Source organism: Peijinzhouia sedimentorum (genome assembly GCF_049340005.1).
GTDB lineage: Bacteria > Bacteroidota > Bacteroidia > Cytophagales > Cyclobacteriaceae > CAXBDP01.
Genome location: NZ_JBMPIY010000007.1, coordinates 157,262 through 214,932, shown reverse-complemented (window position 1 = coordinate 214,932; position 57,671 = coordinate 157,262). Strand labels below are relative to the sequence as shown.

Sequence of the window (57,671 nt, the reverse complement as noted above, 5' to 3'; positions counted from 1 at the left end):
AATACATTCCTATTACAAAGGACTCACTGCCAAATCATATCAATAGTGCTAAAAATGCCCTATTGTCCTATGTGAACGAAACTGGTAATGGTGATTTCTTGGACGGGAAATTAATATTCCTTTCTGGAAGTCCAACCCTCGACGTGAAAGGCGGCGTGCATACTGGCCGACTTTCAGGCATTGTAAATCACCACGTGCCAGGCTATTTGCGAACCAACCAATTGCCTAGCTATGAAACCAATTGTATAGAAGATTGGGAGCAAAAGCTAGAGAAAATAATCGATGAAACTATTGACAAGAGGATGACACTTATTTCTGGAATTCCTCCTTGGGTACAAATGTATTTCGATCGGATTACTGAACGGACTGGAAAGAAAATAAAGGATGTTTTTCCTGATTTTTCACTATTCGTTTACGGCGGAGTCAACTTCGAACCCTACCGGGCAAAACTATATGAAAGCATAGGTAAGAAAATCGATTCTGTAGAAACATATCCGGCTTCAGAGGGTTTTATTGCCTATCAAGACAGCCAAATTGAAGAAGGCTTACTTTTACTTAGCAATTCAGGAATATTTTTTGAATTTATTCCTGCAGATGAGTTTTTTGATGAAAATCCTACTCGCCTCATGATAGGTGAAGTGACAACAGGAGTGAATTATGTGATAATCATTAATAGCAATGCAGGGCTTTGGGGATATAACCTTGGAGACACAGTTCGATTTATTTCAACTAGTCCACACAAATTATTGGTAACAGGCCGCATTAAACATTTTATTTCCGCATTTGGTGAGCATGTAATTGGCGAAGAAGTTGAAAATGCAATGAGGGCAACGCAGGAGCTTCATAAGGAGGTAGATATAATTGAATTTACTGTTGGGCCGCAAGTGACTCCTTTGACTGGATTACCGCATCATGAATGGTTCGTTGAATTTGGACAAGCACCACATGATTTAAATGGCTTCGAAAAGGATCTAGACATTGCGCTTCAAAAGCTGAATGCATATTATAAGGATCTGATAACAGGTAATATTTTGCGTCCCTTGAAAATCACTTCTGTGCAAAGAGATGGATTTAGAAATTATATGAAAGACCAGGGAAAATTAGGTGGGCAAAATAAAGTGCCAAGACTCTCGAATGATCGAAAAATTGCAGATGAGCTCACAAAATACTCTATTGGATAGAAGAATCTTAGCATGACAAAGCAAAAGAATATCGCCATTTTAGGCAGCACAGGGTCAATAGGCACGCAAGCTTTAGACGTAATACAATCTAATTCTGATAAGTTTACAGCACATGTACTGACAGCTCAACGTAATGTGGAATTACTCATTGAGCAGGCTTTTAAGTTCAAACCAAAGCATGTAGTAATTGGTGATGAAAGTAAAGTTCCTGCCCTCAAAAATGCCCTATCAAAATATGATATTGAAATTCATTCGGGCGAAAATGCCTTGAATGAGATTGTGACTCTGCCTGAAATAGATATTGTATTGACCGCATTGGTTGGTTATGCAGGATTGATACCAACCATAAAAGCGATTGAAAGCAAAAAGACCATTGCCTTAGCTAATAAGGAAACCTTGGTTGTAGCGGGAGGTTTGATCATGGCTTTGGCCAAAAAACACGGAGTTGACATAATTCCAGTGGACAGTGAGCATTCGGCTATTTTTCAATGCTTGGTTGGTGAGTTCCATAACCCTATTGAGAAGATTATTCTTACTGCATCTGGAGGGCCGTTTCGAGGCAAAAGCAAGGAGTATTTACAAACTGTTTCCAAAGCTCAAGCATTGAAACATCCCAATTGGGAAATGGGAGCCAAGATTACGATAGACTCGGCCACTATGATGAATAAGGGTTTGGAAGTGATTGAGGCCAAATGGCTTTTCGATATTGAAATCGATCAAGTGGAAGTGATTGTCCACCCGCAATCGATAGTTCATTCATTGGTGCAGTTTACTGATGGCAGTATCAAAGCTCAATTGGGCTTACCGGATATGCGCCTTCCAATTCAATTTGCCCTGACCTATCCTGACAGGTTTCAAACCGATTTTCCACGGTTCGACTTTGCAAATTTTCCATCCCTCACCTTTGAAAAACCTGACATGGAAGTATTTCGTAACTTGCACATGGCTTTTGAAGCTGCCAAAAAAGGTGGAAATCTGCCATGTGTTCTCAATGCCGCAAACGAAATTGCGGTGGCTGAATTTTTGCGTGAAAGAATAAGTTTTACAGAAATATCAGAAGTGGTGGAGAATTGCTTGAGCAAAATCAATTACATTGAGACACCAAATCTGGATAATTTAATTTTAACAGACCGGGAAACCCGGATTTTAGCAAACGAATTTATTAACTGATGGACGGACTTATCATGGCTGCCCAGCTTTTGCTGGGTTTATCTTTTTTAGTTGGAATACACGAAGCAGGACATATGATTGCCGCAAAGGCTTTCGGAATGCGGGTGGAAAAATTTTCGATAGGTTTCCCTCCAAAACTTTTTGGATTCAAAAAGGGTGAAACTGAATACTCTCTAGGAATGATTCCATTAGGAGGTTTTGTGAAGATTTCGGGCATGATAGATGAATCGCTCGACACCAAAAGTTTGAGTGCTGAACCAGAGCCATGGGAGTTTAGAGCGAAGCCGGCTTGGCAACGTTTAATCGTAATGCTGGGTGGAATCATCGTGAATGTAGTCGTAGGTATTTTCATTTACATAGTGCTGACTTACAGCATGGGAGAAAGCTACATTTCTAAAGAAGAAGGTAATCGTTATGGCATTGCAGTAAATGAAGCTGCTTATGAAATTGGTCTTCGTAATGGCGATAAGGTAGTTGCAATCAATGGGAATGATTATGAGCGTTTTGGAGATATTTCGAACCCAGAATATTTACTTGCAGACAATGCTTACTATACCGTGGACAGAAATGGAAATCAACTGGATATTAATATTCCATCTAATTTCCTCGACAAAGTAACTACTAATGATGGTATGGAGACTTTCATATCTCCTAGAGTTCCATTCCAAGTAGATGTAGTTACAGAAGACTCTCCAGCAGAAAGAGCTGGCCTCCAATCAGGTGATAGAATCTTGAGTGTAAATGATATCTCAATCAACTATTTCGATGAATTGGGAGAAGCATTAGATAAATTTAAAGGCCAAGAAGTTAGTCTAACAATTGATAGGGCTGAACAACAATTAACATTACAGGCGGAAGTTTCTGAAGAAGGAACTTTAGGTTTTTATCATCAACCAAATCTGGAAGTTACTACCAAGGAATTTACACTTGCAGAATCCGTCTCAACCGGAGCTTCAAGAGCTTTTAGTGCTGTTTACCTAAACGCAGTTGGTATTGGTAAAATGATCAGCGGAGATATTTCTCCAAGTAAGGCAAGTGGCCCAATTGGGATTGCCAAGATATTTGGCTCACAATGGGATTGGGTAAGGTTCTGGTCCGCTACAGCATTTATTTCAATGGTTTTGGCCTTTATGAACTTGCTTCCAATTCCTGCATTAGATGGTGGACATGTGGTATTTCTTCTATATGAAATTATTTCTGGTCGCAAGCCATCAGATAAGTTTCTAGAAAACTCACAAAAAGTAGGGATGCTTATGCTCCTTGTTTTAATGGTGCTTGTAATTGGGAATGATATCTTCAAGCTATTCAGCTAACATTTCCATGTGACAAAATATCAGCATTATTATGCGGCTTTGTCACGGTATTATTAATAATTTCCTAAATTAAGGAATGAATGTGTCAGTTGTCACATTGGCACTCCTATTGACAATGTGCTATTCAAATAGAGCGATTGGCTTCAATATTTGCCACCCTTCTTAATCAAGCAGACATTAATTTATGAATAATCAAAATAATAATTACTTCCAGTCTTTGATGATATCTGATATGAGAGAAGATGATTCTGGAGATTTAGTGCAGGTAATTTCAACTGAATATAATGGTGAAGCTGATAACGAAGAATTACCAAGTGAAATTGGCATTCTACCTGTACGAAATACGGTCTTATTTCCTGGTGTTATCATCCCTATTACTGTTGGAAGACAAAAGTCAATTAGGCTTGTAAAGAAAGCTTACAAAGGTGATAGAACTTTAGGCGTAATTGCTCAAAAGAACCCAAAAGCTGAAGAACCTGGTTCTGGTGATTTATATTCCGTTGGCACAATAGCGAAAATTATCAAAATGCTTGTGCTACCAGATGGTAATACCACTATAATCATTCAAGGGCAATCAAGATTTAATGTAACTGAATTCAAGAAAGATGAACCTTACATTATTGCCAAGATTGAAAAGCTAAACGAGGATTTTCCAAAAAAGAATAATAAGGATTTCAAAGCTATTGTATCTTCTATCAGAGAATCTGCAAATAAAATTTTAAAGCTTAATCCTGAAATTCCTCAGGAGGCTCAAGTGGCTCTTGATAATATTGAAAGTCCAGTTTTTTTGACTCATTTCTTATCAAGCAATGTGAATGCAGAAGTGAAGGAAAAGCAACTGCTCCTTGAAACTGATAATGGTTACAAAAGAGCTACTTTGCTTTTAGAGTACATGATGCGCGATATCCAAATGTTGGAGCTTCGTCAAGAGATTCAAAATAAAGTGCATACCGACATAGATCAACAGCAAAGAGATTACTATCTCCGCCAGCAGATGAAGGTATTGCAAGATGAGTTAGGTTTCGATGGTCCAGAAAAGGAAGTTGAAGAATTAAGAGCAAAAGGCAAATCAAAGAAATGGTCCAAAGAAGTTGAAAAACACTTCAATAAAGAGCTTGATAAACTGTCTAGGATAAATCCAGCCGCAGCTGAGTTTCCTGTTTCTATGAACTATGCTGAGCTAATGGTTGATCTACCTTGGAATGATTTCACCAAGGATAATTTCGATCTCAATAGAGCCAGAAAAATATTAGATGCTGATCATTTTGGGCTTGAGAAGGTAAAAGATAGAATCATTGAGTATTTGGCAGTACTCAAACTTAAAAATGATCTCAAAGGCCCTATTCTGTGCTTATATGGTCCTCCAGGTGTTGGTAAAACTTCGCTCGGTAAGTCCATCGCCAAAGCGCTCAATAGAAAGTACATCAGAATGTCACTTGGTGGTGTACATGATGAAGCTGAAATAAGAGGCCATAGAAAAACCTACATTGGTGCAATGCCAGGTAAGGTGATTCAAAATATAAAGAAAGTAAAATCAAGCAATCCGGTGTTCGTATTGGATGAGATTGATAAGGTAAATTCCAATTTCAGAGGTGATCCAAGTTCTGCTTTATTGGAAGTGTTGGATCCAGAGCAAAACAATGCATTTACAGATAATTACTTGGAGGTAGAATATGACCTCTCTAAAGTGTTATTTATTGCGACTGCCAATTCATTAGAAACCATTCAGCCAGCATTGCGCGATAGAATGGAGATCATTGAAATTACTGGATACACACTAGAAGAGAAGGTTCAAATTGCTAAGAAGCATCTCATTCCAAAGCAAAGAACTGAACATGGACTGACGGGGAAAGATATTACAATTGACAATAAGGCACTTGTAAAAATCATTGACCATTACACTCGTGAATCTGGAGTAAGAAACTTGGAGCGAAAAATTGGTTCGGTAGTTCGTCATATCGCCAAGAAAAAAGCGATGGATATTGAATTTAAGCCAAAAATCCTTGTTACCGACATTCCTGAAATATTGGGAGCTGAAATCTTTGATCGGGAGATTTATGAGAACAATTTAATCCCAGGCGTTGCAACAGGCTTGGCATGGACTTCTGTAGGTGGTGAGATTCTATTTATAGAAACCAATGCAAGTCGTGGTAAGGGCAATGTTACCCTTTCAGGTCAGCTTGGGGATGTGATGAAAGAGTCGGCTATTACTGCACTTTCTTGGTTGCGATCAAGAGCGGATGTTTTGAATATCGATCATCGTATTTTCGATCAATATTTATTGCATGTTCATGTGCCTGCTGGAGCGGTACCAAAAGATGGTCCTTCTGCTGGTATTACGATTTTGGCTGCATTGACGTCATTATTAACTCAGCGCAGTATCAAAGATAAATTGGCCATGACAGGCGAAATCACTCTTACAGGTAGAGTATTGCCAGTTGGTGGTATCAAAGAAAAGATCTTAGCTGCCAAAAGGTCTGGGATGAAGGAAATTTTGCTTTGCGAACGCAACAAGCGTGACGTCGAAGAAATAGGCGAAACTTATACCAAAGGCCTGATATTTCATTATGTGAAAACAGCCGATGAAGTGCTTGAGTTAGCTTTAGAAAAAGAACAAATTAAAAAGCCATTCAAATTTCATTTGGTCGAAGAAAATAAGCCAAGTGAAAAGAATGCTTAATCTGCTTTCAAACAATTTTTATGACTGAATTCGTAAAAGATTTAACGCCAGTTCAAATAGTATTTGAGCTTGATAAATATATTATTGGTCAGGATGATGCAAAGAGAAATGTAGCCATTTCCTTGCGTAATAGATGGAGAAGGATGAATTCCCGTCCTGATATGCAAAAGGAAATTATTCCTAACAACATTCTGATGATTGGTGCAACCGGAGTAGGTAAAACCGAAATAGCTAGAAGATTGGCCACCTTAGCCAATGCGCCTTTCGTAAAGGTGGAAGCTTCCAAGTTTACCGAAGTGGGCTATGTGGGCAGAGATGTGGAAAGCATGGTGCGTGATTTGGCCGAGCAATCCATCAATTTGGTGAAAGCCGAAAAGAAGGAAGTGGTAAAAGAAAAGGCCAATAAGATTGTGGAAGACATAATTTTAGATGCACTTGTACCACCTGTAAAATCTAATGCCAGTGTAAGCACTTACCCTGGCACTAATCAATCTACACCAATAGTAAGCGAGGAAGATAGAGAATTGAATGAAAGGACTCGAGATAAATTTCGAGAGAAAATACAGCGGGGGGAATTAGACGACCGTAAAATTGAAATTAATGTAAAAGCTCCTTCAAACCCAGGTATAGGAATGATGGGTGGTGGCATGATGGACGAAGCAAGCATGATCAATCTACAAGATATGCTTAGCAATATGATGCCGAAGAAAAATAAGAAGCGTAAAGTCACTATTGCAGAAGCAAAGCGTATTTTACTTGAAGAAGAAACTTCCAAGCTTATCGATATGGATGAAGTGAAAGATGAAGCGGTTTTCAAAGCCGAAAATTCCGGAATCATTTTTATTGATGAGATTGATAAAATAGCTTCATCTAGTGCGGGAGGAAAAGGTGGCGGCCCGGATGTAAGTAGAGAAGGCGTACAGCGTGACTTATTGCCGATTGTAGAAGGCAGTGCCGTGAATACCAAATACGGTATTGTACGCACAGATCACATCCTTTTCATTGCAGCTGGTGCTTTCCACGTATCTAAGCCATCAGATCTTATTCCTGAACTTCAAGGTCGGTTCCCAATCAGAGTTGAGCTTAAGAGCTTGACAAAAGAAGATTTTAGAAAGATTTTGAAAGATCCTAAAAATGCTTTGACTAAGCAGTATCACGCATTATTCGAAGCTGAAAATGTTTCGCTAGAATTTACAGATGATGCTCTAGAGGAAATTGCTGATATCGCATTTAGAATCAATGAGGAAGTAGTGAATATCGGTGCAAGAAGATTGCACACCGTAATGAGCCACTTGCTCAATGAATTCCTCTTCGATATGCCAGATAAGATCGAGCCTAATAGCCGCGTGGCCGTCAATAGGCAAATGGTAAGCGATAAGCTTTCCGGCTTGGTAGAGGACAAAGATTTAAGCCAATATATACTATAGAAATTGTAAATTGCCGGAATGAGACTCCGGCTTTTTTTTACCCTTATTTTTTGCGGAACTTTCTTCACACTTTTTGCTCAACAAAGCAACGAATATTTTGAAGCCGGACCAGATTATGTGTTTTTTAAAGCACTTTATTCACCACGATATTTAAGTGCTACCCTTTCTCAAAATGGAAACGAAATATTTGATGGCATTCCTCTTCGTCGTGATTTAGTAGGCGTAGGACTTTATGGTTTGGGTATTGGTTTAGAAGTGTATTTTCCTTCGCCAGTTCAAAATCAAATTGAAAAAGCAGTCGGTCAGAAAATTGACTTTACTGATATGCAAGGAGCCATTTTCCTTAAGAAATTCACACTTGAATATAGCTACCAATTTCATCGAGGGTGGGTTGATAAGTCAGAGGCAAATCAACTGTACAGTAACTTATTCATACAACAAACTCGCATTATGCCCATGTACATTTTCAATGGTGATAAATTCACTTGGAAAATGATGGTGAACCAATCCTCCCGCCAAATCAAATCTGCTGGTAGTTTTATCATTGGGTCAGAGATTAAATTTTTGAAAATGAAGGATGATCAATTTCCTAATTCCTCTTTAATATTTGGAGAAACGAATCAGCTGGTAGCAGATTGGAATGGCGTGATAATTTGGCCTGGTTATGCGCATAATTTTGTCAAAAATAATTTTTATCTCTCTGTAGGAGCATTTGCGGGAGCTGGCCTGATGTCAACGGATGCTTTTTACATAGATCAACAAAACAAGGGCACTGATATGGCTTATGCTGTAAAATGGAGAGCAGGAATAGGTTATAATGATGGTACATGGCTAATTGGCGCTCTATTTCAATCCCAACATAATTTCATGAATGGATCCTTGCTTGATATGCAATTCGATAATCAATTGGCTAAATTCTCTGTTGGTTATCGTTTCGAAGCTGGACCAAAATTAAAAAAACTGAGAAGTAAAATTCCGATCCTTAAGACTTTTTAGGATAATCAAACTCGATCAAAGAGGCGGATTTGGCTGCAATTTTATTCCAACTTGTGATTGGTAATGAGAGCACCACAATTCCCGTAGTAGGTATATTGTCTATGTATTCATCACGCAAAAGGTGATTACATAAATCTGTCAACCCTGGGTTGTGCCCTACAAGAGCAATTTGATCAAGCTTGTCGGCAACTTGCCTTATGATTGAGATCATATTGCGATAGGAGGCATGATACAAACTCTTGTCTACCATCAATGTATTCTCCTTTCCTTCAGCAAATGCCTTTGCGGTAGTCAATGCTCTATTGGCTGGACTAGCAATAAAATAATTTACATCCACATATTTCGATCTAAACCGAGCAGCCATTTTAGGCAAGTCTCTTGTGCCTCTTTGATTCAATGGCCTCTCAAAGTCATCCAAGTAAGGGTCGTCCCAGCTTGATTTTGCATGTCGGATAAGGATTAGTGTTTTCACCGTTTAAATATTTTGAGATATTTTTTTTGAAATGAAACTATTTTTTAACAACCTTTGTCTCACGATCAATGACCAATAGTACAACCATAATAGGCAACAACTCAACTAACAGCAATCTTCTTGCTGATTTGTTTGCTTTTATCTGCGCTGAAGTTACTCTTCAAGTAGATAGGATAAGGTCATTTAGGCCCTTTGGGCTATAATATTTAAGGAGTCCTACGTGGGCACCATCCTCCATTTATCATTTTCTCTTTTTATTCAAGTCTAATACGCATTAGCATTCAATTTCAATTAGAAATTTTTTGGCATTGCCATTAATGAAAAACAACAATATCATAGTAAGGATAGCAAATGAGCAAGATATAAATTTTGCTCAAACTATCGCAGATGAAATGGCTTCATCTGCAGCGGCTCGAGGCACAGGTATTGCCCGTCGTACGCCTGAATACATTCAGCAAAAAATGCTGGAAGGTAAGGCTATTATTGCCCATACCAAAGATGGCCAATGGGTGGGCTTTTGCTATATCGAAGCCTGGAGTCATGGAAAATACGTTGCCAACTCAGGACTAATCGTATCGCCTGAGTTTCGTGGTACCGGAGTAGCCCGCAGCATCAAGGAAAAGATTTTTGAGCTGTCACTTAAGAAATATCCAGAATCTAAAATATTTGGATTGACTACTGGTTTGGCAGTAATGAAAATCAACTCTGAGCTTGGTTACGAGCCGGTTACCTATTCAGAACTTACAGATGATGAGGCATTCTGGAAAGGTTGTCAGAGTTGCGTAAACTTCGACATATTACAAGCAAAGCAACGTAAAAACTGTATTTGTACAGGAATGCTTTACGACCCAGCTTGGAAGAATAAAAAGAAAAAAGTAACCAAATGGGAGAGACATTTCAAGGATAATTTTAAGCTTTTCGAACGCTGGACTAGACTTAAGAAATGGGTATTTCTTAGAGATAGAAAACCAAAAGCAGAAGAAGCGGGAGGAAAATCTACTTCTAACAATATACTCAAGGCAATTTGGTCCTTGTTCTTTTAAACCATTTAAAAATTTCAGGTCTATAAAACCAAAATAGTTGAATTCACCCATCATGAATAAAAAAGCACTTATTGCCTTTAGCGGTGGTCTTGATACTTCATATTGCGTATTGCAATTGAGCAAAGTTCAAGGCTACGAAGTACATACCATTACAGTAAACACAGGTGGATTCTCACCTTCGGAAGTAGAACAAATTGAGAAGAGAGCTAAAAATCTTGGATCAGTATCTCACAAAACTGTGGATGTGACTGAAAAATTTTGGGACGAATGTCTACGATTTTTAGTGTACGGCAATGTGTTGAAAAACAATACTTACCCACTATCAGTAAGTGCGGAACGCGTATTTCAAGCCTTGGCAATTGCTAATTATGCTTTAGAAATTGGCATCAACACTGTGGTTCACGGAAGTACTGGTGCCGGCAATGATCAGGTGCGTTTCGATATGGTGCTGCATACTTTGGTGCCGGGTATAGAAATCATCACACCGATTAGAGATATGAAATTGTCTCGTGAGGAAGAAATCAACTTCTTGAAAGAACACGGTGTGGAAATGAATTTTCAAAAAGCTCTTTATTCCATTAACAAAGGCATTTGGGGCACTTCTGTTGGCGGTAAAGAAACGCTAAATAGTCGCCAAGCTTTGCCAGAGGAAGCATATCCGACTCAAGTAACAGAAACTGCACAACGCACTATTAAAATCACATTTGATAAAGGCCAACCTGTCGCAATTGATAATAAGAAATTTGCTCATACAGTTGACTTGGTGCAGGAGCTAAATGCAATTGGAGGTTCATATGGAATTGGCAGAGATACACACGTGGGTGATACGATAATTGGGATTAAAGGCCGAGTGGGTTTTGAAGCGCCTGCTGCTGTCATGCTTATTAAATCTCACCATTTGCTAGAGAAGCATGTCCTTACCAAATGGCAGCTATTCTGGAAAGACCAACTTTCCGATTGGTATGGCAATTGGCTACACGAAGGCCAATTCCTCGACCCAACCATGCGAAATATTGAGAAATTCCTTGAGGATACACAAGAAACAGTGACAGGAGATGTCTGGCTTACATTACAGCCCTACAGATTTAGCGTAGATGGAATCGAATCCAAATATGATTTGATGTCAAGCGAATTTGGTAAATATGGTGAGGAAAATACCGGCTGGTCAGGAGACGATGTAAAAGGCTTCACCAAGATTTTTGGAAATCAGACGTTTATATACCACAAGGTAAAGGAAAAAGCTGATGGAAAAGATTAGAGCTGGAATAATAGGTGCTGCTGGATATACTGGGGGTGAGCTAATCCGTATTTTGGTAAATCATCCATTTGTGGATATTAGTTTCGCTCGTAGCGCCAGCCAAGCTGGAAGTCCCGTTCACGAAACGCATCAAGATCTATTCGGCGAAACAGACCTGCTTTTTAGCGATTCCTTTCATTTCGATATTGATGTTTTATTCATTTGCGCAGGACATGGCGAAGCAGTTAAATTCCTCCAGAATAATCATATTCCAAAAGGTGTTCGAATCATTGATTTGAGTCAGGATTTTAGATTGGGTGAAAAAGTAAATGGAAGAACTTTCCTGTACGGACTGCCTGAATTGCAGCGTGAAGAAATCCGACTAGCAGACAATATTGCAAACCCTGGCTGTTTTGCTACAGCTATCCAATTGGGTATCCTCCCGCTGGCCTCTAAGGGCTTGCTTGGTGCAGAGATTCATACTACAGGCATTACAGGTTCAACTGGTGCTGGTGTTTCTCCAAGTCCTACAAGCCATTTTAGTTGGAGAGCAAATAATCTATCCGTTTATAAAGCTTTTCAACATCAGCATTTAAAAGAGATTAACAGAACCCTAAAGCAAGTTAATGAGCAAACGGATTCTCAAATCCTATTTGTTCCTTACAGAGGACCATTCACACGTGGTATTTGGATCACATCCTATATCAGCACAAATATTAGCCAAGAAGAGGCTCAAGGTATTTTCGAAGATTTCTATGCTGAGCATCCATTTACGCATGTTACAAAAGGCGAATTGGATTTGAAGCAAGTTGTCAATACCAATAAGTGCATCATTAAATTGGAAAAGCAAGGTGACAAATTATTGATTTATAGTATTATCGATAATTTAATTAAGGGTGCTTCAGGACAGGCAGTTCAAAATATGAATCTTATGTTTGGCTTAGATGAAACGGCAGGTTTGAAACTTAAATCAACCTCTTTCTAGCAATGAAGACTTTTGATGTTTACCCAATCAATGACATTGAAATTGTAAAGGGACTGGGCAGCCTTGTTTGGGATAAGGACGGCATTGAATATTTTGATATGTATGGTGGGCATGCTGTAATATCAATCGGTCACAGTCATCCTCATTATGTTCAGCGGATTCAAGACCAGCTTTCGAAAATCGGATTTTACTCTAACTCAATAAAAATTCCTCTTCAGGATCAATTAGCAGAAAAGCTTGGAAAATTGTCTGGCAAAGAAGATTATCAACTTTTCATGTGTAATTCTGGAGCAGAGGCAAATGAAAATGCGCTGAAGCTTGCATCGTTTTATAATGGACGGAAACTGGTTATTGCGTTCAAAAAGAGTTTTCACGGGAGAACTTCCCTTGCTGTAGCAGCTACTGACAACCCAAAAATTGTGGCTCCAGTGAATGAAACTGAGAATGTAATTCATCTTCCATGGAATGATGTAAATGCACTTCAGGAAGTATTTCTAAAGCATGGCAATCAAATATCGAGTGTAATAGTAGAAGGGATCCAAGGCGTAGGCGGGATAAATGTAGCCAGTGAAGATTTCCTGCAAAGTATTCGAACGCTCTGTGATAATTATAATGCTGTGTACATTGCCGATTCAGTGCAATGCGGATATGGTAGAAGCGGGAGGTTTTTTGCACATGATTTCGCCAATGTTCAGGCAGATATTTACACAATGGCCAAGGGAATGGGCAATGGATTTCCAGTTGGGGGCATTGCAATCGCACCAAAATTTGAGCCTTGGCATGGAATGCTAGGAACTACATTTGGTGGGAATCACTTGGCTTGTGCAGCTTCATTGGCTGTATTGGAAGTGATGGAAGAAGAAAATCTCATGGACAATGCCAGTAAAGTTGGCGATTACTTAATACAAGAACTTTCGAAATTAGATAAGGTGAGGGAAGTGAGAGGCAGAGGGCTTATGATTGGGATTGATTTGCCAGAGGAGTTGGCTTCTGTAAGGAAAGATTTGCTTTGGGAGCATAAAATTTTCACTGGTGTAGCAAATCCGAATGTTATACGTCTATTACCTGCATTGAATCTTACAATGCCGAATACAGATCGTTTCTTAACTCTTTTTGAAAAAACTTTAAACAAATGATAAAATTTACCTCAGCTAAGGATGTTAATAATATCCATCAGCTTGTAGATAGTGCTTTATCTCTCAAAAGTGATCCATTTGCTTTCCAGCATTTGGGTGAAAATAGGACATTAGGATTGATATTTCTAAACCCAAGCCTGCGAACCAGAATGAGTACGCAAAAGGCTGCTTATAATTTGGGGATGAATGTAATCGTGCTCAATATGGATAAAGATTCATGGGCATTAGAAACACGAGAAGGAGTGATGATGGACGGTGACAAAGCTGAACACGCTAAAGAAGCCGTGGCGGTGATGGGTCAATATTGTGATATAATTGGCGTGCGTTCATTTCCTGGTTTGCAGAACAGGAAAGAAGATTATAATGAAGAAACGCTTAATTTATTTCTGAAATATGCAGGTGTGCCAGTGGTAAGTCTTGAATCCGCCACACGGCATCCATTGCAAAGCTTGGCCGATTTGGTGACTATTCAAGAATTGAAGAAAGTAGAAAAGCCAAAAATCGTTTTGACTTGGGCTCCTCATATCAAAGCCCTCCCGCAAGCGGTTCCAAATTCATTTGCAGAATGGGTGATTTCTGCGGGCTACGATCTTACCATTACACATCCAGGTGGCTATGAACTTGCTGAAGAGTTTCGTCGTGGAGCAAAGATAGAAAATGATCAAATTAAGGCACTTGAAGGAGCAGATTTTGTCTATGTGAAAAATTGGAGCTCTTATTCTGAATATGGAAAAATAATTACTCACAATCCAGAATGGACATTCAACAATGCTAAATTATCGGTGACGAATAATGCGAAAGTGATGCATTGCCTGCCAGTAAGAAGAAATTTGGTAATTGCCGATGAAATATTAGACGGACCAAATTCCGCAGTAATTCAAGAAGCAGGAAATAGGGAATATGCCGCTCAAGCAGTATTGAAAATGATGCTAGAAAATCTTTAGCGATCTTGTAGAAAATAGCCCACTATGCAATCATTGAAAGTAATTAAAATCGGAGGAAATATTATTGATAATAGCGATAAGCTTCAAAGCTTTTTGAATGATTTCGCTGCAATAGATGGGCTCAAGATTTTGGTGCATGGTGGAGGTAAAATTGCTTCCGAATTTGGCAAACGTCTAGGAATAGAGCCCAAAATGCATAATGGAAGAAGAATCACCGATGCGGAAACCATCGAATTGGTAACGATGGTATATGCTGGCCTAGTCAATAAAGGTATCGTTTCGAAGCTTCAAAGTTTGAATTGCAATGCACTTGGATTGACAGGCGCTGACGCAAATAGTATCACCGCTTATAAAAGGCCGGTAAGAGATGTGGATTTTGGCTTGGTAGGCGATGTGGCCATAGAAGGTGTAAATGCAAAAGCCATTTCCAATTTTTTGGAGCAAAATTATACCTTGGTACTTTCACCAATTACTCACGATGGGAAAGGCCAAATATTCAATACCAATGCGGATACCATCGCCTCCATTGTAGCCATCGCAATGTCCAAAATGTATAACGTTGAATTGATGTACTGCTTTGAGAAAAAAGGAGTGTTGGCAGATATTAATGATGAAAACTCCTTGATTCCGTTAATTGACTCTACCAACTATAATCACTTAAAAGAAACAGGTATCATTGCTGATGGCATGATTCCAAAGTTGGAAAATGCATTTGAAGCTATTCAATTGGGAGTGAGCAGTGTCAGAATATTACAAGCAGAAGATATGCTGCAATCCGATGCTGGAACTTTGATACAGAAATAAATGCAAGAGCTAAGCAAATACCTAGAGCTATTAAAAAGCCTCATCAAAACGCCTTCGTTCAGCAAGGAGGAAGGTGAAACTGCCAATATTTTAGCATCATTTCTTAAATCGGAGGGAATTGAACCCTCCCGCCAAGCCAACAATGTGTGGGCGGTAAATCAATATTTCGATCCTAACAAACCAAGTATTTTACTCAATTCGCATCATGATACGGTAAAGCCAAATGCAGGCTATACTAAAGATCCTTTTTCACCTGAAATAGCTGACGGAAAGCTTTATGGCTTAGGAAGTAATGATGCTGGAGGTGCTTTGGTAGCTTTGCTTGCTACATTTTTGCATTTCTATCCAAAGAAGGATTTGAAATACAACCTCATTTGGGCTGGAACGGCTGAAGAGGAAATCTCTGGTAAAAATGGAATAGAGTTAATTTATCCAAATTTTGAAAATGTAGAGTTTGCGATTATTGGTGAACCCACTATGATGCAAATGGCTATCGCAGAGAAGGGATTGATGGTACTTGACTGTATTGCAAAAGGTAAATCTGGTCATGCCGCGCGCGAGGAGGGAATCAACGCTATTTATGCAGCGATGCCTGATATCGAATGGTTCCGAACCTATAGTTTCCCAGATATTTCGGATTATTTGGGACCTGTGAAAATGTCTGTCACAGTCATAGAAGCTGGTAAGCAGCACAATGTAGTTCCTGACGAATGTAGATTTACAGTGGATATACGCACTACAGATAAATACAGTAATGAGGCTGCATTGGAGATCATTCGGAGTTTTGTAAAAGCTGAGGTTACTCCACGTTCTGTTCGATTAAAACCAAGCTTTATTGACCCTTCTCACCCGATTGTAAAAGCTGGATTGGCAATGAACAGAAACACCTATGGTAGTCCGACCACTTCGGATCAGGCATTGTTGAATATACCTTCCTTGAAAATGGGGCCTGGCGATTCTGCGCGAAGCCATACAGCAGATGAATTTATTTTCGTAGACGAATTTTATGAAGGTATAAATTTGTATATCAGTATATTAGATAAAGTTTTGTGATTTCTATTTCGAATTATTATGAGTAAGCTTCAAAAAATCTGGCAAAAAGAAAACGATAATGACAGCCGAGTAGATCGATTTACTGTGGGGCAGGATAGAGAATTGGATTTGCTAATGGCGCAATATGATGTGCTTGGATCTATGGCTCATATCATTATGCTGGAAAGTGTTGGATTGCTAGAAAAAGAGGAGCTTGAAATATTATTAGTAGGTTTGCGCCAAATATTGACCGAAATAGAAGCGGGAGGATTTAGCATTGAAGATGGCGTAGAGGATGTTCATTCTCAAGTTGAAGGTTTACTTACTCAAAGATTGGGTGATGTAGGAAAGAAAATTCACAGTGGCCGCTCTCGCAATGACCAAGTTTTGGTGGATTTAAAACTTTATTTCCGCTCCGAAATTCAAGAAATTGTAGCGCAAGTGGAGGATTTATTTAATCTCCTTGTATCGCTATCCGAGCAACATAAGGATAAATTATTACCAGGCTATACGCATTTGCAATTGGCCATGCCATCTTCCTTTGGTCTTTGGTTTGGAGCTTATGCCGAAAGTCTTATCGACGACTTAGAAGTAATGCAAGCAGCATGGCGGGTGAGCAATAAAAATCCACTTGGCTCTGCCGCAGGTTATGGTTCTTCTTTTCCACTCAATCGCCAAATGACTACCGATCTGTTAGGATTTGAGTCATTGAATTACAATGTGGTTTATGCCCAAATGGGAAGAGGAAAAACGGAAAGGATCTTGGCGCAAGCAATGGCATCAATTGCGCAAACAGTAGGCAAAATGGCCATGGATATTACGCTTTATCTCAACCAACATTTCAGCTTTATCTCATTCCCAGATCATCTCACTACAGGTTCGAGCATAATGCCGCATAAGAAGAATCCAGATGTATTTGAATTGATAAGAGCTAGATGTAATCAATTATCAGCCTTGCCAAATGATATAGGTTTGGTTACCAATAATTTACCTTCAGGTTATCACCGCGATTTACAGCAGATCAAGGAAATGGTATTTCCAGCTATTCAGTCATTGAAGGATTGTATTCAAATGTCCACTTATATGCTCAAGCATATTGAAGTGAAGGATAATTTACTAGTAGACGATAAATTCAAATACCTATTTAGTGTAGAGGAAGTTAATCGCTTGGTGCTAGCTGGCGTTCCATTTAGAGAAGCTTATGTTCAAGTGGGTTTGGCAATAGAGAAGGGTGAATATAACCCAAGCCGCAATGTGAAGCATAGTCACGAAGGAAGTATTGGGAACCTTTGTTCAGCAGAAATTAGAAATGCCTTCGATCAAGTGAAAGCAAACTTTGGTTTCGAAAAAGTGAATGCTGCGCTTAATGCATTGGCCAAAGGAGATTAATGTAGTTTGAATAATTACACTCAATTTTCTTGACTCTGAATCGGTTTAATGCCAATAAATTTGCCAAGTGAAGTCAGCATGTCATTTTGATTTACAGGCTTACTTAAGTAGTCATCAAACTCCATTTTGATTTTTTCTACCTCTGAATCGAGGATGGAAGCTGTAAATGCAATTATAGGAATATGACTAGTCGCAGGGTTTTCCTTTATGATTTTTCTAGCTTCAATTCCGCTCATTTCAGGCATTCTTAAGTCCATCAAAATTACGTCTGGCACATGTTCCAGTGCTTTTTCCACAGCAATTTTGCCATTATGTGCGGTTATAAGCTCTATGTCTTGTTTACCTAAATAGAAGCGGACTAGAGCCAAATTGATCTCCACATCATCTACTGCCAGAATTTTACCCTTTTCTAATTGAATGGCAACAGGTTGAGAAGCTACTGGAGTTTCTTCTCCTTTATGGCTGAATCGTAGATTTGGAATATGAATGGTGAATATACTTCCCTTGCCTACGGTACTTTCCAAGGAAATGCTGCCGTCCATTAATTGTAACAATCTTTTTGTAATAGTAAGGCCAAGACCGGTGCCACCTTGAGTTCTTTTCGATTGGGTGTTTAGTTGACGGAAGGACTCAAAAATCACTGCCTGATCTTCCTCATTAATGCCAATGCCAGAATCTTCGATAGATATGATTAGATCACATCTATCCTCCCGCATATTTTCTATTTTTTGCGAATATTTAACGAAACCGGAATTGGTGAATTTAATAGCATTACCAATCAAATTAATGATTATTTGCTTGAAACGTAATTCATCAACCCAAAGGAATTTAGGGCAATTTTCTGCAATGGATTTTTGTAATTCAATGCCCTTTTTATTGGCCAAAGGCTTAAACATTAACAATAGATTATCTACCAGCGACTCTATGTTGGTAACCTCATTTTGAATGCCCAAAAATCCAGCTTCGATTTTTGATAAATCAAGCAAATCGTTGATTAGGCTCAAAAGTGTTTTTCCACTTTCAATTACATTACCAAGGCTCTCTTTTTTTTGTGGATCATCCTCTGTGCCGTAAAGTACTTCAGAAAAGCCTAGAATAGCATTCATAGGTGTGCGGATTTCATGACTCATATTAGCCAAGAATTCACTTTTGGCTTTGTTGGCCGATTCTGCTTCCGTTTTGGCTATTTGAAGCTCTTGCTCATGCAATTTGCGGGAGGTAATATCATTTATTACCATGCTAATTCCAACCAATGAATCATCGCTCGATAATGCTGGGAATAGTTGTCCCTCAATCCATAGTGTTTCATCATTTGGGAAGGTTACTTCCGACTCTTGCTTTATATGTTTTCCAATTAGTGCCTCACCAAAGTCGGATTTGAATTTGGTTTTCGGTTCGCAAATGGTGAAATCTAATATACTTTCACCAATTTTTAATTGTTGGTTGAACAAGCGGCTAATAATATTATAGGCTGTTTTATTGAAGGATATTATTTTATAGTCTTTGCTAATCAAAATGTTGATCTCAGATGAGCTGTCCAAAATCGCTCGATTAATATCTTCAGATTCTATCAGTTTCTGCTCAAACTCTTTCTGTTTTGTGATGTTTCGGTGAATTAAAAGAGTACCAGAAAATTGGTGTTTATCATCATATATTGGCTTTAAACTAACTTCAAGATGATTCTTTTGACCATTTGCTTCTAAGGTTATATTTCTAACAGCCTCTTCCTTATTACTAATGATATTTAAAATTTCAGGGAATGGAGCAAGTAAATTGAATATGGACTTTCCCATAGGAGAGGATTCGAACGGTTCAAGCATTTTGCGCATACTAGGGTTCAAATCCAATATGTTGAATTCATTATCTAAAATGAGCACACCAGCAGACATTACCTCTATTATCTGTTCACGGGCATAAGGCAACACATCGAATAGCTTGAAGCGGATCAAGCCTAGACTAATGAAAATACATGTCCCCAAAAATGCATAAGGAGTTAAGTCTAAATGTTCCAAAGGTCTCCAACCATACATGTAGATGATATTGACTAGCCAAGGAAATATGGCTGAAGACATAATTAAGGCTAACTGTCTTTTGAAAATTTTTGAGGCCTTGCGATAACTTTGAACAAGCAATACCATACCTATCACTAGGTATATGTAGAACATCATAAAATGAAAAACATACCAGGGTCCAACTTCAATGGCTAATAATGGGAATGGGCCGGAGGAGTCAACCTCTGTATGAGAATAGTATAGATGATGATACTCGTTCGTCAACACCATCATTAATGTGATTATAGGAAAAAGGAATATTAGGAATTTCCCTAACCGACTTAGATATTTCTCTTTCCCCGTAAATTGGATACAAAACAACAACCACAAACTAGGAATTAGAGCCACACCCAAATATTCAATTTTCACCCAAAAAAGCATGTTTTTGAGCGTGCTACTGGATAATTCAGAAGCATAAGCTAATGCCCAAAAGGAAACCACTGCCATCATAATGGCAAAGGTTCTTACAGCATGACCAGACCTGAAAAAGATAATTATGGAAATTATACTAGCGAAGCAACCTGCTACATATAGGATAATCGAAAAAATATTAAGTGTAATATCCATTCTCTAAAAATACCAATTCATTATTTGGTAACAAGATACTTGTAAATCAGATTTAATCCAGAGAAAAAGGAGTATACTTAATCCTAGTCTTTGATTTTACGTGAATGGTATTATTTTTAATTGATTGCGATAGTTTGCGATTACTAGTCTAGTTTTAGGGCTAATCTATAAATTGTAATCATATCAGGTTCGTATCCAAGAAATGAAATATTTTGAGTAGCATAAATTTGATCTTTGCCATGTGCAGAAAAGAGTCGATTTATTTTTGGATCAGATGGGAGCTCTCCAATCTTCTTGCTATCTATAAACAATTGGTAATAAGTATTTCTAAAATTTCGTGCTTCATCAACTTCCAGTAGCTTATAGTCATCTTGACTTATTGGAGAAACTCCTTCAGTGTATGTATTAATCACAATATTGTCAAAGCTCACCAAGCCATTATTGATCCCTTCAATGCCTACCCACTTCACTCTTTCTTGAAAATCAGTTACTTCAGGCATTGCATCATAAGGATAGCCTTCTGGTAATTTAAAGTAATTCTCTGGTTCGGTTTTCCATCTATTAATCAATTCACCAGTTTCTAGCGAATAAGCCAAAATTTCATTGTCCACCCGATAAATGAAGTAAATGATGTCTCCTGAGATTGAAAAGAATGGAAAGTCCATTCCAATATCATGGTGCATTCCATTTTTGAAAAGGCTATTTTCCTCAAATTTAGCTATAGGCAAATATTCGCCAGTGGCTAAATTGATCCTTTCAAGTGCATTCCTATTCTCGTAATAGTTGGCTTGAAAAAACTGGAATCTAGCTCGGCCAGGAGCATGCATTACCAAGTATGAGCTATCACCAGCTGCACCATATTGAATGCCTCTAAAGCCAACAAACTGAATTCCAGGAAGCCACTGAAATGGATTCTCGATACTGCGTTGAAATTCTCCCGATTCGTTTAGTATGTTGATTCTCGCTCTGTCTTGCACGGCAATTTCATTTGCGCTGATATAGCTAGCTCCCATTGGGCCGGTAGCATTCCACCCGCCTGGCTCATCAGGAGTTTTTGAAATTTCAGTGATTATATTTCCTTCTAAATCGGAAGCAACCAAAGTATTTCTAGTATTGTCATAAAACACCATCCTATTCCATTCGGTAGTGATATCTATCAAAAGCAAATTTCCCAAATAATCAATTTGTACCGAATCTACTATTTCGAGTTTCCAATTAGTAGGCAAATTACTTTCTTCACTTTTCACTTCTTCTGAAGAATTACAAGCAGCAAGTACTACAGCAAAAAAGGCTGCAAAGAGGATTGATTTTTTCATGATCTTAATTATTTAGGTAAAGTATTTAATTCTTCGTTTTATTTCCAAAGGAACTTAGAAAAATATTTGTCGTTATATTTGATGTATATACAATTAATAGAAATAGAAAAGATATTTTATGAAAAATCGAGTAATCATCAGCGGGGCAGCCGGAAATTTAGGAATGGCGGTTACCAAAAAGTTCTTAAATGAAAAATGGTCGGTTGTAGCTCTTGCAGAAGAAGGCAAGCCAGATCAAGTGAAAAAATTAGAAAATATAGCTAAAGTTAAACCTGAGGTAATTCCAGCTGATTTGATGGATCCTTACAAATCAGCCAAGTTGGTGCGAAAAATCTGGGCCGAACAGCCGATACACTCTGCCGTATTATTAGTTGGTGGTTTTTCTATGAACTCCTTAGAGAAAACTACATCAGAGCAATTAGAAAAGATGATCAAGCTCAATGTACTTACAGCATATAATATTCTGCAGCCACTTTTTGCTTTGATGAAGGAGCATGGTGGAGGTAATGTAACCTTAATTGGAGCACGGCCGGCTTTGCAGCCCACTGATGGCGAGGGTGCTGTTGCCTATGCACTATCGAAGGGAATATTGTTTCATCTGGCTGAAATTGTGAATGTAGGAACCAACACTCATGGAGTGGCAGCAAACGTTGTGGTTCCCAGCATTATCGATACGCCTGAGAATAGAGAAGGAATGCCCGATTCGGATTTCTCAAAATGGGTAAAACCAGAAGAAATTGCAGATGCCATATATTTTGCAGCTGAACAAAGCGGCAAAGGTTTGGCAGGTTCTGTATTGAAACTTTACGGTCAAGTTTAATTAGGCTTTATAATGTGTTTAATTTTATTTGCTCTCAATGCACATCCTAAATACTCCTTGATTTTAGCAGGAAATCGAGATGAATTCTATGAGCGACCAACCAAAAGAGCCCATTTCTGGCAAGAGCATCCTCATATACTTGCTGGCAAAGATTTAAAAGCTGGGGGCACTTGGATGGGTATAAGTAAAAGTGGTAGATTTTCGGCTGTTACAAATTATAGAGAATTACCATTAGAGCCGAATAAAGTGAAAAGTAGAGGAGTGCTTCCATTGGATTTTCTAGCTAATGGCTACGATCCGCAGCAATATCTGATAGAAAAATCGCGGGAGGATAAATTGTTCGCTCCTTACAATGTACTGGTAGGCAATAGTCAGGAGTTGTTTTATTACTCCAACAAAGTTGAAAATATCTCTAAAATTGATTCTGGCGTTCATGGCTTGAGCAATCATTTGTTGAATACCAACTGGCCCAAAGTCCAAAAGGGAAAAGCAGATTTAGCAACTTGGATCGAAAATGCAAATTCGAAACCTGAAGAGCTTTTTGAAATACTCAGTAATAAATCCTTAGCAGCTGATCATTTATTGCCGAATACAGGGGTAGAGAAGGATTGGGAGAGAAAGCTATCGGCTATGTTTATAGAATCACCCGATTATGGTACACGCATGACCACTGTCTTGCTGGTAAGCCACAATGGTGAGGTTACCTACATCGAACGAGAATTTTTAAATGGCTCAAACGAATATGATGAACAATCCTTCCGTTGGAAAATAGAATCTTAGCCTCCAATAATTTCTCAACTGCTGAAGCACTCATCCCAGGTGTTCCTCCGAATCTTGACACGCCTAGAGCATGAATGTCGCATGTTCCTCTGATGCTTGGTATTATCCAAAATCATAATAAATAGTCAGTATAATGACCGGAAACCATAACAATTGATCATTACGATGACCAAATCTTACCAAAATAAAAGATAAAGTATTTGAATTTCATTGAAACGAAGGTTCTCAGCCTTTAGAAATCCTTTCAATAGCTTTTAATAGATCCTCTGGCGTATCAATTCCAATTGATTCAAAAGCAGTTTGAGCAGCTTTGATTTGAAAACCGTTTTCTAGCCATCGCAATTGTTCAAGTGATTCTGCATTTTCGAGTGGACTAGGACTCAATTTACTTATCGCCATCAACACCTCTCTTTTGTAGGCATACATTCCAATATGCTTAAAATGCATTTCTTTACTCAGCCAATCTTTTTCTTCAACTCCTCTCAAATAAGGAATCGGATGTCGACTAAAATATAATGCTGATTGATTAGATGCGACAACGGCCTTCACCACATTTGGATTGAAAAGATCTTCCTGCTTGCTGATTTGCTTTACCAATGTGGCTATTTCAGTTTTGCCATCGAGCAATTGAATGAGCTCTTCGATTTGAGCCGGCTCAATCAACGGCTCGTCTCCTTGCACATTTACAATGTAATCGAAGTTTTTAAGTTCAGCATTAATTACAGCTTCGGCAATTCTGTCTGTGCCGCTTTGGTGATGTTCGCTAGTGAAAATAGCTTTGCCCCCAAAAGACATTACTACATCATAAATCAATTGTGAATCTGTAGCAACTGCTACGAAGTCAAAGACTTTTACCTCCCGCGATTTTTCATATACGTGTTGAATCATTGGCTTGGCTCCAAGCATAGCGAGTGGTTTTCCAGGAAAGCGGGTGGACGCATATCTAGCTGGAATTATACAGGCAATTTTCATCCTTCTTTATATTCTTTTACTTTCAAATAATTACCTGAATCATCTACTACAATTATCTTGGTGCCTGCTACAATATATTCTCCTCTCGTAGCTGCATCGTACAAATTACCGTCAATTTCAACTCTTCCGCTAGGCCTGAGGATAGTCTGAGCAATACCAATTTTATCTATTAGCACTTCCTCTACAAATTTGGAGGAATAACCTTCCTCATGTCTTTGTGTACTAACTAAGGCCACTCGTTTGAAGACCTGACTATTCGTTAGACGGACACCACCTACAAATAGCAGTAAAATAGCAGAAAGGAATGCGCTCAGTGTAATTATTGCCGCTCTGATAATTTTCTCAGCGGGTACAAAGGTGAAATCTAAATTATCATTGCCAATCATCATTAGCGTAAGGGAGCCAACGATCAAAATGCCTCCACTAATACCTGCAATGCCAAAGCCTGGGAAAACGAATATTTCCAAAAGCAATAAAACTACTCCAATCACAAAAACAACAATTTCCCAATATTGGGCTAATCCATTCAGATACAATGGGATGAAATAGAGTATCAAAGCTAGTGCTGCTGCCAATAGAGGAAAACCAACCCCTGGAGTTTGTAGCTCAAAATACAGCCCCCCTAAAATTACCAAAATCAGAATCCCAGAAACGAATGGATTTAAGAAGAGTGAAATAATTGACTCGACAAAGCTTTTCTCATATTCAAAAATTTGATAGTCTGTAAAGCCCGATACCTTGATGATTTCAGCAATTCCTGAAACTTCACCTTCACAATAATTATTTACAATTGCTTCGGAAGTAGAGAAGGTAATTACTTCGCCTTCTTTAGTAATGCCTTCAATTTCAATAGATTCATCTACCATTGCTTCCGCAATTCGAGGATCTCGGCCTTTTGCTTCGGCAGTCGATCGCATGGTGGATCTGAAGTAAGACTGGTATTTGTCTGGTGCAGCTGCTCCGTCCATTGTTACCACAGTGGCAGCACCAATCGAAGCGCCTGGAGCCATATAAATGCTATCGCACGCAATGGAAATTAATGCACCTGCGGAGGCCGCATCTTTGTTGATATAAACATAAATGGGAATATCCAACTCCAAAATCATCGTGCGGATATCGTCGGCATCATTTACAGCGCCGCCATAGGTATCCATTTCAATTATTATCAATTCTGCCTCAATTTCCTTAGCATTTTGAAGTGCCATTTTCACATAGCGGTTCATTCTAGGATCTATATTATCGTCGATTTTCATCACGAAAATCTTTGAAGCCTTTCCCGAAACTTGCGCATGTACGAGTTGAGGAAAAACAAAACCAATAAAAAGAATGAGAAATAATGGGTTTAAATATTTATTCATTTTGCTTTTGGCTTTTAAGCCTTGTCCTATTCCTTACTTTTGTGAAAGTAATCAATTTATTTCTTGACAGCACAGCTCACATTAAAGTTTCAACACAAATTACCTGGCGATGTTTGGAAGACTTGTCTTTCCACAACAGATGGCAGCATTGGTATTGAGGTGAGAAATCATCAAAGTAAAAAGGTGTATTTCTTCAAAATTGATTCCAGAGGTGAGCTTCATTCTTTTGCCAATCAGATGGCATTTTCATGGTGGATTACGATTGCTGGCCTATCTGAAAAGCATCTGATTCTAGAAAAAATGAATGATCCACTCAACACGGAAGACAGAAATTTATATGTCTACCATTGGCAAAATGGCCAATTACTTTGGTCGAAAGATGGCCTCATATATCAGCAACATGATGAAAATAGGCTAGAAGCAATTTCAAAAGCAGATGATTCGGTTGAAAATGTTGAGTTTAATTTAGCTTCTGGAAAGCAAGAAGTTGAACAATATAGTTTTGTTTGTAGAAATAATGATTTCGTTGAACCTACTCAATTTCAGGAAGGTACAGATGATTTTGATAAGATTGCAGAATTTATTTTGATTGAACTCAATGTGAAAGCTCGATTGGTCGTTGACTATGTGGAAGCGGGAGGTAAAATGCTTTTGTCATATTATGTGGCTGATAAGAAGGGATTTAGTAACTTTATAGGGGTTTGGAACGAGAAAGGCGATTGTATTTTGTTGGAGCTAATGGAAAAGGAACTTAAACTCCCTGCGCAATCAAGTTTTTTTGTTTTAGAAAAGGATGTAATTGTTGTTCAAGAAAAGGTCAAGGTTAAAGGTTATCAACTCAGTTAATGCTCAATTATGAAAAGGTTAAAATTTTTACTTCTCTCCATTGCAATTTTTGCAGCGAATGGAATCCAAGCGCATCAAGCTGATTCTGTTGGTTATGAAATGAAAGATGGCAAAGTGCTGGTTCATTATAAGGTTGGCGAAAAGGAAACACTTTTTTCGATAGCCAAGCAATACGAAAGCACTATGTACGATATTATCCAACTCAATCCAGGTGCAGATCAGGGTTTACGTTTTGGACAGATATTGAAAGTCCCATACAATAAACCCTTCACTCCAAAAAGTGAACGAGTGGTTACAGCAGAAATTCCAGTAAATAGAGTTCATAAGGTTGGTCCAGCAGAAACCATATTTAGTATAAGCAGAAAGTATGGTGTAAATGTAGCCGACATTCGCAGATGGAATGGACTGAAAAATGACAATATTGGAATTGGTCAATCCATCGTAGTAGCTGCACCGCCATCTGAGTTGGTCGCAGATACCAGATCTACTCCAACTGTAAATCAACAGAGCAGTATATCCACTCCAATGCCTCAGGAAGAAGAATTTACTTATGAAATCGGTAGAGTGCCTGTAAATGAAACTGGTAAAAATATGCGTGTTTCTGAAAAGGGAATTGCGGAAGTGATTACAGGAACCGGTGAGTCTGCCAAGTTTCTTGCATTACACAAATCAGCTCCGGTAGGCACTATTATTCAAGTTACCAACCCGATGAACAATATCTCAATATTTGTGAGAGTCATCGGTAAGTTGCCGCCTACAGGTGAGAATGATAAAATTGTCATCAAGCTGTCTCAATCTGCTTATGAGCGATTGAACGCTATCGATAAAAAGTTTTTGGTTGATCTTTCTTACATCGAATAGGAAATGTAATATAAAATTAGGAAGGTCTGTGAGTAAATCATAGGCCTTTTTTGTTTGGGCGGATTTGAAAGTGGGTTGCTCCTTAAATTTGTTTAAGCCATCAATACTTTTCGAAGACGCCAAGTCCAAACAAGGCAAAGTCGTATTTTGTAGGATCTATTGGGTCGAATAATCGCAAGCTTTTGTCTAATTCTTTCACTGCTTTTGCATCATTTTGTTTTCGGCTTAACAAGCCCAATTTACGAGCGACATTACCTGAGTGTATATCCAAGGGACAGGATAAATAGGAGGGAGGAATAGATTGCCAAATTCCAAAATCTACTCCTTTGCGATCATTCCGCACCATCCATCTTAAGTACATATTTATTCTTTTAGCTGATGAGCCATTGAATGGATCGCTTACGTGCTTGGTGCTACGAGGTAAATGCGGAATTGAGAAAAATATTTGCCGAAAGACATTAATTGCTGGCTGAGTAGATTCATCTTTTAGGTTTGCACCAAATACTGCTTCCAGCCCACCATAATTTGCATAAATATTTTGCAGTGATCTAATAAATAGCCGCAAATCATCTGAATTGAAAGTTCGGTGAACTACACCTTCAATTTTATCTAAATCTGCTTCAGTGTGGTTTATTATAAAATCGAAAGGAGCATTATCCATCCAATTCAGCATTTTTCGAGCATTTTGGATTATGGATTTGCGATTACCCCATGAAATCGTTGCGGCCAAAAAACCTGCTATCTCTCTATCTTCTTTGGAGCTAAATAAATGAGGAATTGAAATAGGATCGCTCTCAATGAAACTGGGATGATTGTATTGAATCACCTTCTCTTCTAGAAAATCTTTGAGCTCACCGTAAAAAAAGGATTCTTCAGTCATACTTTTAATAAAAGTGATTATTCAGTTTGGAATCATGGGAAACTATATAAAAGGAGGAGAAAGAAATTTACCTCCCGCTTCTACCATGTTTCAATTTTGAAGTTCAATTGCTATTGACCCCATTCGCTTGGAGCTTTTCTCCAATTATTCAACAATTCCAATTCAGTTTCTTTTATTATTTTATCTTTTACAGCCTTTTCAAGTAAATGAGAATAGTCTGATAACACCACCAATTCTATATTCTGTTTTTTGAAATTATCTTCAGCCATAGCAAACCCATAAGTGAATATAGCCACCATGCCCAATACCGTGCAGTCTGCTTGGACAAGCGCTTCGGCAGCTTTCAATGAGCTGCCTCCAGTAGAAATTAGATCTTCTACAATTACCACTTTTTGGCCTGCAGTTACTTTTCCTTCAATCAGATTTTCCATACCATGGCCTTTGGGTTTGGAGCGAACATAAGCAAACGGTAACTCTAATAAATCAGCCACCAAAGCTCCTTGTGGAATCCCTGCAGTAGCAACACCAGCAATCAAATCTACATCTACAAAGTGTTTGCGAATTGCCCTTGCCAGTTGTTCTTTGATATAGCTACGTGTAGTAGGATAGGAGAGAGCTACACGATTATCACAATAGATGGGTGACTTCCATCCTGAAGCCCAAGTAAAAGGTTTATCGGGACTTAATTTGATGGCTTTGGCATCAAGTAAGAGTGCAGCTACTTTTTCGGCTATTTCTTTATCTAGAATTTGAATCATGATGCGAATTTAAAATCTTTTTGTGAAAGCGAGGAATTCTCTTTTGATGTTAGTTTATTTTTGATTGCTTTGTATTCAGCGGATTCAAAATACAAGGTACATGAAGCTTTTCATCAATGACAAACCATTGACTATTGTGCGTGATGGCAAACTTAACCTGCCACTAAGTACATTCGATCAATTAGTCGATGCAACTAAAGATGGCGTGCATCCTTCAAAATGGCAAGGCGAAATTCTTCTTAGATTCCCAACTGCTGATCAGATTTTTAATTTGATGGAGCAATTGAAAGCGCGGAATTACAAGAAGGTAGAAGCAATTACTGTTATCGTAAATGATCCTGAGTCGGCTAGTCATTATCTCAAAAAACGCTTTACAGTTGTAAAAGCAGCAGGAGGTTTAGTAGAAAAAGATGGCAAAATCCTGATGATTTACAGATTGAAAAAGTGGGATTTACCAAAAGGTAAATTAGAAAAGGGAGAATCACCTATTGATGGAGCTAAGCGGGAGGTAGAAGAAGAGTGTAATATCAAAGTGGAGGTAATTGAGAAAATTGGCTCTACATGGCATACTTACATGCGCAACGGAAAGCATACGCTGAAAAAAACCTATTGGTACAAAATGGCATCGCTTGATGATTCGGAGCTTGCGCCACAACTGGAAGAAGCAATTACAGATGTGAGATGGATGGAGCATCATGACTGGAAGACAGCTCTTTACAATTCATATGCTACTATAAGGCAGGTATTTAGTCAATATACAAAGCTAGAAAAGGATAAGCTTTCTCAGACTTCAAGCTTGTAAGGCAAGAATTTGCTTACATCACCTTTGTATCTGTGTACTTCACGAATAATAGTAGAACTAATCCCTGCAAATTCGGGCGTAGTAATTAGAAAAACAGTTTCCATTTCTGGGTTCAAATGATGGTTTACCTGAGCAATTGTATTCTCGTATTCGAAATCTGTTGTGTTTCGTAAACCTCTCAGCACATATTTGGCCTTATGCTTTTTGGCAAGCTCAGCTGTTAATTCATTGTATACGATTACAGAAACTTGTTTTGTATTCTCGAATGTCTCGGAAATGAGTTTTACCATTAAGTCGACATCAAAATAGCGCTGCTTTTGAGAGTTGTATCCTATTGCCACAATTATGTGATCGAAAAGGTTTAATCCTCTCATAACAATGTCATGATGTCCATTGGTGAATGGGTCGAAGGAACCTGGAAAAAGTGCGATGCGCTTTGTCATTTGCAGAACCAAGTACAGAAGGTTTCAAAGTATTTATACTCTTCTAGATCGTCGAACATATAGCCAAAATATAGCTTCCAAGGACGCTTACCTAAATGCACATATTGGAAATACCTGTTTAGCTGATTGAGTGCAGAGGCATCTTTCTCGAAGTTGCCATATACTATCAACTGATCACTTTCTAAATTTAGTGAGAATTCTTGGAAGGCAATTCCAATATATTTGGCGAAATCCGAAGGTTCATAGATTTTGAAACGATTACACAAAAGGAGATTTTTCCCTTCGAAAATGACCAAGCTAAGCCAATCTCCATCGATATGAGCAAATGCTACAGCATTTTTCCCTGATGGTTTTTGTCTTAAGAATCCTTCAAGTAAAACAGATATTTGATGTAGAAATTGAACCTTAAGGTTTGGATATTTGTGTGAGAACCATTCCTTGATATCGTCTGGAATAGAATATACTAAATGGCAATCTAGATTTTTGTGGTAATGGGAGAGAATTTCTCCATCAGGCTCCACTTGCCCGGTTGCCATGCAAAGCCAATCCACACTTTTAGTTTTGCTGAAAAATTCATGTGGAACTAGGCTGAAGTGCTGATTTTTTACGAATACTGAAATGCTTCCCCAAAAACCTGCTGGCAATAATGGATGCTGATCAAATATTTTCCCTAAGGAATCAAAATAAGCTTCCCTGCTTATATTTTGTGTAATAGTTATGAGTTCAAAGAAAAGGCATCGATGATTTTCGCTATCAACGATGCCTATCTCTATTTCATTTTCACTTATTCCAATACTTAAGTGGTATTGGCTCAGGAGGTTCACATCAAGTACATCATCCTTGATCACCAAATTTTGGTACGTGTCCTCCTCGTTTATCATTTTTAAATATTACTCCCAGTTACCTGTGGTAGTTACGTCAGTTTTAGAACCTACGCGAAGTGCTCTTTCATTATCATTTCTTCTCCTTGCCGGGTTCATTGGGTTTGGATCTCTTATTTCGAAAACATCTACCATTTGACCTGAACGTTCAATCTTGCCAGCAAATATTTCAAATTTCACATCAGTTCCAGGTTTGTATGGCAATCTCTGTAAATTGAAGTTTGGCACTTTGGATGGGCTAAATAATGAATCCATTACTGACACAGAACCAATTGTGTCAAGAATTGTGGTAGTTTCTTCTGCGCCATAGGCAAGAAGTTTAATTTCTTCTCTTCTTTGGACGATGTATATCTTACCAGTATCTACAAAAGAAATAAGCGAATCCCAATCGGAAGCATATTTTCCATTACCGCCTCTATAAGCAATTTGAGCATCACGAATCAATTTTAGTTTTTCAACTATTTGAGATTCAGTTCTTCTTAGCTCAGCATCGAAGTCGATATCAGATTTCACACTGTTTACAAGGTAGTACCCTGTTCCTATTGCTACTAGCAGGAAAACGATAGAAAGTATTTTAGTTAAGTTCATTTGTTTAAGGTTTACGCAATAATAAGTATTTTTAAAAGGATTTCAAGGTCAATTCGGCCTCTATTTTAGGGATTTATTCGATAAAATGAAACATCCTTTCAATTGGCCAATTTTATTTGGGTTTGGTTCTACTTCAAACATTTTGTGTAAGCGACCTAAACTTTCACTACGAATATCGTTGTCGTTCATGAATTTTAGTTCTTTTATTATTTGATTGGCTTCTTCCATTTCTGGATCGGAACCAAGCTTTAACCTCCCTCCTCTTCTGCTTACCATGAAGAAGTGCTCTATAGCGTGTAGTGGTTTATTTAAATATTCATGAGTGAAAAGGTATTGATTTACATCTATATCCAATCCCGTTTCCTCTCTAAATTCTCTTTTCAAATTTTCTTCGGCACTACTTCCATACTCCATTCCCCCGCCTGGCGGTGCCCAAAGATAGCCTTCTTCTCCTAGTCCTTCATACTTTATCAGCAGGATTTTTCCTTCCTCTACCAACAATCCACAGACTCTTACCCGTAACCGATTCCCAAATGTATTTTCAATTATTTTCTTCACCTAATTATTTTTTTAATTGCTAAAAATACGTGCTGAACGGCAATCTAAAAGAATTTATTTTAGGTCTTTAAATTCCTAACTTTGAATCATGGAATCACAAATAGCAAATACTACTCAGCAAGTGAACAAGGAACGGATAATTGGTTTCCTAGAGAAGCAGCATTTCATGAAGTTGATGAAGTTTAGGCTCGATAAGATTGAATATGGATTGGTAGAAGGTAGGTTAGATTTGGAGCAAATCCATACCCAGCAGCATGGAATGGTGCATGGTGGAGTTACGGCAACGGTGGCGGATATTGTAGCTGGCTTTGCAGCTTATACAATGGCTGAGGATTACCAAAACATTGTTACCGTGGAGTTGAAAATATCTTATTTGAACCCGGGAATGGGCAAGCAATTGCATGCCATCGGCACAGTTCTGAAGCGTGGTTCGAAATTATATTTCTGTGAATCAGAAGTTTACTCAATCGAGGGTGATAGTACAATATTGATAGCCAAAGCCACTGCAACTATGGCAATTATTTGATAATGAGTCTGAAGGACACATTTCTAAGTCATTTTCCTTTCGAACCCACTGAAGGTCAGCAATACCTATTCGAGCAATTTGAAAAATTCTTGCATAGTGATGCGTCCAATAAAACGACCTTTCTAATTCGTGGCTATGCCGGAACAGGAAAAACTACTGTTGTCAGCACGCTTATTCATTCCCTGCATACCTATAAGCGCAAATTTGCATTAGTAGCACCTACTGGAAGGGCAGCTAAAGTATTGGCTTCTTATTCTGGATTCAAAGCATTCACCATCCACCGTTTTATTTATAGCCCTAAGGATGACGGCAGAGGTAATTTGGATTTCCGATTGCAAAAAAATGCTATGACCAACACTGTATTTTTTGTCGATGAGGCATCCATGATAAGTGACGATGGGTTCCCAAGTTTGCTCAGCGATCTAGTCGAATATGTATTCTCTAATGAAGGAAATAGACTTGTGCTTATCGGTGATGTTGCCCAGCTGCCACCTGTTGGTAAAGTAAAGAGCCCTGCACTGGATGCGAATTCATTGCGTAATCACTATCGATTAAACGTGCTCGAAGTTGCGCTTACTAAAGTAATGAGACAGCAAATGGAATCGGGTATCTTGTATAATGCTACCCGCGTGCGAGCTTGGATTATGGGCAAAAAAGTGGAGCCAATGCTAAGCTTAGAAGGCTATCCCGATATCAAGCAAGTAGACGGAAGTCAATTGGAAGAGTTGCTCAGAGATACTTACAGGGAAAATGGTGCAGAAGATTGTATTATCATCACTGGTGCAAATTACCGAGCGAATAATTATAATGAGTATATCCGTCGCAATATATTCTTTAGAGAAAATGAATTAGAAGCTGGGGATATGCTGATGGTGGTGAAAAACAATTATCTTTTTTTACCCGATGATTCGAATGCAGGCTTCATTGCCAATGGAGACTTTGTAGAAGTTAGAAAAATAAAGCGGGAGGTGGAGGAGCATGGATTTCGGTTTGCCGATTTGCTTGTGCAATTGGTCGATTATCCGGATTTACCACCTTTTGATGTGAGAGTGATTTTAGATTCACTTCACTGTTCTGGTCCATCCATGCCCGCAGAAGACATGAAGAAATTAGCGGATTCCGTTCGCCTAGAATATTTGGACTTGCCACGCAAAGCCGATCAAAAGCAGAGTCTCAAAAAGGATATTAACTTGAATGCGCTGCAAGTGAAATTTGCCTACGCACTTACTTGCCACAAATCGCAAGGAGGGCAATGGAAAAATATTTTCTTGGAACCGGGCTTCTACAAAAAGGGAGAAGCGCCAGATCTTGAATTTCTGAGATGGCTATACACCGGAATCACTCGAGCGACTGAAAATCTCTATCTTTTGGGCTTTCCAGAAGAGTTTTTCGAGGAAGGAGAAAAGGGTTTTCCTAAAAGTTCTTAAAGGCGTCTTTGGCGGCAAATAACCACCCAATTATCAATAATACTCCTCCAATGGGAGTGACAGCTCCTAATATAGTAATGCCCGTAAAACACAAGAAGTAAAGTGAGCCTGAAAATATGATGGTGCCAATCAAAATAAGCCAGCCCGAGCGCTTGAATGCGCCAGGGTGCATTTTGCACATTACTCCAATTAAAATAATGCCCAAACTATTGTAAAAGTGGTATTTGACAGCCGTTTCAAAAGTGTCTACTCGTCCTGTCCGTGTTAGCATTTCTTCCAATCCATGTGTTCCAAATGCGCCGAGAGCTACACCAATGGCTATCATTACACAGCCTATGGATACAAATGAAATGGGCTTTGATGTTTCGTTCATACTCCGTAATCCCTTTCGCCAAAAATTGCACTTCCTATTCTTACCATGGTGCTTCCTTCTTCAATTGCGATGCTATAATCGCTACTCATTCCCATAGATAACTCCTTCATTTGAAGGAACGGAATATGTTTGTATTCGCTGGCGATTTTAAGGGATAAACTTTTGAGAGATTTAAACTCATCTCGGATCAAATCCTCATCTTCGGTAAAAGTAGCCATTCCCATCAGCCCATCAATTCGCACATTTTCGAGTGCAGCAAACTCAGCATTATTGAGCATTTCAATAAGCTCTTGTTCGTCGAAGCCAAATTTGGAGCTTTCCTTAGCTATATGTACTTGTAGCAAGCATGGAATAATTCTTCCAGCTTTTTTAGCTTCTTTTTCAACCTCCCGCAACAATTTGAAACTGTCTATAGAGTGAATTAGATGAATAAATGGCGCAATATATTTTACTTTATTTCTCTGCAAATGCCCAATCAAATGCCATTGAATATCCTTTGGCAATTGCTCAGCTTTTTCTACTAATTCTTGAACCTTGTTCTCACCAAAATCAATTTGCCCTGCTTTATAAGCCTCCTCGACCATTTGAGCAGGATGTGTTTTGGAAACAGCAATTAGTTTGGCACCTTTCGATGCAAGTTTATCATAATATATTTTTAATGCTTTCTTAATGTCTGTCATAGATAGAAATAAACGAGTTTCTTTATAATTGTTTGAGAATGGTCTAATTTAGACAAAAATAGTATGCCTCTCGTTGGGATATCAACAAAAATGAATTAAAAAATGGTCATAATCGGAAACTTACTGAAAAAGGGAATCAGGCTGAGAGATAGTATTCAGCAGGAATTTTCCACACCGTTTGATTTGCAAAAATCTACCCTCAGAAAATTGATGATTAAGGCACGTCGAACGCAATTTGGACAGCGATATTCCTTTTCAGAAATTCTCAAATCTTTTCGAAATACCAAGCAAGAAATGTTTTATGAGAATTTCAAAGAGAAAGTACCAACTTATGATTATAGTACGATCTTTAAAGAATGGTGGCACAAAACGCGGGAGGATGAAAAAAATGTATGCTGGCCCGGACAAGTTAAATACTTTGCGCTCAGTTCCGGCACTTCAGAAGCAACTTCTAAATATATTCCTGTAACTCGCTCTATGATGAAAGCCATTCAGCGAACGGGTGTAAGGCAAATTTTAAGCTTATCGAAATTTGATTTGCCAGCAAAAACCTATGAGAAAGGGATGTTAATGCTTGGTGGCAGCACTGAGTTAAATAGGCATGGAACCTACTTTGAAGGTGATTTAAGTGGAATTACCACTGGGCAATTGCCATTTTGGTTGCACTTTTTTTACAAGCCTGGTCAACGTATAGCTCGAACCAAAGATTGGGATTTGAAACTCAATGAAATAGTACTAAAAGCTAAAGATTGGGACATCGGTTACCTGATGGGTGTTCCGGCTTGGATTCAGATCTTGATGGAGAAAATCATTAAGCACTATGAGGTGGATAATATCCATGAAATTTGGCCAAATTTAGAAGTATATGTACATGGTGGAGTAAGCTTAGAGCCTTACAGGAAGAGTTTTGATAAGCTTCTTGGCCGACCGATTACATACATTGAAACCTATCTGGCATCGGAGGGTTTCATCGCTTTTCAAGCATTACCTGATCGTAAATCGATGCGACTTGTACTCAACAATGGTATTTTTTACGAGTTTGTCCCTTTTACTTCCCGCAATTTCGACGATGATGGGCAGCTAGTTGCAGATCCAGAAACTTACATGATTCACGAAATTGATGAACAACAAGAATATGCTTTGCTTATAAGCACTTGTGCAGGAGCATGGCGGTATTTAATTGGTGATACTATTCGATTCGTTAATAAATATGAAAGTGAGATAGTAATTACAGGTCGAACCAAACATTTTTTAAGTCTTTGTGGAGAGCATCTGTCTGTGGATAATATGACTAAAGCAGTAGAAATGCTGGCTGAGGAATTTGATATTTCGATACGAGAATTTACCGTAGCTGGCGTGCCTTACGATTCACTTTTTGCACATCATTGGTATTTGGCATGCGACGATGTGGTAAATGCAGATCAGCTTCGGGATCGCCTCGATCTATATTTGAAGGAATTGAATGACGACTATGCCGTTGAAAGAAATGCAGCTTTGAAAGAGGTATTTGTAACCCTATTGCCAACGCAGACTTTTTATGATTTCATGAAACAGCGTGGAAAAGTTGGTGGTCAGAGTAAGTTTCCGAGAGTGCTGAAAAAACAGATTTTGGAAGATTGGAATGCCTTTTTGGCGGATAAATGGAAGTAGTAATAAGCGGAATATTGTTTGGCTTATTACTATCGGTGATGATCGGCCCAGTGTTTTTCTCGCTTATCCAAAGCAGCGTGGAAAAAGGTTTTATAGCTGGAGTAATCATGGCTGTTGGTATTTTGCTTAGCGATGCTTTTTATGTATGGCTCACCAATTTTAGTCTACGTGGCTTGATCGACCACCCGCGTTTTTCCTTTTACCTAGGATTTGTAGGAGGCGTAATTATGCTAGCTTTTGGGGTTTACAATTTTTTTAAGCCAATTGCCAAGAAAGGTATCAAGCAAGTACGAATTGGGAAGTCACTAGTAATTAACCAGTTCTTAAAAGGTGTTTTTTTGAATGGTATCAATCCTTTTGTTCTGCTTTTTTGGGTAGGAATGGTCAGTTTTGTGTCTATCGACAGAGGGTTTGGACAAGAGCATAAATTCATTTTTTTCATCACTTTATTGTCAACAGTATTTATTGTTGATATCGGGAAATCGTATTTGGCGCACAAGCTACGGAGCCTTATTACTAGTCGGTTAATCCTGATTTTGAACAAAATTGTGGGTCTAGCACTTTTTGTGTTTGGGTTGAGGTTGCTTTGGTTTGCATACAACAATTATGTGGTGGTTGATTTAAGTGCATTGAATTTATTCATGTGAAAAAGTTTCTAGTAGTTTTATCTGTGATGTTTTTGTTGAGTTTTTCACTTTTTGCTCAAAGTGAGCTGAAGGGTTTTAACGAAAACAGACTTAAAATCACCAAAACTGGAATGTACACTCTGGGTGCTTGGGCAGTAGGGAATATGGCTGTGAGCGGAATTGCGCTGGGAAATACAGGAGGTTCGCAAAAGCATTTTCATCAGATGAATATTTATTGGAACATTGTAAATCTTGGATTAGCAGGTTCTGGATTATATTCTGCTATTACGGCTGATCCTGCTTCATTTGATTTGGCTGCAAGTATAAGTGAGCAAGCCAAAATGGAGAAATTGCTGCTGTTCAATGCAGGTTTGGATATTGGTTACATGGCAGCAGGATTATGGATGCTGGAGCGATCTAAAAACCTGAATAATAATCCTGAATTATGGAAAGGCTTTGGCAAAAGCGTGATTTTGCAAGGAGCATTCCTTTTCGTTTTTGATCTGGCTTTATTCACTATTCTGAATACTAACAGTAGCACAGAATTAATCCAAAACCTGCAAATTGGAATGGCATCGAATGGAATTGGAATATCTTATAAATTCTGATTTAGCTAAAGGATCCAATCAATCTCTGAGGATATTACTCATGAAGGTGGACTTGGTGAAAATGAATGCTAACAAAAATAGGACTGCCCATTTCAGATAATTGCTGTAAAAATCCTGAGTATCTCTATAGCGAGTTTCAATGATTTCAGCTTTTTCTAATTGATCAATCTCTTCAAATACTTCCTCCAAACCGCTATTATCATCCACTCTATAAAATTTGCCATTACCAATTTGCGCTATTTCCCTTAATGTAGTTTCATCAAGCGTATTTTCTACATAGCGAGGACGACCGAAAAAGTCGGTACCAAATGGCACTCGACCTTCTTTGCCAATAGCTACTGCATATATTTTGATGTCAAAAGCAGAGGCAAGATTTGCGGCTGTTAATGGATCGATATTTCCAGCAGTATTGTCACCATCACTTATCATAATCATCACTTTAGACTTCGCTTTAGATTCACGAAGTCTATTGGTTCCTACGGCAATAGCACTACCAATTGCTGTTCCCCTCGATTCAATCATTTCAAAATTGATATCTTCAATGTAAGAATTTAGTAAATTATAATCTGTAGTAAGAGGCGAAAGAGAATATGCCTCTCCTGAAAAAATTACTAGACCAATTCTATCTTGGATGCGACCATTTACAAATTCTTGTGCAGTTTGTTTGGCGGCTTCCATTCTATTTGGCTTGAAATCCTCAATCATCATCGATTCCGAAATATCAACCACCAACATTATATCAATTCCTTCGGTGTATTGATCAACACGCTCATTTGTCCGTTGCGGCCTGGCAAGTGCTACAATTATCAGAATGGTGGATAGCAAAAAGAAAATCCCTGGAAGAAATCTCAAATACCTAACAGGAGAAGCTTTTATGTCTTTATCTACCAATGAAATCGCAAGACTTTGTTTTCTCCTACGAAGGAAAATCCATCTTAATAAGAATAGAAAAGGAATGAGAATAAGTAGATATAAGAAAAAAGGCATTTCCCATTGAAAGCTTTTCAGCACACTTGGGCTAAACCATTCAAGCGAATACCATGGTATAGTTTGCTCGTTCTCAATCATTTTTAATGGAATTTACCTTTTGTTGATATTGATCGATGGATACTTCCTCCATTATTTTAAAAGCAAGGTCGAGGTCTTCTCCTTTAATCCTTGCATAAATTGCTCTATCTACTGCCTTTAAAGCTTTATCCAATCCATTCACATTTACGATTTTTAGAATTTCGCGGGTGGTGAGTTTTGTGAATGGAGCTTTTTCCAATGTCTCCAGATACTTTTTCCAGATGAAGAGAAGCTTTTCAGTTTCTTCCAAATTAGCTCCAAATGCGGCGTCAGGTTGTAATTTTCTGTATTTGTTCAAAAAGATTTTATGAGACTTAGTCAGTCTGCGGATGGCAAACCATTTTCTAATTCTCTTGCCAAATATAATCCAAACTGCAATTAGCGCTGCGGTTAGCAAAAACAAGCCAGCCAAAAGGTATGGGTAATTAAAGGCCGTTTTCACATTTCGATAAAAGGTATTCTCCTTGAAATCAAGCGAATCAGGTAATTGTGTGACTACTTGGATGAGAGATATTTGGCTGTAGTCAGTGTAAAGGGTTGTAGTGTCTCCATTTGGTTTGCGCACTTTTACGGGTAACCTCAATAGCTGTATTTCATCTAGCTCGTAGGTGCTTAAATAGTAAATTGTGCTATCTGTACTAAGGCTATCTGTAACGGTAGGAAAAAATATCCTCCCGCTGTATTCGAATGGACTATAGTTTCCCAAACTATCTGGGAATAGGACTTGCCAATCTCTGGGATATGTAAAACTTAGCGAATATGGGATTTCTTCACCCACTCTAGCGGAATCCACCTGGAAAGAGCCTTTGGGCTTATATTCCTGCGCAACGGCTAGTTGGCTAAAGGCACTAATAGCAATAAGCAATAAGAGTCTAAGCACTTTTTCTAACCCTATTTCTGATTTTAAATAATTTAATTAATGCGGGCACATAGTCATCTGCAGTATTTACTGGTAGGTAATCTGCCTGATACCTGCGACCTATATCTTCTAATTTCTGACGTGTACCATCTAATGTGTTCGATAGGTTGTTACGGAAATCTTTGCTAGAAGTATTCACCCAAAGTGTTTTTCCACTTTCTTTGTCAAGCAAAGGTACTAAACCCAAACTAGGCAATTGAGTTTCTCTATTGTCGAATAAGTGAATCATCACCAAATCATGTTTTCTTGCAAGTGCTTTCAGATCGTCCTCGTACTTCTCGTCTATAAAATCAGATATAAATATTATGACACTTCTTTTTTTACAAACTTGGCGTGTGAAACTGATAGCTCCTTTTAGGTCTGTTTTTTGCGAATGTGTTTGCATGCCAAATAATGAGTAAACCATTTTGTATCCATGCCCAACTCCCTTTGCAGCTTTGATAAACAATTCTTTCTGATCACTAAAGCAGATAAGCCCTGTTTGGCTTCCTTCTTTGATGGCGCTGAGGCTAAGTACTCCACAGATCTCTCTTCCGATGTCAAGTTTTTGTTTGCCAGGCTGCCCGATTTCTTGGGAGCCACTCACATCCAAAACGAAAAAAACGTTTTGCTCTTTTTCTTCACGGAAAGTTTTAATATATACTCCATGGCCTTTTGCAGATACATTCCAATCGATAGAACGTACATCATCACCATATTGGTAGGGTCGCACATCATCGAATTCCAATCCCGAACCTTTAAAAACCGAACGAAAGTCGCCTTGCATTTGGTTATTAATAGCCTTACGGATTCTGATTTCGTACTTTTGAAGTTTCTTGAGTATTTGCTTCATCAATTTATAATCCAATCAATCTTTAAAATTAGGGCGATTTAATTAATTTCAGACGTGAAAAAGATTTTTTTAATTCTCATTACACTGGCGGTCATTGGATGTTCCTCAAAGGAAAATATTCCTGAAAAGCTTCTGACCAAAGAACAGATGGTTATGCTACTGATAGACATGCACATAAGCGAAGGTAAAGCCTTTGCTATGAATGTGCCACAAGACTCCTCTAAAGTTTTATCGGCCATTTTTGGAAATGAAGTACTTAGAAAACATAATATCAGTGAATCAGTTTTCATTGAAAATTATAACTACTACCTGCTCGAAATCGAAGAAATGAACAACATATATCGTGCCGTGGTAGATAGTTTAAACTACCGTCAAAAAACCCTACAAATAGATTAGTTTCCTTCATTCATGCTACTTCCATCAACTATTGAAAATAAGCTAGGCTTTGATAAAATTCTGGAGCTGATTAAGCAGGAATGTCAAGGCCCTATTGGAATTCAGTTTGCTGAAAATCTCAAATTTTCTCGCGATTTTCAATATGTAGTTAAGTTGCATTCTCAGACTGAAGAGTTTTTAAATATACTTCGAGCTGGCGAGCCCTACCCAACAACCGCTTATAAGGACATGAATTATGCTCTCAAAAGAGCGGAAATTTTTGGAAGTTATCTGGATGAACAGGATTTTCATGAATTGTCGAAGGGGCTTATTCTTTTAAAGAATAGTCTAGATTTCTTTGTAAAGCGCCAAGAGGAATTTCCTGAGCTCTATGCGCTAGGTAAAAATTTGGTAGTGCCTGATGATTTCTTGAGAGAACTGGCAAGATGCATTGATGATAGTGGGCAGATGAAAAGTTCTGCGACACCAACATTAGCAAAAATTCGCAGTAATATCTCCGCTTCGCAATCTAGAGTGAGAAAAGTACTGGACAGTGTAATGCGGGAGGCAAGAGGCAAAGGTTATGTGCCTGAAGATGCCACTTACACTATCCGAGGCGGGAGAATGGTAATTCCCGTGCTATCTGAGCATAAGCGACATCTCAAGGGCTTTATTCACGATGAGTCGGCAACAGGGCAAACGGTGTATATGGAGCCAACTGCTGTGTTGGAATTGAATAATGAGCTACGCGATTTAGAACTTCAAGAGAAAAAGGAGATCATTAGAATTCTGATTTCTTTAACAGATCGCCTAAGACCACATACAGTAGATTTGCAAAATGCTTATAAAGTTTTAGGTCTGTTAGATTTTATAAGAGCCAAAGCAAGGTTCGGGATTAAAGTAAATGGAATCTGTCCTGAAATTGAAAAAAGGCCTTGTATTTCGTGGAAAAACGCTACCCACCCGCTTCTTTTCCTAGCGCATAAATCATTGGGAAAAGCCATTGTTTCACAAGATATTGAATTAGATTCTCACAATCGAATTTTACTAATTAGTGGGCCGAATGCGGGAGGTAAGTCTGTTACACTCAAGACAGCGGGATTACTTCAATTTATGATTCAATGCGGTATCCCGGTTCCACTTGGAGATGAATCCGTTTCTGGCATTTTCAATCAAATTTTCCTAGATATTGGAGATGAGCAATCGATTGAGAATGATTTAAGTACTTACAGTTCGCATCTTACTTCTATGAAGATGTTTATTGAATTAGCAAATAAACGGACGCTTGTTTTGATAGATGAATTTGGAACAGGAACGGAGCCAGAATTTGGTGGAGCAATAGCCGAATCCATATTGGAGGAATTGAATAACCGAAAGTCTTATGGAGTAATTACCACCCACTATGCAAACTTAAAAGAGCTTGCAGAAAAAACTCCTGGTATCCGTAATGCAGCCATGCAGTTCGATCTAGAGAATTTGGAGCCACTTTATAAACTCCAAATTGGAAAGCCGGGCAGTTCATTTGCCTTAGAAATAGCTGGGAAAATTGGCCTTGATGCTGAGGTAATTGCAAATGCTAGAAGAAAAATAGGCAAAGAGCGAGTGAACTATGACAAAGTACTCATCCGTCTTGAAAAGGAAAAAGGAGCCGCTGAGCGATTGAAAAATCAACTAACTGCCACTGAGAAGAGATTAGCTAAAAGTAGTGAAGAATACGAGTCTCTAAAAGCATATTTGGAGATTGAGAAAAAGAATATCATTAACCAAGCCAAGGAAGAAGCAGCTTTATTGCTGAAGAATGCTAATCAGAAGATAGAAGCCACAATTAGAAAAATCAAAGAGGTCAAGGGCGAAAAAGAAGCAACAAAAGAGATTCGAACTGAGCTCAAGAGCTTTGAAGAGACGATTAAGCCAAAAGAGAAGAAGACTAAAGTCATTAAAAAGCAGCAAGTTTTTACAGGGCCAATCCAGTCTGGCGATATCGTAGAAATTGCAGATTCAGGTGCAATAGCTCAAGTAATGACTGTGAAAGGTAATAATGTAGAGGTAATGATTGGCCAACTCAAATCGAATGTGAAATTGAGTAGATTAAAGAAAGTTGGAGCGGTGGCAAAAAATACCAAATCGGAGGTGAAATCAGGCTCAAATAAATCAGGAATCAATTATGCATCTGAAATGGCTGAATTCTCAGCACAGCTCGATTTGAGAGGTAAAAGAGGAGAGGAGGCAATGCCGGATTTAGATCGCTTTATGGATAGAGCGTTACTTCTCAACCAAAATGAGGTAAGGATTTTACATGGCAAAGGAGATGGGATTTTACGTCAACTGGTGCGCAGTCAACTTAAAAGCTTGTCTTTTGTGAAATCAATGAGGGACGAACACGCCGACTTTGGTGGAGCCGGCGTTACAATTGTCTCACTTAAATAATTTGATTAATTGGAAGTAAGTGTAAATACGTACCTGCCATTAATAGCTTCTATCCTCCCGCCAGTACTAGCAAGCTCAAAGTCTATTGTGAGAGTCATTTGAGTGCCAGCAGAATTCAATCCCGAAACGGTGGCAATCGTATTTTGATTGCTGTCAAAGATCAATGAATTCAAATTCCCATTGTTAAAGGCCCAATTTCCAGAGCTTTGAAATACAGGTGAACCAGTATTGGTACTATAAGTTTTTGCCGTTCTGAATGTGATTGAAAAGGCAGATGGATTATTGTAGGTTTCAGATGGTGCACCATTAAAGGTAATAGCTGTAGCTGTCCAAGTTTTAGCACTTGTTCCAGCAATTTTGGCTACTTGTAATTCCTCTGCTGTTGGTTGTGGTTCCGGATCAGGATCTGAACTGCCGCCACCACCACACGATGAAAATATTGCAACTGATAAAAGGAGTATAATAAAGTTAAGCCAATTAGTTTTTTTCATTTTCGTAAATTCAAGTGTTAAATAAAGCACAATTCAATATACATCCCTAATTGGGATATATTTATTGAAGCTTTTTATGGAGAATTAAATTTGTGGAGCTGGTTCTACAGGTTTCGGACCGGTGTTTTCACTGTTGCCAGCCCAGCTGCAACTCGATACTGTTATGCTTAACGCAATAAGCAAAAAGAAAATTGTTATTTTGTTTTTCATTTTATCTTAAATATGACATTACTTAATTGGCTCACAAATTAAGAAACGTTCTCAATATTGATTAGTTTTTCTGACTCTAATTCTTACTAAATTCGATGATATCCAACTTCCCATCACACATTTGATATTCCTGCAGTTGATTAGAGCCAATGAGGATTGTTCGATTTGATTTCCAATTCTCAATAAGCTTCAAATACATCTGCATTCCATTTTCATCTAAGTTACTTGTTGGCTCATCAAGAAGTAATAATTCCGTATCTGAAAAAAAGGCCAAACCAAGCTTAAGACGCTGTTTCATGCCTGATGAATAATTCTTTATAACCTTACCTCTTCCTTTTTCTAAACCCAATATTTGGATTACCTCATCTGTGTCATTTATTAAAGGGCCATTTTTGAACTTAAAGTGGAATTTCCAGATTTCTTCTAACGTAAGTTCTTCGATTAGCTCCATATATGGAGCTGCAATTGATATTTCCCTATAAATATTTTCAGATGAAATAATTATTCCTCCAGAGGAGTAATTTATTTTTCCGCTGGTAAAGGGCATTTGCCCAGAGATAATTCGTATTAGTGTGGATTTACCACTTCCATTAGGTCCTACAATTGCATAGATTTTATTAGATAAAAACTTGTAATTCAATTCATGAAATATCCATTCACGGTTAAACCTTTTGCTTAAATCAGTTAAATGGATTTCCATCAAGAATCAGATTATTTAGAGTATCCTTTCATGATACCTCGATCAGATTCTCTGAAAAAAGTTATTATTAAATCTCTCTCCCGAGAAGCAGGCAATTCTGTTTCAACAGCTTCAAGTGCTTTTGAATTATTCAAGCCTTTCAAGAATAAAAATCTATAAATTTCTTGAATCTCATTAATGGTTTCATTGCTAAATCCTCTTCTTCGTAAGCCGATAGAATTGATCCCAGCATAGCTAAGTGGTTCACGTCCTGCTTTGATATAAGGTGGGACATCTTTTCTTACTAAGCTTCCGCCTGACACCATAGAATGAGCACCTATTTTCACAAATTGGTGAACAGCACTTACGCCACCAACAATGGCAAATTCATCAATAATTACATGTCCTGCAAGCTGAACTGCATTAGCTAAAATGCAATTATTGCCAACTATACAGTCGTGGGCGATATGCACATAAGCCATTAATAGACAATTGGATCCAATGGATGTTTCAAAACGATCTTTTGTTCCTCTGCTAATGGTTACACATTCTCTAATGTCAGTATTATCGCCTATTTTCACATAGGTTTTTTCGCCATCAAACTTCAAATCTTGAGGTGTAGAAGCGATTACTGCACCTGGATATATTTTACAATTTTTGCCAATTCGTGTACCATTAAAAATGGTGACATTCGAGCTTATCCAAGTTCCTTCGCCTATTTCTACATCACCATGTATCGTTGTAAATGGCCCAATGCTTACATTTTCAGCGATTTTCGCACTGGGGTCTATGGATGCTAATGGATGGATCATTGATCTTTCTTTACGATTCTAGCTGTCATTATTGATTCGCAAACGAGCGTCTTTCCTACATAGGCCATGCCTTGCATGCGGGCAATTCCTCTTTTTATTGGGTCAAGCAGTTTGCAATGAAAAATAATTGTGTCACCCGGGATCACCATTTTTCTGAATTTACAGCTGTCAATTGAAAGGAAGTACGTCCAATAATTATCAGGGTCAGGTACAGTAGATAATACTAAAATGCCTCCTGTTTGCGCCATTGCTTCAACTTGTAATACGCCTGGCATTACAGGGTTATCTGGGAAATGTCCTTGGAAAAATGGCTCATTAATCGTCACATTTTTCACTCCTGTTACAGATGTTTCGTCCAAATGGATGACTTTGTCAAGCAAGGCAAATGGATATCTGTGCTTTAAGGTTCTACTTATGGCTGCAATGTCCATCACAGGTGGGAGGGATGGGTCATATTTAGGCGCCTTTTTACCTCCCGCATTTTCTCCCATGCGTTTTAGCTTTTTGGCAAATGCTACATTGGCAGCATGACCCGGGCGGGCGGCTAATATTTGTGCTTTTATGGGTCTTCCTACCAAAGCCAAGTCACCCATCACATCTAATAGTTTGTGGCGAGCAGGCTCATTTTTATGTCTTAAGTCGATATTATTTAAAATACCTTCCTTTTTCACTTCAATTTTCGGCTTATTAAAAAGCTTAGCTAAACTTTCCAATTCGTGATCTTCCACGACCCTATCTACAATCACAATAGCATTGTTGAGGTCGCCTCCACGAACAAGATTGTTTTTGTGGAGCATTTCTAGTTCATGTAAAAAGCAAAATGTACGACTGGAAGCAATCTCATTCGTAAATTCTGTGATGTCATTCAAACTAGCATGCTGAGAACCCAAAACTGGTGAGTTGTAATCCACCATTACAGTAACGCGGTAAGTGTCGAGTGGTAAAGCAGCAATTTCCACTTGGCGAGCAGGGTCTCTGAAGAAAATACTCTCCTCTACTTCAAGGAAATTTCTTAAAGCACTTTGCTCTTGAGTACCAACCTTGTTGATTGCTTCCACAAACATTCTGGAGCTGCCATCCATAATTGGTGCTTCTGGAGCATTGATTTCGATCAATACATTATCGATCTGAAGACCTACTAGAGCAGCCAAGGTATGCTCAATTGTGCCAACTCTAGCTCCGTGTTGTTCTATTGTCGTTCCTCTTGAGAGATCTACCACATTGTCCACATCGGCATCGATGATTGGTTTTTCTGGCAAATCCACCCGCTGGAATTTAATTCCATGGTTAGGAGGAGCTGGCATAAAAGTCATTGTGCAGGATAAGCCTGTATGAAGACCCACGCCCTCTACACTCACAGGTTCTTTGATAGTGTGCTGTTTTACGTTCATTATATTGTTCTCAACCGATGGGAATTATTTATCTCCCTTTTCAAGTTTGGTGATTCGTTCTTTAAGTTCAGGTAAATTTCGGAAAATACTGTAGGATCGCAAATACTGCTTATGTTCAAAGGCTGGTGAACCCAACCAGACGGTATTTTCTTCTTCTACATTCTTCATCATGCCAGACTGAGCGGCAAAAGAAGTTTTGCCTGCAATATGCAAATGCCCCGCAATTCCAACTTGGCCACCAAGCACACAATTGTTGCCTAATTTGCTAGATCCTGATATGCCTGCTTGGGCAGCTATTACTGTGTTGGCACCAATTTCTACATTGTGCGCTATCATTACTAAATTGTCAAGCTTGCAGCCTTTGCGAATTATAGTTGAGCCAGTTGTTGCACAATCTATTGTCGTATTGGCTCCGATAGAAACATTATCTTCGAGGATTACATTGCCCAGTTGTGGAATAGTCTTGTAGGTGCCATCTGATTGTGGAGCAAAACCAAATCCATCGCTACCAATTACAGCTCCGGCATGTATTACGCAATTTGATCCTATTACAGATCCCGGATAAATCTTCGCTCCCGCAAATATTATAGTGTTGTTTCCGACAGAGACATTCTCGCCGACCCAAACCTGCGGATAAATCTTAACATTCGACCCTATAGTACAATGATGACCAATATAAGAAAATGCACCTCTGAAAATTCCTTCACCAATGTTTGTTCCAGTACCTACAAATGAAGGCTCTTCAATGCCCATTTTCTCTTCCTTTATCATTTTCTGATATTCCTCTAATAGTTTAGAGAAAGCAGAATAAGGATCCTCAACCCGAATTAAGGTTGTATTAATTGATTTTTTAGGTTTGAAATCATGTTTAACAATTACAGCTGATGCATTTGTGCTATATATATATTCTTCGTATTTGGGATTAGCGAAAAAAGCAATTTCACCCTCCTTTGCATTTTCTATTTTTCCCGCAGTATGGATTGTTGCTTTAGGATTGCCTTCTACCTTTCCAGAAATCAAAAAGGCAATTTGTTCAACACTTATTTTCATAGTAAGCGTGTTTTGTATAAATCGCTGATATTCATTTTGTTAAATATCAGTGAGAATCTTGAATGTCAAATTTTTACAAAGTTAGGTTTTTAGCCCAGCAGATATAGTTTTTCTTTACGATTTTACTCAGAGCTTGGATATTAGGTAAATCTGCCGCATCAGCAATATCTATAATGTTTCCCTTTTTAGTTAAGATATAAATCCTTTGTTGGGACATATAAGCTGAATTACTAATACTTCCTTCATCGTAAAAGTACTTTATATCTGCTTTAGCAATACAAAGTTCATTCTCCAGTTTAGTTTTTATCTCCAACTTTTGTTCATTACTGAATTCTTCATTCGAAAGTTTTACTTTGAATAATTTTCGTTTTAAAAGACAGTTTGCTAATGTGTTCAGAATCTTATCCTCATGAGATTGCCACATCTTAATAGCTCCCCAAATGTCGAAGTCGTCCAAATTAGCAAAATGACTCAAATAATTTGGCTGACTTTCAAAGTCCTTTTGCGAAACATTTGATTTTAGGAATATCAACAAACTCTCACTTCCAATTAATTCCACCCCCTGTTCACAAAGATATTTAGCTCGATTAATCAAGCTAATCAACATCCTTTCTGCACTTACTGAAGTTTTATGCAAATAAACCTGCCAATACATGAGTCTTCGAGCATTCAAAAAATTCTCAATGCTATAAATACCCTTTTCTTCCACTAGTAATTGATCATTACGGACATCAAGTAACTTGATGATTCTTTCTGCACCAATTGTACCTTCGGAAACACCAGTAAAGAAGCTATCTCTTTTCAAGTAATCAAGCCTGTCGATATCTAATTGGCTTGCGACGAGCTGGTTAAAAAAAGTGCGTTTGTATTGGTTGTTGAAAATCTTTACAGCCAAATCTAAGGCTCCATCAAATTGAGTATTGAGCTCGTTTATTAATAATGAGGAAAGTAATTCGTGCTGAATATTTTTGAGTAAGCTAAATTCCAATGCATGCGAAAACGGACCATGCCCGATATCGTGCAGTAAAATCGCAATTAAAGCTGCTTCATATTCTTCATCGCTAATTTCATTTCCTTTGTCCCTCAAATTGTCCAAAGTGATCTTCATCAGGTGCATAGCTCCAATCGCATGATGAAATCTGGTATGTAATGCACCGGGATATACATAGTCGGTTAAACCGAGTTGCTTAATCCTGCGTAACCGTTGGAAGTAAGGGTGTTCGATTATATCAAAAATCAATTCGCTTGGAATGGAGATAAATCCATAAACAGGATCATTAAAAATTTTTTTCTTATTCAAATTGGAGCCCGAATTAAGGGTTTTAATGTAACTTGGGACTTAGTAAACAACTATGCAAAGATATAATATTTTGTGGGCAGATGACGAGATAGACCTTCTGAAACCACACATCCTTTTTTTAACTGCCAAAGGCTATGATATTACCCCAGTAAATAGCGGCTCCGATGCTCTGGCATTAGTCGAAAAGCAAAATTTCGATCTTGTTTTTTTAGATGAAAATATGCCTGGTATGTCTGGTTTGGAGACTTTAACTTATCTCAAAAATATGAGACCTTCTTTACCTGTGGTAATGATCACAAAGTCTGAAGAAGAGTCAATAATGGAAGAAGCAATCGGATCTAAAATTGCCGATTATCTGATAAAGCCGCTTAATCCAAATCAGATTTTACTTTCAGCAAAGAAAATTCTGGAAAACAAGAGACTGGTTAGCGAAAAAACCAATATGGGTTATCAGCAAGATTTCCGAAACCTAAGTATGGCATTCGACGATCACTTGAGCCCAGAAGAATGGGCTGATATTTACAAGAAGCTAGTTTATTGGGAATTAGAAATTGATGAGACCGAAAATAAAGGAATGGCTGAAGTTCTTGAAATGCAGAAGGATGAAGCAAATACAAAGTTTACTAAATACATAAAGGAAAACTATGAAGATTGGTTAGACGAAAAAAATTCTGATAAGCCCTTACTTTCTCACAAACTGATGCGGGAGGTTGTTTTTCCTAAGCTTGAACCGGGTGAGCCTCTTTTCTTTATTGTGATAGATAATCTCAGGTATGATCAATGGAAAGTAATTGAACCAGTAGTTTCTCAGTATTTCAATATAGATGAGGAAAGCTCTTATTATTCAATCTTGCCAACCACCACAGCCTATAGCCGTAATTCAATTTTCTCTGGCTTATTGCCATTGGAGATGGAAAAAAAGCATCCGAATCTATGGGTAGGTGAAGGCGAGGAAGATGGTAAAAATATGAATGAAGAAGCATTTTTAGCCGAACAATTGAAGCGAGAAAAACTCAATATTAAAATGAGTTACCATAAAATTATTCATGTTAATCAAGGCCGTCAATTACTTGATCAATTCAATAATCTCTATAATAATGATCTCAATGTGCTGGTTTTCAATTTTGTGGACATGCTTTCACATGCCCGTACAGACTTGCAGATGATTAGAGAATTGGCAGCAGACGAATCAGCTTATCGCTCACTTACCTTATCCTGGTTTGAACATTCACCACTTTTAGAGGCTTTGAAAAGAATTTCTGAAAAAGGGCATAAATTAATAATCACTACAGATCATGGGACTATCCGAGTGAAAAAACCTTACAAAATCATTGGGGATAAAAATACAAATACCAATTTGAGATATAAGCAGGGCAAAAATCTTGGATATGACAAAAGCGACAAAGTGCTTACCGTCCCTAGACCAGATGATTTCCAATTACCTAAAATGAATATTTCAACTAGCTATGCTTTTGCTACTTCGGACTATTTCTTCGCTTATCCCAATAATTATAATTACTACGTTAATTACTACAAGGACACATTCCAACATGGAGGAATTTCGTTAGAGGAAATGATAATTCCTGTTATTTCTTTATCTTCGAAAAAATAGACACAATTCTAAGTTGAAGATAATTTGTAAGGATTTAGCAGAGCTGGATAACACCGCTCTCAAAATCATTAATCATATCGGTTCGAAAGGAATTTGGCTTGTGGAAGGTCAAATGGGAGCTGGGAAAACTACTCTTATAAAAGCACTTTGCAAAAAGCTGGGAGTTAGGGATACAGTGAATAGTCCAACATTTTCTATTGTCAACGAATATGAAAATGGTGCTGGTGAGCCTATTTATCATTTTGATTTCTACCGTATTAAAAACATAGAAGAAGCAAAGGAGCTCGGATTTGATGAATATTTGTACTCAGGGAACTTGTGCCTAATTGAATGGTCATCTTTAGTAATGGAATTAATTGACACTCCTTATTGGAGAATAGATATTCTGGTAAATGATGATGACAGTCGTATTATAACCTTATCGCAAAATGACTGAGAAGAGCATAAAGAGTTCCGCCATATTCACGCCTAGTGAAAGTTATATTACACAAGAAAAACTCTTGGAAGTAAAGCCTCAGAAGGGAAAATTAACCATAGGCATTCCGCGCGAAACTGCATTGCAAGAGAATCGGGTAGCACTTACACCAGAAGGAGTTAAGGTATTGACACTGAATGGTCATAGAATAGTGTTTGAAACAGCTGCTGGGCTCACAGCTAAGTTTTCGGATAGAGAATATAGCGAGGCGGGAGCACATATTGTTTACTCCGCAAAAGAGGCTTTGGAAGCAGATGTCGTCTTAAAAGTAGAGCCTCCAACAATAGCTGAAATTGAAATGATGCAGCATGGTAGCACGCTTATATCTGCTATGCAAATGGGAAATCTCAGCGCCGATTACCTCGAAGGAATTTCCAAGAAAAAAATTACTGCTGTCGCTTATGAATTGATTCAAGACAAAGTAGGTGGAATGCCACTTGTGAGAGCAATGTCTGAAATCGCTGGAAGTATGTCTATGCTTATTGCATCTGAATATTTAAGCAATGTGAAAAGCGGACAAGGAATTATAGTAGGTGGAATCACAGGTGTGCCACCAACCAACGTACTGATAATTGGAGCAGGTACAGTTGGTGAATTTGCAGCTCGTACTGCATTAGGCCTTGGAGCAGAAATTAGAGTTTTTGATAATCACCTTTATAAGTTGAGAAGAATCAGGCATTTGCTGGGACAAGGTATTTCTACATCAACAATTGATTCAATCAATTTGGGTAAAGCCTTGAGAGAAGCGGATATTGTAGTTGCGGCATTAAGAGCCGAAAAGGGGAGAAATAGAATTGTGATTACCGAAGAAATGATTGCAAGTATGAAGTCTGGTTCGATTATGATAGATGTGGGCATAGACCAAGGCGGTTGTGTAGAGACATCCGAAATTACTACTCATGAAAAACCAGTTTTTGTAAAGCATGGAGTAATCCACTATTGCGTGCCAAATATCGCCTCTAGAGTAGCCAGAACAGCAACAACAGTAATAAGTAATATCTTTGCGCCAATACTTTTACAAGCTGCCGATAATGGTGGAATTAATGAATTCATCCATACGCATAAGTGGTTTATGAAAGGCATATATATGTATAAAGGCACACTTACCAATGAGCCTTTAGCCCAAAAATTCAATATGAGATTTAAAGATTTGAGTTTGCTATTAGCGGCTAGGTATTAAATGAAAATATTTTTCCTCCCGCTCACATTGTATTGATTGTATATCTACTCGATTTTGTGGTTCTTTTTCAAAATTTTACTTATATGAGAAAATCCTTAACCTTTATTTTAATATTCTTTAGCTTTTATATAGCTCAAGCTCAAAGTGTTTATTATCCCGAGCGTTTCGAATGGCAACGTAGAGAGGCTTCTGAACTTGGTTTCGATCAGCAAAAGTTGAATGAAGCAGTAATATTTGCTCAAGAAAATGAAATTAATGCCCCAAGAGATTTAAATATTTATCTCAATGGCAGAGTAGGTGAGCCTTACAATGAAATGGTTGGTCCGGTAAAGCCGCGTGGACCAATGTCGGGCTTGGTGGTGAAAAATGGTTACATAGTTGCCGAGTGGGGCGATTTGGAAAGTGTGGATATGACCTTCAGCGTTACCAAAAGTTTCCTGTCAAGTGTGGTAGGCGTAGCTTATGATAAAGGCCTTATCCGCAATGTTAATGATAAAGTAAAGGCATACTCTCCTTATGGTGAGTTTGACTCAGAACATAATTCTAAAATAACTTGGGATCATTTGCTTAGACAAACAAGCGACTGGGAAGGTACCCTTTGGGGTAAACCAGATTGGGCAGATAGACCTGCAGGAAGAGTTACAGAGGCAATTATCAACAGAGAGAGATTTGAACCGGGTACTACATACAAATACAATGATACTCGGGTAAATGTACTTGCTCTGGCCGCATTGCACGTTTGGCGTAAGCCGCTGCCAATGGTTCTTCGAGAGCATGTAATGGATCCAATTGGTGCGTCAAATACTTGGCATTGGGAAGGTTACCACAATTCTTGGGTGAATATCGACGGCATCGAAATGCAATCAGTAAGTGGTGGAGGCCATTTTGGTGGTGGGATGTTTATAAGCGCTTATGATCAAGCACGCTTTGGCTACTTAACCCTGCGAAACGGCAAATGGAAAGATCAACAAATTCTTTCAGAAGAATGGCTGGAAATGGCCAGAACACCAACTCCTGTGCAAGACGACTATGGGTTTATGAATTTCTTTTTAAATACAGGTAAAAAAAGAATGCCTGCGGCACCAGAATCCGCATTTTTTCATTTAGGTGATGGTGCAAATGTGGTGTATGTAGATCAAGAAAATGATTTGGTAATTGTATTGCGTTGGGTGAATTCCGGTAGAATGGGCGATGTAATTGGCAAATTCTTAGAAGCTCAAAACTAAAATATAGAAAGCGGGAGGATCACAAAACTCCTTTTACACCATATTAAAATGGGAGGCGAATACATTGCCTTCCATTTTTTATTTCAGTACTTTATCTAATTCAGCTTTAAGTATCTCCAAAAACAAATCCACTTCCCGCAAATGAGAACGGAATGATAAACAGGCAAAGCGCAAGTGAAATTGTTTATGAATTTGAGTGGATGAAATAAATATTCTGCCATCAGTATGAATGCCTTTCAAAATAGCTTTATTGATAGAATCATTGTTGCCATCTGAGGCATTTAAGCGGAAAGTAAACACACTCATTTGCGGGTAAGGACCCATTTCAAAGCCCATTTCCTTCACCTTTTGGTAACAATAGCGAGTAAGCCAAAGCTTCTCTTCCAATGCAGCTCTAAATGGAGCAATTCCATGTAATTTCAATGGTAGCCACATTCGTAAGCCACGAAAATGCTTACTCAACTCGGGCGATACATCTGCTGGAGAATATTCTAAATTGAAGTCTTTTGAATCCTGCATATAATTGGCCTCAAAGGTATGAGCAGCCAATAATTTGTTAAGATCTTTCACAATAATCATCCCAAGTCCATAGGGTAGAAATAACCCTTTATGCGGATCTAAAATCACCGAATCCGCCATTTCGATTCCTTTCATTACGGATCGACCATGTTCAGTAAGCATAAAAAAGCCACCGTAGGCAGCATCGATATGAAACCATAGTCCATGCTCTTGAGCGATCTGCCCAATGGCTGCCAAGGGATCAACAGCACCAACGTCAGTTGTGCCAGCAGAAGCGATAACCATAAATGGATTCAGCCCATTTGCTTTGTCATCAATAATAAGTTCTTCAAGTTTTTCGGCATCGATTCGGAACTCAGCATCAAGTGGAATATGATGGATGATACATTCCTCCAGTCCACTTATTCTGATAGCTTTTGGCACGCAATGATGAACTTGCTCTGATAAATAGATGACCGTTTTTTCTAAATCTTTACCCTTAATTTTATGCGCATGTCTCGCTGCAGTAATAGCAGTAAGGTTTGCGATGCTTCCCCCTGTAGTTAGGTTGCCGCCAAAATTACCTTGATAGCCAATCAATTTTCCAACCCAATTGATAAGTGTATTCTCTAAACGAATGGCACCAGGTGCCGCATAAAAAATACCTGCATAGCGATTGGTAACAGCAGCTAAATAGTCGCCTATGGCTGCGCTAAAAACTCCTCCACCTGGAATATAGCCAAAGTGCCCACCAGAAGCTGCATTAATGCCAGATTGCATTACTTCTTCATGGTAGGTGTTCAGAATATTGGGTAATCCTATACCACTTTCGCCAACTTCAAGTGCTGGAATAGGGCCTCTATTTTCGTAGCCTTGTTGGTAAAATGCCTTTTCCTCTGATAAATTATTTAAGAACTGATCGGTATATGAATGGAGCTTAGCATGAATATCCTCCCGCTGTGTTTGGCCTATTTCCAATGGAAAACTAGCTTGCTGGAAGACTTCTATTTTAGCCTTTGTTTCTTCGAGATTATGCATATATTTTTACCTTACAGCCAGCTAAAGTCTGTAATGTTAAGGATTGTTCAAAGGAAATTACTGTGAGAAATTGCTAAGAGGTTTTTCAGCAAAATGTGCCAAAAATAATTATTGAGTTACTTCCACACCTTTCCAAAATGCGACCCGATCCTTAATGTTCTGAGCAGCATCTTTTGGCTCTGGATAATACCAAGCCGCATCCTTATTTTCTTTGCCATCGACCTGCACACTATAGTATGATGCTTGGCCTTTCCAAGGGCATTTGCTTTGGGTTTCGCTGTCGGTGAAATGCTCCTTCTTTATACTGTCTTTAGGAAAATAATGGTTTCCTTCTACTACTACAGTGTCATTGCTTTCTGCGATTATTTGTCCGTTCCAAATTGCTTTCATGATATTTCTTTATTTAAAAACTACAGCTAGCCCAAATCGTTCAGTTTAGGATCAAATTACTCGACCACCAATTTTATTTACTGCTTCCAAGCTCAAAACCTTGGGAGCTGGAATATTGGGATTAGTTTTGCATTATGAATTTACTTTCGGCAGAATCACTTTCAAAAAGCTTTGCGTTCAAACCGCTTTTTGAAGATTTATTTTTTGGAATTGAAGAGGGCGAAAAAATAGCCTTACTAGGAAGAAACGGCTCAGGCAAAAGTACTCTTCTCAAAATATTGGTTGGAAAGCTCGATGCAGACAAAGGCAAAGTTGCTATCCAAAAAGAAACACGTGTGGCCTATGCAGGTCAGGAGCATGATTTCGACGAAAATGACACAGTATTAGAAGCGCTATTTTCGCATACCGATAACCCTGCAGTACAAGCAGTAAAGGATTATGAACATTTGATGTCCATTTCTTTTGATACGCCAGGTCATGCTGATGATTTGCAAGAAGTAATGAATAGGATGGATAGCTTCCAAGCTTGGGATTTGGAAAATCAAATTAATGTGATCTTGGGTAAGTTGGGGCTGAGTGACTTAGAAGCCAAAATTGGAACCTTATCAGGTGGACAAAAAAAACGAGTGGTATTAGCCTCTGCGCTAATCCAACAGCCTGATCTGTTGATACTGGATGAGCCGACGAACCATCTCGATTTGGAAAGCATCGAATGGCTAGAGGAATATCTATCTAGAGCCAGACTTGCTTTATTACTTGTAACCCACGATCGCTATTTTATGGATAGGGTGAGTAATCGCATTATTGAATTGGATCAAGGGCAAGTTTTTAAGTATGAAGGTAATTATGCCTACTATTTGGAGAAGAAAGCTGAGCGGGAGGCAATGGATGCAGTGATGCTGAATAAGGCCAAGAATCACTACAAGCAAGAATTGGAATGGATGCGCCGTCAGCCAAAAGCCCGAACCACCAAAGCCAAATATAGAGTAGATGCCTTTGAGGATGTAAAATCCAAAGTGAAAGGTGCAGCTGGAGCCACAGAAGAGCTAGAGCTACAATCAGGGATGGAGCGAATGGGCAAGAAAATACTCGAGGTAGAGAAAATCGCCAAGGCTTTTGATGGAACTCAGATTGTAAATCCATTTAGCTATGTATTCCAAAGAGGAGAGCGGATTGGCTTAGTTGGGCCGAATGGTACAGGTAAATCCACATTTCTGAATATGCTCACAGGGCAATTGAAACCTGATTCTGGAGTCGTAGATAAAGGTTCAACTATCAAATTTGGCTATTTCAAGCAAGAGGAAAAAAGTTTTATCCTTAGCCAGCGGGTAATAGATCACGTAAAGGAAATTTCTGAAAACATAACCCTTGCCGATGGGCGGGAGGTTGGCCCAGGTAAGTTTTTGGAGTTATTTCAATTCTCACCGGAGCGCCAATATACACCTATTGAGAAATTGAGCGGTGGAGAGAAAAAGAGATTGCAATTGCTTGACATACTGGTTACCAATCCAAATTTTC

General features: G+C 38.5%; 55 protein-coding genes (2 of these 55 running past the window's edge). 31 read left to right on the top strand and 24 right to left on the bottom strand.

Features of this window, described 5'->3' with window-relative positions; translation table 11 throughout:
• The 6 genes from ACOXY8_RS11660 to ACOXY8_RS11635 all read left to right on the top strand — a co-directional run.
• Positions 1-1,181: the 3' portion of a GH3 auxin-responsive promoter family protein gene (locus tag ACOXY8_RS11660; protein ID WP_458331772.1), read on the top strand. Its footprint begins 319 nt before the window's first position; the window shows 1,181 of its 1,500 coding nt (coding positions 320-1,500); the start codon falls outside the window, past its left edge; the stop codon is at positions 1,179-1,181.
• 12 nt (positions 1,182-1,193) lie between these two features.
• Positions 1,194-2,351, top strand: a complete 1,158-nt coding sequence (locus ACOXY8_RS11655) for a 1-deoxy-D-xylulose-5-phosphate reductoisomerase (protein ID WP_458331771.1) — start codon at positions 1,194-1,196, stop codon at positions 2,349-2,351.
• Positions 2,351-3,664 carry an RIP metalloprotease RseP gene (gene rseP, locus ACOXY8_RS11650; RefSeq protein ID WP_458331770.1) on the top strand — a complete coding sequence of 438 codons (1,314 nt, stop codon included), beginning with the start codon at positions 2,351-2,353 and terminating at the stop codon, positions 3,662-3,664. The genes ACOXY8_RS11655 and rseP overlap by 1 nt, the downstream gene beginning before the upstream one ends.
• Positions 3,665-3,848: 184 nt before the next feature.
• Entirely contained in the window at positions 3,849-6,344 is a 2,496-nt protein-coding gene (gene lon / locus ACOXY8_RS11645; RefSeq protein ID WP_458331769.1) for an endopeptidase La, read from the top strand.
• A gap of 20 nt (positions 6,345-6,364) precedes the next feature.
• Positions 6,365-7,771, top strand: a complete 1,407-nt coding sequence (gene hslU / locus ACOXY8_RS11640; protein WP_458331768.1) for an ATP-dependent protease ATPase subunit HslU — start codon at positions 6,365-6,367, stop codon at positions 7,769-7,771.
• Between the two features lie 18 nt (positions 7,772-7,789).
• Positions 7,790-8,767, top strand: coding sequence for a DUF4421 family protein (locus tag ACOXY8_RS11635; protein WP_458331767.1), 978 nt, complete (start codon positions 7,790-7,792; stop codon positions 8,765-8,767).
• Here ACOXY8_RS11635 and ACOXY8_RS11630 read toward each other — a convergent pair.
• A complete protein-coding gene (locus ACOXY8_RS11630; protein ID WP_458331766.1) occupies positions 8,754-9,239 on the bottom strand; it encodes a SixA phosphatase family protein in 486 nt (161 codons plus the stop codon). The genes ACOXY8_RS11635 and ACOXY8_RS11630 overlap by 14 nt on opposite strands.
• A gap of 317 nt (positions 9,240-9,556) precedes the next feature.
• On the opposite strand from ACOXY8_RS11630, the gene ACOXY8_RS11625 reads away from it, so the two are divergent.
• Genes ACOXY8_RS11625 through argH form a run of 8 tightly spaced genes read left to right on the top strand, consistent with a single transcriptional unit; the run spans position 9,557 to position 17,809 of the window.
• Positions 9,557-10,282 carry a GNAT family N-acetyltransferase gene (locus tag ACOXY8_RS11625; RefSeq protein WP_458331765.1) on the top strand — a complete coding sequence of 242 codons (726 nt, stop codon included), beginning with the start codon at positions 9,557-9,559 and terminating at the stop codon, positions 10,280-10,282.
• A gap of 52 nt (positions 10,283-10,334) precedes the next feature.
• Positions 10,335-11,540 (top strand): argininosuccinate synthase, encoded by a 1,206-nt coding sequence (gene argG, locus ACOXY8_RS11620; protein WP_458331764.1) that lies wholly within the window; start codon positions 10,335-10,337, stop codon positions 11,538-11,540.
• The gene (argC, locus tag ACOXY8_RS11615; RefSeq protein WP_458331763.1) at positions 11,527-12,504 is read left to right on the top strand and encodes an N-acetyl-gamma-glutamyl-phosphate reductase; all 978 of its coding nucleotides are present in this window, start codon (positions 11,527-11,529) and stop codon (positions 12,502-12,504) included. The genes argG and argC overlap by 14 nt, the downstream gene beginning before the upstream one ends.
• 2 nt (positions 12,505-12,506) lie before the next feature.
• Positions 12,507-13,640 carry an aspartate aminotransferase family protein gene (locus ACOXY8_RS11610; RefSeq protein ID WP_458331762.1) on the top strand — a complete coding sequence of 378 codons (1,134 nt, stop codon included), beginning with the start codon at positions 12,507-12,509 and terminating at the stop codon, positions 13,638-13,640.
• A complete protein-coding gene (locus ACOXY8_RS11605) occupies positions 13,637-14,584 on the top strand; it encodes an acetylornithine carbamoyltransferase (RefSeq protein WP_458331761.1) in 948 nt (315 codons plus the stop codon). The genes ACOXY8_RS11610 and ACOXY8_RS11605 overlap by 4 nt, the downstream gene beginning before the upstream one ends.
• 24 nt (positions 14,585-14,608) lie before the next feature.
• Positions 14,609-15,388, top strand: a complete 780-nt coding sequence (gene argB / locus ACOXY8_RS11600) for an acetylglutamate kinase (protein ID WP_458331760.1) — start codon at positions 14,609-14,611, stop codon at positions 15,386-15,388.
• Entirely contained in the window at positions 15,389-16,441 is a 1,053-nt protein-coding gene (locus ACOXY8_RS11595; RefSeq protein ID WP_458331759.1) for a M20 family metallo-hydrolase, read from the top strand.
• Between the two features lie 18 nt (positions 16,442-16,459).
• On the top strand, positions 16,460-17,809 hold the full coding sequence (gene argH / locus ACOXY8_RS11590) for an argininosuccinate lyase (RefSeq protein WP_458331758.1): 1,350 nt from the start codon (positions 16,460-16,462) through the stop codon (positions 17,807-17,809).
• Positions 17,810-17,829: 20 nt separating this feature from the next.
• Here argH and ACOXY8_RS11585 read toward each other — a convergent pair whose 3' ends face one another.
• On the bottom strand, positions 17,830-20,427 hold the full coding sequence (locus ACOXY8_RS11585; protein ID WP_458331757.1) for a histidine kinase N-terminal 7TM domain-containing protein: 2,598 nt from the start codon (positions 20,425-20,427) through the stop codon (positions 17,830-17,832).
• Positions 20,428-20,570: 143 nt separating this feature from the next.
• Complete coding sequence (locus ACOXY8_RS11580; protein WP_458331756.1) at positions 20,571-21,743, bottom strand: hypothetical protein; 1,173 nt, start codon at positions 21,741-21,743, stop codon at positions 20,571-20,573.
• Between the two features lie 118 nt (positions 21,744-21,861).
• Here ACOXY8_RS11580 and ACOXY8_RS11575 point away from each other — a divergent pair, with 118 nt between their 5' ends.
• Together ACOXY8_RS11575 and ACOXY8_RS11570 are read left to right on the top strand one after the other, a co-directional pair.
• A complete protein-coding gene (locus tag ACOXY8_RS11575) occupies positions 21,862-22,563 on the top strand; it encodes an SDR family NAD(P)-dependent oxidoreductase (protein ID WP_458331755.1) in 702 nt (233 codons plus the stop codon).
• A 12-nt stretch (positions 22,564-22,575) separates the two neighbouring features.
• On the top strand, positions 22,576-23,343 hold the full coding sequence (locus ACOXY8_RS11570) for an NRDE family protein (RefSeq protein ID WP_458331754.1): 768 nt from the start codon (positions 22,576-22,578) through the stop codon (positions 23,341-23,343).
• 225 nt (positions 23,344-23,568) lie between these two features.
• Here ACOXY8_RS11570 and kdsB read toward each other — a convergent pair whose 3' ends face one another.
• Both kdsB and ACOXY8_RS11560 read right to left on the bottom strand, forming a co-directional pair.
• Positions 23,569-24,315: a 3-deoxy-manno-octulosonate cytidylyltransferase gene (kdsB, locus tag ACOXY8_RS11565; RefSeq protein WP_458331753.1), complete on the bottom strand. Its 747-nt coding sequence runs from the start codon at positions 24,313-24,315 to the stop codon at positions 23,569-23,571.
• Positions 24,312-25,673: an NfeD family protein gene (locus tag ACOXY8_RS11560; protein ID WP_458331752.1), complete on the bottom strand. Its 1,362-nt coding sequence runs from the start codon at positions 25,671-25,673 to the stop codon at positions 24,312-24,314. The genes kdsB and ACOXY8_RS11560 overlap by 4 nt, the downstream gene beginning before the upstream one ends.
• Positions 25,674-25,736: 63 nt before the next feature.
• Here ACOXY8_RS11560 and ACOXY8_RS11555 point away from each other — a divergent pair, with 63 nt between their 5' ends.
• Together ACOXY8_RS11555 and ACOXY8_RS11550 are read left to right on the top strand one after the other, a co-directional pair.
• Positions 25,737-26,519, top strand: a complete 783-nt coding sequence (locus ACOXY8_RS11555; protein ID WP_458331751.1) for a DUF4905 domain-containing protein — start codon at positions 25,737-25,739, stop codon at positions 26,517-26,519.
• A gap of 9 nt (positions 26,520-26,528) precedes the next feature.
• A complete protein-coding gene (locus tag ACOXY8_RS11550) occupies positions 26,529-27,380 on the top strand; it encodes a LysM peptidoglycan-binding domain-containing protein (RefSeq protein ID WP_458331750.1) in 852 nt (283 codons plus the stop codon).
• A 100-nt stretch (positions 27,381-27,480) separates the two neighbouring features.
• Here the strand turns inward: ACOXY8_RS11550 and ACOXY8_RS11545 are convergent, their stop codons facing one another.
• Both ACOXY8_RS11545 and pyrE read right to left on the bottom strand, forming a co-directional pair.
• Positions 27,481-28,260, bottom strand: a complete 780-nt coding sequence (locus ACOXY8_RS11545) for a TIGR02757 family protein (protein WP_458331749.1) — start codon at positions 28,258-28,260, stop codon at positions 27,481-27,483.
• A 110-nt stretch (positions 28,261-28,370) separates the two neighbouring features.
• Positions 28,371-29,015 (bottom strand): orotate phosphoribosyltransferase, encoded by a 645-nt coding sequence (gene pyrE / locus ACOXY8_RS11540; RefSeq protein WP_458331774.1) that lies wholly within the window; start codon positions 29,013-29,015, stop codon positions 28,371-28,373.
• A 103-nt stretch (positions 29,016-29,118) separates the two neighbouring features.
• Here pyrE and ACOXY8_RS11535 point away from each other — a divergent pair, with 103 nt between their 5' ends.
• Positions 29,119-29,820: an NUDIX hydrolase gene (locus ACOXY8_RS11535; protein WP_458331748.1), complete on the top strand. Its 702-nt coding sequence runs from the start codon at positions 29,119-29,121 to the stop codon at positions 29,818-29,820.
• Here ACOXY8_RS11535 and coaD read toward each other — a convergent pair.
• Genes coaD through ACOXY8_RS11515 form a run of 4 tightly spaced genes read right to left on the bottom strand, consistent with a single transcriptional unit; the run spans position 29,802 to position 32,290 of the window.
• The gene (coaD, locus tag ACOXY8_RS11530) at positions 29,802-30,263 is read right to left on the bottom strand and encodes a pantetheine-phosphate adenylyltransferase (RefSeq protein ID WP_458331747.1); all 462 of its coding nucleotides are present in this window, start codon (positions 30,261-30,263) and stop codon (positions 29,802-29,804) included. The two genes, ACOXY8_RS11535 and coaD, sit on opposite strands and share 19 nt — an antisense overlap.
• Positions 30,260-31,144 (bottom strand): DUF3822 family protein, encoded by an 885-nt coding sequence (locus tag ACOXY8_RS11525; protein WP_458331746.1) that lies wholly within the window; start codon positions 31,142-31,144, stop codon positions 30,260-30,262. The genes coaD and ACOXY8_RS11525 overlap by 4 nt, the downstream gene beginning before the upstream one ends.
• 9 nt (positions 31,145-31,153) lie before the next feature.
• A complete protein-coding gene (locus ACOXY8_RS11520; protein WP_458331745.1) occupies positions 31,154-31,732 on the bottom strand; it encodes a hypothetical protein in 579 nt (192 codons plus the stop codon).
• A 60-nt stretch (positions 31,733-31,792) separates the two neighbouring features.
• The gene (locus tag ACOXY8_RS11515) at positions 31,793-32,290 is read right to left on the bottom strand and encodes an NUDIX domain-containing protein (protein WP_458331744.1); all 498 of its coding nucleotides are present in this window, start codon (positions 32,288-32,290) and stop codon (positions 31,793-31,795) included.
• 88 nt (positions 32,291-32,378) lie between these two features.
• On the opposite strand from ACOXY8_RS11515, the gene ACOXY8_RS11510 reads away from it, so the two are divergent.
• On the top strand, positions 32,379-32,816 hold the full coding sequence (locus ACOXY8_RS11510) for a PaaI family thioesterase (RefSeq protein ID WP_458331743.1): 438 nt from the start codon (positions 32,379-32,381) through the stop codon (positions 32,814-32,816).
• Positions 32,817-32,818: 2 nt separating this feature from the next.
• The gene (locus tag ACOXY8_RS11505; RefSeq protein ID WP_458331742.1) at positions 32,819-34,243 is read left to right on the top strand and encodes an ATP-dependent DNA helicase; all 1,425 of its coding nucleotides are present in this window, start codon (positions 32,819-32,821) and stop codon (positions 34,241-34,243) included.
• Here ACOXY8_RS11505 and ACOXY8_RS11500 read toward each other — a convergent pair.
• Both ACOXY8_RS11500 and ACOXY8_RS11495 read right to left on the bottom strand, forming a co-directional pair.
• The gene (locus tag ACOXY8_RS11500; RefSeq protein WP_458331741.1) at positions 34,230-34,616 is read right to left on the bottom strand and encodes a DUF423 domain-containing protein; all 387 of its coding nucleotides are present in this window, start codon (positions 34,614-34,616) and stop codon (positions 34,230-34,232) included. The genes ACOXY8_RS11505 and ACOXY8_RS11500 overlap by 14 nt on opposite strands.
• Positions 34,613-35,296: a YggS family pyridoxal phosphate-dependent enzyme gene (locus ACOXY8_RS11495; RefSeq protein ID WP_458331740.1), complete on the bottom strand. Its 684-nt coding sequence runs from the start codon at positions 35,294-35,296 to the stop codon at positions 34,613-34,615. Before ACOXY8_RS11495 ends, ACOXY8_RS11500 begins: the two co-directional genes overlap by 4 nt.
• A 102-nt stretch (positions 35,297-35,398) precedes the next feature.
• Between ACOXY8_RS11495 and ACOXY8_RS11490 the strand changes: the two genes are divergently transcribed.
• Genes ACOXY8_RS11490 through ACOXY8_RS11480 form a run of 3 tightly spaced genes read left to right on the top strand, consistent with a single transcriptional unit; the run spans position 35,399 to position 38,180 of the window.
• A complete protein-coding gene (locus tag ACOXY8_RS11490) occupies positions 35,399-36,946 on the top strand; it encodes a GH3 family domain-containing protein (protein ID WP_458331739.1) in 1,548 nt (515 codons plus the stop codon).
• On the top strand, positions 36,937-37,593 hold the full coding sequence (locus ACOXY8_RS11485; protein ID WP_458331738.1) for a LysE family translocator: 657 nt from the start codon (positions 36,937-36,939) through the stop codon (positions 37,591-37,593). The genes ACOXY8_RS11490 and ACOXY8_RS11485 overlap by 10 nt, the downstream gene beginning before the upstream one ends.
• Positions 37,590-38,180, top strand: coding sequence for a DUF6992 family protein (locus tag ACOXY8_RS11480; protein ID WP_458331737.1), 591 nt, complete (start codon positions 37,590-37,592; stop codon positions 38,178-38,180). The genes ACOXY8_RS11485 and ACOXY8_RS11480 overlap by 4 nt, the downstream gene beginning before the upstream one ends.
• 18 nt (positions 38,181-38,198) lie before the next feature.
• Here ACOXY8_RS11480 and ACOXY8_RS11475 read toward each other — a convergent pair whose 3' ends face one another.
• Genes ACOXY8_RS11475 through ACOXY8_RS11465 form a run of 3 tightly spaced genes read right to left on the bottom strand, consistent with a single transcriptional unit; the run spans position 38,199 to position 40,999 of the window.
• On the bottom strand, positions 38,199-39,248 hold the full coding sequence (locus ACOXY8_RS11475; RefSeq protein ID WP_458331736.1) for a vWA domain-containing protein: 1,050 nt from the start codon (positions 39,246-39,248) through the stop codon (positions 38,199-38,201).
• Complete coding sequence (locus ACOXY8_RS11470; protein WP_458331735.1) at positions 39,241-40,128, bottom strand: hypothetical protein; 888 nt, start codon at positions 40,126-40,128, stop codon at positions 39,241-39,243. The genes ACOXY8_RS11475 and ACOXY8_RS11470 overlap by 8 nt, the downstream gene beginning before the upstream one ends.
• A complete protein-coding gene (locus ACOXY8_RS11465) occupies positions 40,121-40,999 on the bottom strand; it encodes a DUF58 domain-containing protein (protein WP_458331734.1) in 879 nt (292 codons plus the stop codon). Before ACOXY8_RS11465 ends, ACOXY8_RS11470 begins: the two co-directional genes overlap by 8 nt.
• Before the next feature lie 54 nt (positions 41,000-41,053).
• Between ACOXY8_RS11465 and ACOXY8_RS11460 the strand changes: the two genes are divergently transcribed.
• Together ACOXY8_RS11460 and ACOXY8_RS11455 are read left to right on the top strand one after the other, a co-directional pair.
• Positions 41,054-41,395 (top strand): DUF4296 domain-containing protein, encoded by a 342-nt coding sequence (locus ACOXY8_RS11460; RefSeq protein WP_458331733.1) that lies wholly within the window; start codon positions 41,054-41,056, stop codon positions 41,393-41,395.
• 12 nt (positions 41,396-41,407) lie between these two features.
• Positions 41,408-43,801 carry an endonuclease MutS2 gene (locus ACOXY8_RS11455; protein ID WP_458331732.1) on the top strand — a complete coding sequence of 798 codons (2,394 nt, stop codon included), beginning with the start codon at positions 41,408-41,410 and terminating at the stop codon, positions 43,799-43,801.
• A 5-nt stretch (positions 43,802-43,806) separates the two neighbouring features.
• On the opposite strand, the gene ACOXY8_RS11450 is transcribed toward ACOXY8_RS11455, so the two are convergent.
• From ACOXY8_RS11450 to ACOXY8_RS11425, 6 genes are all read right to left on the bottom strand, one after another.
• Entirely contained in the window at positions 43,807-44,292 is a 486-nt protein-coding gene (locus tag ACOXY8_RS11450; protein ID WP_458331731.1) for a hypothetical protein, read from the bottom strand.
• Positions 44,293-44,578: 286 nt separating this feature from the next.
• Complete coding sequence (locus ACOXY8_RS11445) at positions 44,579-45,202, bottom strand: ABC transporter ATP-binding protein (protein ID WP_458331730.1); 624 nt, start codon at positions 45,200-45,202, stop codon at positions 44,579-44,581.
• Positions 45,203-45,213: 11 nt separating this feature from the next.
• Complete coding sequence (lpxA, locus tag ACOXY8_RS11440) at positions 45,214-45,993, bottom strand: acyl-ACP--UDP-N-acetylglucosamine O-acyltransferase (RefSeq protein ID WP_458331729.1); 780 nt, start codon at positions 45,991-45,993, stop codon at positions 45,214-45,216.
• Positions 45,990-47,384 (bottom strand): bifunctional UDP-3-O-[3-hydroxymyristoyl] N-acetylglucosamine deacetylase/3-hydroxyacyl-ACP dehydratase, encoded by a 1,395-nt coding sequence (locus ACOXY8_RS11435; protein WP_458331728.1) that lies wholly within the window; start codon positions 47,382-47,384, stop codon positions 45,990-45,992. Before ACOXY8_RS11435 ends, lpxA begins: the two co-directional genes overlap by 4 nt.
• 24 nt (positions 47,385-47,408) lie before the next feature.
• A complete protein-coding gene (gene lpxD / locus ACOXY8_RS11430) occupies positions 47,409-48,434 on the bottom strand; it encodes a UDP-3-O-(3-hydroxymyristoyl)glucosamine N-acyltransferase (RefSeq protein WP_458331727.1) in 1,026 nt (341 codons plus the stop codon).
• Positions 48,435-48,507: 73 nt separating this feature from the next.
• The gene (locus ACOXY8_RS11425; RefSeq protein ID WP_458331726.1) at positions 48,508-49,734 is read right to left on the bottom strand and encodes an HD domain-containing protein; all 1,227 of its coding nucleotides are present in this window, start codon (positions 49,732-49,734) and stop codon (positions 48,508-48,510) included.
• 52 nt (positions 49,735-49,786) lie between these two features.
• Here ACOXY8_RS11425 and porX point away from each other — a divergent pair, with 52 nt between their 5' ends.
• The 4 genes from porX to ACOXY8_RS11405 all read left to right on the top strand — a co-directional run bounded on the left by porX (position 49,787) and on the right by ACOXY8_RS11405 (position 54,227).
• Positions 49,787-51,346, top strand: coding sequence for a T9SS response regulator signal transducer PorX (gene porX, locus ACOXY8_RS11420; protein ID WP_458331725.1), 1,560 nt, complete (start codon positions 49,787-49,789; stop codon positions 51,344-51,346).
• 13 nt (positions 51,347-51,359) lie between these two features.
• Complete coding sequence (gene tsaE, locus ACOXY8_RS11415; protein WP_458331724.1) at positions 51,360-51,782, top strand: tRNA (adenosine(37)-N6)-threonylcarbamoyltransferase complex ATPase subunit type 1 TsaE; 423 nt, start codon at positions 51,360-51,362, stop codon at positions 51,780-51,782.
• Positions 51,775-53,001, top strand: a complete 1,227-nt coding sequence (locus tag ACOXY8_RS11410; RefSeq protein WP_458331723.1) for an alanine dehydrogenase — start codon at positions 51,775-51,777, stop codon at positions 52,999-53,001. Before tsaE ends, ACOXY8_RS11410 begins: the two co-directional genes overlap by 8 nt.
• A gap of 83 nt (positions 53,002-53,084) precedes the next feature.
• Positions 53,085-54,227, top strand: coding sequence for a serine hydrolase domain-containing protein (locus tag ACOXY8_RS11405; RefSeq protein ID WP_458331722.1), 1,143 nt, complete (start codon positions 53,085-53,087; stop codon positions 54,225-54,227).
• 78 nt (positions 54,228-54,305) lie between these two features.
• Here the strand turns inward: ACOXY8_RS11405 and ACOXY8_RS11400 are convergent, their stop codons facing one another.
• On the bottom strand, positions 54,306-55,763 hold the full coding sequence (locus tag ACOXY8_RS11400; protein ID WP_458331721.1) for a pyridoxal phosphate-dependent decarboxylase family protein: 1,458 nt from the start codon (positions 55,761-55,763) through the stop codon (positions 54,306-54,308).
• Between the two features lie 108 nt (positions 55,764-55,871).
• A complete protein-coding gene (locus ACOXY8_RS11395; protein ID WP_458331720.1) occupies positions 55,872-56,153 on the bottom strand; it encodes a DUF427 domain-containing protein in 282 nt (93 codons plus the stop codon).
• Between the two features lie 134 nt (positions 56,154-56,287).
• Here ACOXY8_RS11395 and ACOXY8_RS11390 point away from each other — a divergent pair, with 134 nt between their 5' ends.
• Positions 56,288-57,671: the 5' portion of an ABC-F family ATP-binding cassette domain-containing protein gene (locus ACOXY8_RS11390; protein WP_458331719.1), read on the top strand. The gene runs 506 nt beyond the window's last position; 1,384 of the gene's 1,890 nt are visible here — the first part of the coding sequence; it begins with the start codon at positions 56,288-56,290; its stop codon lies beyond the right edge, outside the window.

Bases quoted from the DNA above. Each gene is read 5' to 3' on its own strand.
- ACOXY8_RS11575 (WP_458331755.1), top strand. From the start codon at position 21,862: ATGAAAAATCGAGTAATCATCAGCGGGGCAGCCGGAAATTTAGGAATG.
- ACOXY8_RS11580 (WP_458331756.1), bottom strand. From the start codon at position 21,743: ATGAAAAAATCAATCCTCTTTGCAGCCTTTTTTGCTGTAGTACTTGCT.
- ACOXY8_RS11545 (WP_458331749.1), bottom strand. From the start codon at position 28,260: ATGACTGAAGAATCCTTTTTTTACGGTGAGCTCAAAGATTTTCTAGAA.
- ACOXY8_RS11455 (WP_458331732.1), top strand. From the start codon at position 41,408: ATGCTACTTCCATCAACTATTGAAAATAAGCTAGGCTTTGATAAAATT.
- ACOXY8_RS11525 (WP_458331746.1), bottom strand. From the start codon at position 31,144: ATGATAAACGAGGAGGACACGTACCAAAATTTGGTGATCAAGGATGAT.
- ACOXY8_RS11410 (WP_458331723.1), top strand. From the start codon at position 51,775: ATGACTGAGAAGAGCATAAAGAGTTCCGCCATATTCACGCCTAGTGAA.
- lpxA (WP_458331729.1), bottom strand. From the start codon at position 45,993: ATGATCCATCCATTAGCATCCATAGACCCCAGTGCGAAAATCGCTGAA.
- argH (WP_458331758.1), top strand. From the start codon at position 16,460: ATGAGTAAGCTTCAAAAAATCTGGCAAAAAGAAAACGATAATGACAGC.
- ACOXY8_RS11405 (WP_458331722.1), top strand. From the start codon at position 53,085: ATGAGAAAATCCTTAACCTTTATTTTAATATTCTTTAGCTTTTATATA.
- ACOXY8_RS11605 (WP_458331761.1), top strand. From the start codon at position 13,637: ATGATAAAATTTACCTCAGCTAAGGATGTTAATAATATCCATCAGCTT.
- ACOXY8_RS11505 (WP_458331742.1), top strand. From the start codon at position 32,819: ATGAGTCTGAAGGACACATTTCTAAGTCATTTTCCTTTCGAACCCACT.
- ACOXY8_RS11445 (WP_458331730.1), bottom strand. From the start codon at position 45,202: ATGGAAATCCATTTAACTGATTTAAGCAAAAGGTTTAACCGTGAATGG.
- ACOXY8_RS11520 (WP_458331745.1), bottom strand. From the start codon at position 31,732: ATGAACTTAACTAAAATACTTTCTATCGTTTTCCTGCTAGTAGCAATA.
- ACOXY8_RS11560 (WP_458331752.1), bottom strand. From the start codon at position 25,673: ATGAATAAATATTTAAACCCATTATTTCTCATTCTTTTTATTGGTTTT.
- ACOXY8_RS11465 (WP_458331734.1), bottom strand. From the start codon at position 40,999: ATGAAGCAAATACTCAAGAAACTTCAAAAGTACGAAATCAGAATCCGT.
- ACOXY8_RS11585 (WP_458331757.1), bottom strand. From the start codon at position 20,427: ATGGATATTACACTTAATATTTTTTCGATTATCCTATATGTAGCAGGT.
- lon (WP_458331769.1), top strand. From the start codon at position 3,849: ATGAATAATCAAAATAATAATTACTTCCAGTCTTTGATGATATCTGAT.
- ACOXY8_RS11535 (WP_458331748.1), top strand. From the start codon at position 29,119: ATGAAGCTTTTCATCAATGACAAACCATTGACTATTGTGCGTGATGGC.
- ACOXY8_RS11395 (WP_458331720.1), bottom strand. From the start codon at position 56,153: ATGAAAGCAATTTGGAACGGACAAATAATCGCAGAAAGCAATGACACT.
- ACOXY8_RS11550 (WP_458331750.1), top strand. From the start codon at position 26,529: ATGAAAAGGTTAAAATTTTTACTTCTCTCCATTGCAATTTTTGCAGCG.
- ACOXY8_RS11500 (WP_458331741.1), bottom strand. From the start codon at position 34,616: ATGAACGAAACATCAAAGCCCATTTCATTTGTATCCATAGGCTGTGTA.
- ACOXY8_RS11490 (WP_458331739.1), top strand. From the start codon at position 35,399: ATGGTCATAATCGGAAACTTACTGAAAAAGGGAATCAGGCTGAGAGAT.
- lpxD (WP_458331727.1), bottom strand. From the start codon at position 48,434: ATGAAAATAAGTGTTGAACAAATTGCCTTTTTGATTTCTGGAAAGGTA.
- ACOXY8_RS11475 (WP_458331736.1), bottom strand. From the start codon at position 39,248: ATGATTGAGAACGAGCAAACTATACCATGGTATTCGCTTGAATGGTTT.
- ACOXY8_RS11610 (WP_458331762.1), top strand. From the start codon at position 12,507: ATGAAGACTTTTGATGTTTACCCAATCAATGACATTGAAATTGTAAAG.
- argG (WP_458331764.1), top strand. From the start codon at position 10,335: ATGAATAAAAAAGCACTTATTGCCTTTAGCGGTGGTCTTGATACTTCA.
- ACOXY8_RS11595 (WP_458331759.1), top strand. From the start codon at position 15,389: ATGCAAGAGCTAAGCAAATACCTAGAGCTATTAAAAAGCCTCATCAAA.
- ACOXY8_RS11450 (WP_458331731.1), bottom strand. From the start codon at position 44,292: ATGAAAAAAACTAATTGGCTTAACTTTATTATACTCCTTTTATCAGTT.
- ACOXY8_RS11635 (WP_458331767.1), top strand. From the start codon at position 7,790: ATGAGACTCCGGCTTTTTTTTACCCTTATTTTTTGCGGAACTTTCTTC.
- hslU (WP_458331768.1), top strand. From the start codon at position 6,365: ATGACTGAATTCGTAAAAGATTTAACGCCAGTTCAAATAGTATTTGAG.
- rseP (WP_458331770.1), top strand. From the start codon at position 2,351: ATGGACGGACTTATCATGGCTGCCCAGCTTTTGCTGGGTTTATCTTTT.
- ACOXY8_RS11400 (WP_458331721.1), bottom strand. From the start codon at position 55,763: ATGCATAATCTCGAAGAAACAAAGGCTAAAATAGAAGTCTTCCAGCAA.
- argC (WP_458331763.1), top strand. From the start codon at position 11,527: ATGGAAAAGATTAGAGCTGGAATAATAGGTGCTGCTGGATATACTGGG.
- kdsB (WP_458331753.1), bottom strand. From the start codon at position 24,315: ATGAAAATTGCCTGTATAATTCCAGCTAGATATGCGTCCACCCGCTTT.
- porX (WP_458331725.1), top strand. From the start codon at position 49,787: ATGCAAAGATATAATATTTTGTGGGCAGATGACGAGATAGACCTTCTG.
- ACOXY8_RS11435 (WP_458331728.1), bottom strand. From the start codon at position 47,384: ATGAACGTAAAACAGCACACTATCAAAGAACCTGTGAGTGTAGAGGGC.
- ACOXY8_RS11655 (WP_458331771.1), top strand. From the start codon at position 1,194: ATGACAAAGCAAAAGAATATCGCCATTTTAGGCAGCACAGGGTCAATA.
- ACOXY8_RS11510 (WP_458331743.1), top strand. From the start codon at position 32,379: ATGGAATCACAAATAGCAAATACTACTCAGCAAGTGAACAAGGAACGG.
- ACOXY8_RS11495 (WP_458331740.1), bottom strand. From the start codon at position 35,296: ATGACAGACATTAAGAAAGCATTAAAAATATATTATGATAAACTTGCA.
- ACOXY8_RS11485 (WP_458331738.1), top strand. From the start codon at position 36,937: ATGGAAGTAGTAATAAGCGGAATATTGTTTGGCTTATTACTATCGGTG.
- coaD (WP_458331747.1), bottom strand. From the start codon at position 30,263: ATGACAAAGCGCATCGCACTTTTTCCAGGTTCCTTCGACCCATTCACC.
- ACOXY8_RS11570 (WP_458331754.1), top strand. From the start codon at position 22,576: ATGTGTTTAATTTTATTTGCTCTCAATGCACATCCTAAATACTCCTTG.
- ACOXY8_RS11625 (WP_458331765.1), top strand. From the start codon at position 9,557: ATGAAAAACAACAATATCATAGTAAGGATAGCAAATGAGCAAGATATA.
- argB (WP_458331760.1), top strand. From the start codon at position 14,609: ATGCAATCATTGAAAGTAATTAAAATCGGAGGAAATATTATTGATAAT.